Source organism: Cnuella takakiae, from assembly GCF_001953305.1.
GTDB lineage: Bacteria > Bacteroidota > Bacteroidia > Chitinophagales > Chitinophagaceae > Flavisolibacter > Flavisolibacter takakiae.
On the sequence record NZ_MTFE01000010.1, the window covers coordinates 1,862,715 to 1,920,385 of the forward strand.

General features: G+C 52.6%; 38 protein-coding genes and 2 tRNA genes (1 of these 40 only partly in view). 37 read left to right on the top strand and 3 right to left on the bottom strand.

The genetic code is table 11. The annotated features are described in order from the left end of the window. Positions 1-473: 473 nt before the first annotated feature. Positions 474-1,577, bottom strand: coding sequence for an XdhC family protein (locus tag BUE76_RS08225; RefSeq protein ID WP_073043890.1), 1,104 nt, complete (start codon positions 1,575-1,577; stop codon positions 474-476). Between the two features lie 122 nt (positions 1,578-1,699). Here BUE76_RS08225 and BUE76_RS08230 point away from each other — a divergent pair, with 122 nt between their 5' ends. The 27 genes from BUE76_RS08230 (at position 1,700) to BUE76_RS08370 (ending at position 44,125) form a co-directional block, all read left to right on the top strand. Next, the gene (locus BUE76_RS08230; protein ID WP_073044052.1) at positions 1,700-2,596 is read left to right on the top strand and encodes a helix-turn-helix domain-containing protein; all 897 of its coding nucleotides are present in this window, start codon (positions 1,700-1,702) and stop codon (positions 2,594-2,596) included. Between the two features lie 81 nt (positions 2,597-2,677). Then, entirely contained in the window at positions 2,678-3,661 is a 984-nt protein-coding gene (locus BUE76_RS08235) for an aldo/keto reductase (protein ID WP_073043892.1), read from the top strand. A 181-nt stretch (positions 3,662-3,842) separates the two neighbouring features. After that, positions 3,843-4,112, top strand: coding sequence for a hypothetical protein (locus tag BUE76_RS08240; RefSeq protein WP_073043894.1), 270 nt, complete (start codon positions 3,843-3,845; stop codon positions 4,110-4,112). A gap of 87 nt (positions 4,113-4,199) precedes the next feature. Next, positions 4,200-4,418 carry a hypothetical protein gene (locus BUE76_RS08245; protein WP_073043896.1) on the top strand — a complete coding sequence of 73 codons (219 nt, stop codon included), beginning with the start codon at positions 4,200-4,202 and terminating at the stop codon, positions 4,416-4,418. 600 nt (positions 4,419-5,018) lie between these two features. Beyond that, positions 5,019-8,078 (top strand): SusC/RagA family TonB-linked outer membrane protein, encoded by a 3,060-nt coding sequence (locus BUE76_RS08250; protein WP_073043898.1) that lies wholly within the window; start codon positions 5,019-5,021, stop codon positions 8,076-8,078. A gap of 126 nt (positions 8,079-8,204) precedes the next feature. Continuing rightward, a complete protein-coding gene (locus BUE76_RS08255) occupies positions 8,205-9,662 on the top strand; it encodes a RagB/SusD family nutrient uptake outer membrane protein (protein WP_073043900.1) in 1,458 nt (485 codons plus the stop codon). A gap of 13 nt (positions 9,663-9,675) precedes the next feature. After that, entirely contained in the window at positions 9,676-11,313 is a 1,638-nt protein-coding gene (locus BUE76_RS08260; RefSeq protein ID WP_073043902.1) for an arylsulfatase, read from the top strand. Positions 11,314-11,480: 167 nt separating this feature from the next. After that, positions 11,481-12,128 carry a family 16 glycoside hydrolase gene (locus BUE76_RS08265; RefSeq protein WP_073043904.1) on the top strand — a complete coding sequence of 216 codons (648 nt, stop codon included), beginning with the start codon at positions 11,481-11,483 and terminating at the stop codon, positions 12,126-12,128. 5 nt (positions 12,129-12,133) lie between these two features. Next, positions 12,134-13,228: a formylglycine-generating enzyme family protein gene (locus tag BUE76_RS08270; RefSeq protein ID WP_073043906.1), complete on the top strand. Its 1,095-nt coding sequence runs from the start codon at positions 12,134-12,136 to the stop codon at positions 13,226-13,228. A gap of 250 nt (positions 13,229-13,478) precedes the next feature. Continuing rightward, a tRNA-Cys gene (locus tag BUE76_RS08280) sits at positions 13,479-13,550 on the top strand. A gap of 70 nt (positions 13,551-13,620) precedes the next feature. After that, positions 13,621-13,935 carry a carboxypeptidase regulatory-like domain-containing protein gene (locus tag BUE76_RS08285; RefSeq protein WP_073043910.1) on the top strand — a complete coding sequence of 105 codons (315 nt, stop codon included), beginning with the start codon at positions 13,621-13,623 and terminating at the stop codon, positions 13,933-13,935. A gap of 12 nt (positions 13,936-13,947) precedes the next feature. Beyond that, a tRNA-Cys gene (locus BUE76_RS08290) sits at positions 13,948-14,018 on the top strand. 584 nt (positions 14,019-14,602) lie between these two features. Beyond that, positions 14,603-15,199, top strand: coding sequence for a TetR/AcrR family transcriptional regulator (locus BUE76_RS08295; RefSeq protein ID WP_073044054.1), 597 nt, complete (start codon positions 14,603-14,605; stop codon positions 15,197-15,199). A gap of 79 nt (positions 15,200-15,278) precedes the next feature. Further along, positions 15,279-15,887, top strand: coding sequence for a TetR/AcrR family transcriptional regulator (locus tag BUE76_RS08300; protein ID WP_073043912.1), 609 nt, complete (start codon positions 15,279-15,281; stop codon positions 15,885-15,887). Continuing rightward, a complete protein-coding gene (locus tag BUE76_RS08305; protein ID WP_073043914.1) occupies positions 15,875-16,483 on the top strand; it encodes a TetR/AcrR family transcriptional regulator in 609 nt (202 codons plus the stop codon). The genes BUE76_RS08300 and BUE76_RS08305 overlap by 13 nt, the downstream gene beginning before the upstream one ends. Positions 16,484-16,497: 14 nt before the next feature. Next, on the top strand, positions 16,498-17,874 hold the full coding sequence (locus BUE76_RS08310; RefSeq protein ID WP_073044056.1) for a TolC family protein: 1,377 nt from the start codon (positions 16,498-16,500) through the stop codon (positions 17,872-17,874). Between the two features lie 34 nt (positions 17,875-17,908). Beyond that, positions 17,909-18,967: an efflux RND transporter periplasmic adaptor subunit gene (locus tag BUE76_RS08315; protein WP_216820642.1), complete on the top strand. Its 1,059-nt coding sequence runs from the start codon at positions 17,909-17,911 to the stop codon at positions 18,965-18,967. Positions 18,968-19,147: 180 nt separating this feature from the next. Further along, complete coding sequence (locus BUE76_RS08320; protein WP_073043915.1) at positions 19,148-22,321, top strand: efflux RND transporter permease subunit; 3,174 nt, start codon at positions 19,148-19,150, stop codon at positions 22,319-22,321. Between the two features lie 376 nt (positions 22,322-22,697). Next, on the top strand, positions 22,698-25,829 hold the full coding sequence (locus tag BUE76_RS08325) for a SusC/RagA family TonB-linked outer membrane protein (protein ID WP_073043917.1): 3,132 nt from the start codon (positions 22,698-22,700) through the stop codon (positions 25,827-25,829). A 73-nt stretch (positions 25,830-25,902) separates the two neighbouring features. After that, the gene (locus BUE76_RS08330) at positions 25,903-27,429 is read left to right on the top strand and encodes a RagB/SusD family nutrient uptake outer membrane protein (protein ID WP_073043919.1); all 1,527 of its coding nucleotides are present in this window, start codon (positions 25,903-25,905) and stop codon (positions 27,427-27,429) included. A gap of 321 nt (positions 27,430-27,750) precedes the next feature. After that, positions 27,751-31,119 carry a VCBS repeat-containing protein gene (locus BUE76_RS08340; protein ID WP_073044060.1) on the top strand — a complete coding sequence of 1,123 codons (3,369 nt, stop codon included), beginning with the start codon at positions 27,751-27,753 and terminating at the stop codon, positions 31,117-31,119. Positions 31,120-31,621: 502 nt separating this feature from the next. Next, positions 31,622-34,705: a SusC/RagA family TonB-linked outer membrane protein gene (locus BUE76_RS08345; protein ID WP_073043923.1), complete on the top strand. Its 3,084-nt coding sequence runs from the start codon at positions 31,622-31,624 to the stop codon at positions 34,703-34,705. 1 nt (position 34,706) lies between these two features. Next, positions 34,707-36,320, top strand: a complete 1,614-nt coding sequence (locus BUE76_RS08350; RefSeq protein WP_083596542.1) for a SusD/RagB family nutrient-binding outer membrane lipoprotein — start codon at positions 34,707-34,709, stop codon at positions 36,318-36,320. Positions 36,321-36,531: 211 nt separating this feature from the next. Beyond that, positions 36,532-39,855, top strand: coding sequence for a VCBS repeat-containing protein (locus BUE76_RS08355; RefSeq protein WP_083596543.1), 3,324 nt, complete (start codon positions 36,532-36,534; stop codon positions 39,853-39,855). A gap of 9 nt (positions 39,856-39,864) precedes the next feature. Further along, positions 39,865-41,205 carry a vanadium-dependent haloperoxidase gene (locus tag BUE76_RS08360; protein WP_073043927.1) on the top strand — a complete coding sequence of 447 codons (1,341 nt, stop codon included), beginning with the start codon at positions 39,865-39,867 and terminating at the stop codon, positions 41,203-41,205. A 183-nt stretch (positions 41,206-41,388) separates the two neighbouring features. Continuing rightward, positions 41,389-42,594, top strand: a complete 1,206-nt coding sequence (locus BUE76_RS08365; protein WP_073043929.1) for an ROK family transcriptional regulator — start codon at positions 41,389-41,391, stop codon at positions 42,592-42,594. 124 nt (positions 42,595-42,718) lie between these two features. Beyond that, complete coding sequence (locus BUE76_RS08370) at positions 42,719-44,125, top strand: alpha-L-fucosidase (protein WP_245798365.1); 1,407 nt, start codon at positions 42,719-42,721, stop codon at positions 44,123-44,125. 121 nt (positions 44,126-44,246) lie between these two features. Here the strand turns inward: BUE76_RS08370 and BUE76_RS08375 are convergent, their stop codons facing one another. Beyond that, positions 44,247-45,278 (bottom strand): LLM class flavin-dependent oxidoreductase, encoded by a 1,032-nt coding sequence (locus tag BUE76_RS08375; RefSeq protein ID WP_073043931.1) that lies wholly within the window; start codon positions 45,276-45,278, stop codon positions 44,247-44,249. Between the two features lie 127 nt (positions 45,279-45,405). On the opposite strand from BUE76_RS08375, the gene BUE76_RS08380 reads away from it, so the two are divergent. From BUE76_RS08380 to BUE76_RS08410, 7 genes are all read left to right on the top strand, one after another. After that, the gene (locus BUE76_RS08380; protein ID WP_073043933.1) at positions 45,406-46,410 is read left to right on the top strand and encodes a bestrophin family protein; all 1,005 of its coding nucleotides are present in this window, start codon (positions 45,406-45,408) and stop codon (positions 46,408-46,410) included. Positions 46,411-46,465: 55 nt separating this feature from the next. After that, positions 46,466-47,239 (top strand): DUF481 domain-containing protein, encoded by a 774-nt coding sequence (locus tag BUE76_RS08385; protein WP_143157317.1) that lies wholly within the window; start codon positions 46,466-46,468, stop codon positions 47,237-47,239. A gap of 149 nt (positions 47,240-47,388) precedes the next feature. Continuing rightward, complete coding sequence (locus BUE76_RS08390) at positions 47,389-47,811, top strand: secondary thiamine-phosphate synthase enzyme YjbQ (RefSeq protein WP_073043937.1); 423 nt, start codon at positions 47,389-47,391, stop codon at positions 47,809-47,811. A gap of 145 nt (positions 47,812-47,956) precedes the next feature. Beyond that, positions 47,957-48,703, top strand: a complete 747-nt coding sequence (locus BUE76_RS08395; protein ID WP_073043939.1) for an Fpg/Nei family DNA glycosylase — start codon at positions 47,957-47,959, stop codon at positions 48,701-48,703. A gap of 112 nt (positions 48,704-48,815) precedes the next feature. Further along, the gene (locus tag BUE76_RS08400; RefSeq protein WP_073043941.1) at positions 48,816-49,703 is read left to right on the top strand and encodes an SDR family oxidoreductase; all 888 of its coding nucleotides are present in this window, start codon (positions 48,816-48,818) and stop codon (positions 49,701-49,703) included. Between the two features lie 239 nt (positions 49,704-49,942). Next, positions 49,943-50,974: a zinc-binding dehydrogenase gene (locus BUE76_RS08405; protein ID WP_073043943.1), complete on the top strand. Its 1,032-nt coding sequence runs from the start codon at positions 49,943-49,945 to the stop codon at positions 50,972-50,974. A 50-nt stretch (positions 50,975-51,024) separates the two neighbouring features. After that, entirely contained in the window at positions 51,025-54,081 is a 3,057-nt protein-coding gene (locus BUE76_RS08410) for a sensor histidine kinase (protein WP_073043945.1), read from the top strand. 57 nt (positions 54,082-54,138) lie between these two features. Here the strand turns inward: BUE76_RS08410 and BUE76_RS08415 are convergent, their stop codons facing one another. Continuing rightward, complete coding sequence (locus BUE76_RS08415; protein ID WP_143157318.1) at positions 54,139-55,383, bottom strand: hypothetical protein; 1,245 nt, start codon at positions 55,381-55,383, stop codon at positions 54,139-54,141. 280 nt (positions 55,384-55,663) lie between these two features. Here BUE76_RS08415 and BUE76_RS08420 point away from each other — a divergent pair, with 280 nt between their 5' ends. From BUE76_RS08420 to BUE76_RS08430, 3 genes are all read left to right on the top strand, one after another. Then, positions 55,664-56,245 (top strand): Crp/Fnr family transcriptional regulator, encoded by a 582-nt coding sequence (locus BUE76_RS08420; protein ID WP_073043949.1) that lies wholly within the window; start codon positions 55,664-55,666, stop codon positions 56,243-56,245. Positions 56,246-56,469: 224 nt separating this feature from the next. Further along, on the top strand, positions 56,470-57,405 hold the full coding sequence (locus BUE76_RS08425; protein ID WP_073044064.1) for a ring-cleaving dioxygenase: 936 nt from the start codon (positions 56,470-56,472) through the stop codon (positions 57,403-57,405). 127 nt (positions 57,406-57,532) lie between these two features. Further along, on the top strand, positions 57,533-57,671 hold the 5' end (the start) of the coding sequence (locus tag BUE76_RS08430; RefSeq protein WP_073043951.1) for an alpha/beta hydrolase. It continues 485 nt past the right edge of the window; only the first 139 of its 624 coding nucleotides appear in the window; it begins with the start codon at positions 57,533-57,535; its stop codon lies off the right edge, out of view.

Below are 57,671 nucleotides of genomic sequence, written 5' to 3' on the forward strand. Positions count from 1 at the left end.
AAAAAAGCATTTAAGATAAGAAGGAAAACTGCTGCCTGTTTGGGTCTGTCATGCCGTCACCCGGCTTATCACATAACTGCTTAATGCATGAGCAATAAAGCAGCGGACAGACGCACCGTCATTGCGAAGCGCTGGTAGTGGCTTCAATTACGCAACTCCTTGCAGCGCTGAAGCAATCTCCACCACCTACAGGTTCTAAAGCGTGCACCTATTGGTGTCTTACAGCAGCTGGAGATTGCTTCAGCGCCGCTAAACCCTATATATCACTAATCACTGCTGGCCCTTCGCAATGACGGCGCACCAGGTGCATGGTACAAGTGGAATTATATAAGCATCTGCAAGGGCAAGTCTAAAGGACAAATGTTCTCAAATGCTATTGTTTCATTAGTTGCCACGTAGTATTATTTTAAAAGGTACAAACCTTGTTTATTCACGATTCACGTTTGACTTTTCCCCATTCACAATTGCCCCCTTCACCTCCCATGAATCGTTCCCTGCCTTTCCCGTAACGACGTTCCTTTTCTCCCCGCAAAATGCATCCTGATTTCCGCAGCAATCGACAAAGCAATTTCTTCAGGCGTGACGGCACCAATGTCGAGGCCGGCAGGGGTGAACACCCGTTGCCAGTCTTGCTCCGATACGCTCCTCCCTGCTTCGGCTAGGGCATCCAGCATTTTTTGCGTGCGTTTCCGCGGACCCAGCAAGCCAATGTAAGCGGCCTCGGTTTGCAGCGCTGCTTCGAAGTTGCGGAAGTCGGTGGCGTAGTCGTGCGCCATCAGTATGACCGCGGTGTGGGCATCAATGGCGGGTTGTTCGTCGCCTCTATTGTGGAGCACTTTGTTGGCGATTGTAAATAAGGATTTGTCGGCCTTGGCGGCATTCATCACCACGGTGGTATGCCAGCCCAATTCGGCAGCAATGCGCACCATGGGATAGATATCGTAATTGCCACCGAAGATCACCAGTTGGGTAGCGGGCCGGATCACCTCGATAAAAACCTGGATGGTTTCGGCCCCGACTGTGTAAGTACAGGTTTGCGACTGGCCTTCCTGCAGTGCCAATTTGATATCATTCAGTAGTGCCGTGTTTACTGTTGGTAAAGGGATGGTCTGTGCAAGGCCGGCTTCACCCGGGAACAAGAACATCTTTCCCAGCAAACCATCATTGCCACCTGTAACGGTAATGGCTAACCGTAATTCTCGGGTGTTTACAATTTCTTCCAGTTGCCGTACCGGGTTTTGCGGGTCGGCCGGGTTGAGCGGGGTGAACAACACATCGATGATGCCGTTGCAGCCCAGGCCCACGCCAATCTGGTGGTTGTCCTCTTGTGTGGTGTCGTAGGTGATCACCGATGGTTTGCCCAGAGCAATGGCTTTTTGTGCCCGGCGGAGGGCATCGCCTTCAAGGCAGCCGCCGCTGATGCCGCCCACGTAATTGCCGTTATCCAGTACCAGCATGCGGGCACCCGCACGGCGATAGGAAGAGCCTTCCACGCGGGAAACGGTTGCCAGGGCAGCCTTGGTTGTGGTAAAATCCAATTGATTGTAGGTGTCGATAATGGCTTTGATCTCTTTCATCTGGCGGCGATGGTGGTAAAAGGTCGGAAATAGGAACCTGGTTTAACTATACATGCCCAAAGCTAACAGCTAATGGCTAACAGCAAGCGCTATATCTCTGTTTGATTTTTGTAAATTTGGGTATGGCTAAGGTAGAAACACTGGAAGATTATTACAAGAATAAATACGGCTGGCTGCCCGATAACCTCCGCAACGAGATCGGCCACTTCAACGTGTTTCGGTTGGAGCCCTACCTCGGCCAGCATGCTCGCCCTGTTCCGTACCGTAAGCGGGACTATTATAAAGTGATGCTGGTATTGGGCCATGGCAAAGTGCATTATGCCGATAAAGCCATCGAAGTGCAAAAGCAGGCCCTGTCTTTTTCCAACCCACAAATACCTTACAGCTGGGAGCGCGACGAAATTCATAGTGGTGTTTTCTGCATTTTCGACCGCAACTTTTTCCGCCAGTTCGGCAACCTGGAGCAGTACGCGGTGTTTCAGCCGGGCGGCACGCCGGTGCTGGAACTGACGGACGAACAGGTGGAGCGGGTACAAGGAATTTTCACCCGGATGTTCGAGGAGATCGGCTCCGATTATGTGCACAAATACGACGTGTTGCGCACCCTGGTGTACGAACTCTTGCACCTCGCCACCCGGCTGCAGCCATGTGCCCGTTTGCGTGCGCAGCCCGTCAATGCTGCACAGCGCATTTCTGTGCTTTTTCTCGAATTGCTGGAACGGCAGTTTCCCATCGACGATCCGGCACAGTGCATCGGCATGCGGGCAGCCTCCGACTTTGCCGACAAGCTGAACGTGCATGTCAACCACCTCAACCGGGCCATCAAGGAAACTACGCAAAAGACCACCTCGCAAATTATTGGCGAACGCATTTTGCAGGAAGCCAAGGTACTGCTCAAGCATAGCTCCTGGAGCGTTTCCGAAATCGCCTATGCATTGGGTTTTAAAGAAGCGACCCATTTCAACAACTTCTTCAAGAAAAATACGGAACTCAGCCCGCTACGGTTTCGCAGTGTTTGAAAATCGTAAACCTTGGTTTAGTTTGTGTAAGAAAGTAGCAGGTGTTCGACAGACCTTTAATCAACTTTTTAAATACGAACAATGCAAAAACGTTTCTTAGGAAAAAGCGGCCTTGAAGTATCCGCCCTTGGCCTGGGCTGTATGGGACTTAGTTACGGCTATGGTCCTGCAACCGATAAATCCGAAGCCATCAAACTGATCAGGCATGCCTTTGAATTGGGTGTCACCTTTTTTGACACGGCCGAAGCTTATGGCCCTGGTACCAACGAAGAAGTAGTAGGCGAAGCCCTGGCTCCTTTCCGCGACCAGGTAATCATTGCCACAAAATTTGGGTTCAAAAATGGTAGGCCGACTGAGGGGCTCGACAGCCGCCCCGAAAACATCCGGGCTGTTACCGAAGCTTCTTTAAAGCGCCTGAATACCGATGTGATCGACCTGTTGTACCAGCACCGCGTTGACCCGGAAGTGCCCATCGAAGAAGTGGCCGGCACGGTTGCCGACCTGGTGAAGGAAGGAAAGGTAAAACATTGGGGCCTGTCGGAAGCGGGCGTTAACTCCATCCGGAAGGCACATGCCGTATTACCCGTTGCTGCCCTGCAAAGTGAGTACTCGCTTTGGTGGCGTGAACCGGAGTCGGAACTGTTGCCCACGCTTGAAGAACTGGGTATTGGCTTTGTGCCGTTCAGCCCCCTGGGCAAAGGTTTTCTTACCGGCTCCATCGATGCCGATACAAAATTTGATGCTGATGATTTCCGCAACAAGGTGCCCCGTTTCCAGGAAGAAAACCGGAAGGCCAATGTGGCGTTGGTAGACCTGTTAAAAGGCATTGCTGCCGAAATGAATGCAACGCCTGCGCAGATTGCCCTGGCCTGGCTGCTGTCCCAAAAGCCCTGGATCGTTCCCATTCCCGGTACCACCAAGCTGCACCGCCTCGAAGAAAATATGGCAGCCGCAGCCCTTACTCTTTCAGCTACCGACCTGCAGCGTATTGAAGATGCTGCCCGGCAGGTGGCCATCCAGGGTGCCCGCTACCCTGCGCAGATGATGGCTTATGTAGGTAAGTAGGGGTGTAATAAGGGTGATACCTATTGGTTGGGTGCACCTAAGTGCTGGTTTGCGCACCTGCTATTAAAGGCTGAAAACTAATGAGCCGTTGCAGTGGTTGGTACTACTTGCGGCCAAGTACAACCGATATTGCCGGTTGTGCATGGTATGGGTTTTGTTGCCCTGCCGGAAAGTAAAAATCATGAAACCACTCCGACACCTTGCTGCCCTTTTGCTGGCAGCCACCTTGTTCACCGCCTGCGGCGATGGCAATAATCTGGAAGCCTCGGAAGTACCAGCAGCCGTAATGACCTCCTTCAATGGCAAGTACAACAATGTAACAGATGCAGAATGGGCAAAAAGAGAAAAGGACGGTGCTACCTTGTATGCCGTTGAGTTTAAAGCCAATGGCCAGGAGATAGAAGCCCTGTTTGACGCTAATGGTACGGTGCTGGAAAGCAAGGAGGATTAAGCAAGTTTTTAATTGCCTGCACCAGCTTTGTTTGGCCGCCTGTTTTTTTACGGCACAGCTATTGTATAACACTGCTAAAACCACATTATGACACAAGACAACAAAGACCTGCTGAAAACCATCGGTACGGTAGTAATAGTAGGTGCCGCCATCGCGGGTGTAGTATACCTGCTGAAAGACAATGAACAAGTACAGGACGCCCTTGCAAAAGCAAAAGCCAAGGCTACAGATGGCCTTGACCGGGTAAAAGAAGGCTGGGATGGCCTGGCTGAAACTGCCCGCAGCAAGTTCTCACATAATGCATAATCCGGTTCCCCCCGGATCCCAATTGTAGATGCAGCAGGCTTTGGCTTGCTGCATTTTTTTTGCCCAATGCTTACCCTTGTTCTGCTAGTTGGAAAGCTGGTGTCCTTTTATTAATCCTGATGCCAGCAGGGTCGAAAAAAACTTGAAAAGAAATATCAATTTTTTTGGAAGCAATCATATTCACCTTATATTTGTCTACAGATTTAGTAGACTAATGCATCGCTTCTGTTAATCGCCAGCAGCAGCGGTACAAACAACCCTTAAAGTTTAGCATATGAACTTTGGTAGAACCATATCAATGTCTTCGGTGGCGATGTGCAATTGTGCAACTCCTCCCGCACGAATGTGCTGTTGTTAACAGCTATATCGCAATTAAAATTGATCCTTCCTGTATGCATGCATCACCGCATGTAGACAGTCTTTAATGCCTGTTTTCCGAACAGTGGCCTGGCGTGCTCATGCAATGAGTCGGCGATTGGCTCCTTGTGTGCCGCTGGCTACTGTTCCGAAACAGTTATAAATATCAGTAGGCGGATCAGACCATGGCCCATAGTCCATGGACCACGGTCCAACCCGCTTTCCCAACCAACGCAAATCACCATGAAACCAACAGCTTTGCATGTCTTTGCCCGAGGGCGAAGCGGCTATCTTTTGCTCTTCCTTTTTACCCTTCTTTCCAGCCTGCTGCAAGCGCAGGAAAACATAACCCTTTCCGGCCGCATCATCGACGAAACTACCCGCCAGCCCCTGGGCGGTGCCACCGTGCACATCAAGGGCACCACGCACGAAGTGGTGAGCAGCGACAATGGCAGCTTTGGCTTCCTAACGGGGCAGCGCCTGCCAGTAACCTTCGTAGTTAGTTATGTTGGTTATCAAACCAACGAAGTGACTTTGCGGGAAGGCAGCAGCGTTGAAATTGCACTCAAACCTACAGCCAGCCAATTGAATGATGTTGTGGTGGTCGGTTATGGTAAACAGCGCCGCAGCGATGTTACCGGTTCGGTAGCTACCATTTCCAACAAAGTATTACAGCAACCCGCCAGCTCCGCCGACCAGCTGCTCAAAGGTGCCGCACCCGGTATGCAGGTAACCCAAACTTCGGGACAGCCAGGAGGTGGGGTGAGCATCCGCATCCGCGGGGGCAGCAGCATCCAGGGTGGCAACGAGCCCCTGTATGTGATCGATGGTTTCCCGGTGTACAACAGTGCTGCAACATCCGGTGCCATCAGCGGTGCAGCCGTCAACCCATTAGCATCTATCAATCCTGCCGATATTGAAAGCATCAACATATTGAAAGACGCATCGGCAACAGCCATCTATGGTTCGCGTGGCGCCAATGGCGTGGTGATCATTACTACCAAAAGAGGCCGTGCCGACCGCAGCCAGGTTTCCTACGATGTAAGCTATGGCGTGCAAAGCCTGCGCAAAAAGATCGACCTGCTGGATGCAAAAGGTTTTGCTGCCCTGCGCAACGATGTGTTGTATGATGTGGATCCATCCAAAGGCCGTAACCAGTACCTGTCGCAGGAACAAATTGATGCCTTGGGCAAGGGCACCGACTGGCAGGATGCCGCTTACCGCAGCGCACCTGTGCAGAACCACCAGCTATCCATCAGTGGTGGTAGCGCTAAAACACGCTATGCTGTTTCGGGTAACTATTTCAACCAGGAGGGCATCATTGAAAACACGGGCTTTAAAAGATTGAGCACCCGTGCCAACCTGGACGTGGCCGCAACCAACCGTTTAAAGATCAGCACCAGCCTTACCGTCAGCAAAACTGATGGCGATGTGGCTCCTTCCGGCATTGTGAGCGGCCTGCTGACGATGCCGCCTACGGCTACCATCTACGAGCCAGATGGTTCCTACACTTTGCGCAATCCTTTTGAAAATATTTTTGCCAACCCCATTGCCGCACTGCGTTCGCAAACCAACAAAACCAGTACGCTTCGTTTGTTTGGTACGGCTTCAGGCGAGTATACCATTTTAAAAGGCCTGGAGCTGAAAGTGCTGTTGGGAACCGATGTAGCCAGTACCCGCGAGAACAGTTATATCCCCTCAACTATTTATGAAGGACAGGGCTCAAGCGGCATTGCTGCTGTGGGCAATAGCACGGCACTTTCCTGGCTCAATGAAAACACCCTTACCTATAACACAAAGCTGGGCCGGCACAGCGTGGACGCGCTGGCCGGTTTCACCCAGCAGGAGTACCAGCGCGACGTGGTGCGCACCGGTGCGCAGCAGTTTGTAACCGACGACCTGTTGTACAACAGCCTGCAAAGCGGCTCGGTGCCTGCGCGGCCTTTTTCGGACAATACCAGCTGGGTGCTGCACTCATACCTGGGCAGGGTGAACTATAATTTTGACCAGAAGTATTTTGTTACTGCCAGCCTGCGTGCCGATGGTTCCTCGCGTTTCGGCAGCGGCAACAAGTGGGGGTATTTTCCTTCGGCTGCACTTTCCTGGAAGATCAGCGGCGAGCCTTTCTTTGAACAGCTTTCTTATCTGGTAAACGACCTGAAAGTGCGTGCCTCTTTTGGTACCACGGGCAACCTGGAGATTGGCGAATACCAGTCGCTGGCAGCCCTTACCAGCTTGAATTACCTTTTTGGCAACAATGTCGTTACCGGCTTTACTCCCAGCCGCCTGCCCAACAGCAACCTGGGTTGGGAAACAACCTATCAGTATGATGCGGGTGTAGACATTGGCCTGCTGAAGAACCGCGTGACCCTGAACCTGGATGCCTATTATAAAAAGACCGAAGACCTCTTGCTGAACGTTGAAATTCCCTGGACCTCGGGACAGGCTTCCTCGCTGCAAAACTTTGGTTCGGTTGCCAACCGGGGCTTTGAGCTGGGCCTGAACACCCGCAATTTCACCGGCGATTTCCAATGGAACACGGGCCTGAACATATCGTGGAACCGCAACAAGGTGCTGGCCATCGGCAATGGTGCACAGCAGTATATCAGCGGTAATTATATCATTAAAGTAGGACAGCCTTTGGGCCTGTTTTATGGCAATGTGACGGATGGCATTTTGCAAACGCATGAAGTGGCGGACAAGGGCAGGTTTACCGGCAGTGCCACACCCAAACCCGGCGACCGCCTGTACAAGGATATTGATGGGGACGGCACCTTTACGGTAGCCAATGACCGCGCCATTGTGGGCAGTGCACAACCCAAATACATCTATGGCCTGAGCAATGATTTTTCGTGGAAAGGTTTTGATGTGTCCCTTTTCCTGCAAGGTGCACAAGGCAACCAAATCCTGAACAGCAACCGCCAGGCGCTGGAGTTGTTCACAGGGCAGCAGAACGCTTCTGCAGTAGCCTTACACAGATGGACACCCGAAAATACCAATACCGATATCCCGCGTGCCAAGCTCGATCCTGCACCGGTGTTTTCGGACCGCTTTATTGAAGACGGCTCTTTTGTACGGCTCAAAACACTCTCCGTAGGATATACCGTTCCCCGTGCCTTACTGCAAAGGCTGCATTTGTCCAACCTCCGTTTTTACCTCATCGGGCAAAACCTCGCTACCTGGACCAGGTACAGCGGCTATGACCCGGAGGTAACATCCGGTAGCAATGTATCGCCTGGTACGGATGCCGGTATCTATCCCATTGCCAAAAGCATCAGCGGAGGATTGACGATAACTTTTTAATCGTGAATGGGCAATGGTGAATTGTGAATTGGTAAGTGTTAAACATCTAACATCAACATTTAATCACCAATCACTTTCACTATTCACCATCAACCACTCACTATTCACCATTCACCACTCACCAACATGAAACCGATCATATTTTCCCTTGCAGCCCTGCTCCTTATTACCGGCTGCTCCAAGCTGGAAGAAGACCCTGCGTCCTTCCTCACAACAGGACAATTTTATAACGATGAAAAACAGGCAACCGCTGCCGTGAACGGCGCGTACCGCAAGCTCTACGAAAGCGGGCAGTCGCTTTACAACAGCCTGTTCCAGATAGGCGTGGAGATGGCCACCGATGATTATGTTGCCGGTCCGCGTGCCCGCAACCCGCATGTGCGGGCCATCAGCGGCCTTACGCATGATGCGTCGAACGACCGCATGGAGCAGCTGTGGAAACAAAGCTATGATGCCATCAATGCATCCAACATCGTAGTGGACCGGGTGGCGCAAATTGCCGATGATAAGATCAGTGGTGCAGGCCGTGCCCGCATCATCAACGAAGCCCGTTTTCTCCGTGCCCTGCATTATTTCAACCTGGTGCGCTGGTTCGGTCCTGTGCCGGTAGTGCTGCACGAAGCCACTTCGCCAAAGGGTGAAGACCTGTACGTGGAAAAAGCAACGGAAGATGCCGTTTACCAGCAGATCATCCAGGATCTTACCGCTGCCGAAGCCCTGCCCGCAACCTATGGCGGTGCCGATGTGGGCCGCGCAACAAGTGGAGCGGCAAAAAGCCTGCTGGCAAAGGTGTACCTCACCCGCAGGCAGTGGCCCGAAGCAGCCGCCAAAAGCAAGGAAGTGATCGATGCCGGTACCTATGGGCTCTTCACCGACTTTGCCGATGTGTTCAATACCGCCACCAAGAACGGCAGGGAACATATTTTCTCTGCACAGTTCCGGGGCAATTTCAACTACCAGGGCAATAGCCTCGCCAGCCGCTCGGCGCCGGCCAATATTCCCGGTATCAATGGCGACTATGCCGATGCCATTCATCGCCCGGGAGGCTTGTACGAAAGCTTTACCGACAATGACCGCAGAAAGAGCGTAACTTTTGTTACCCAAATGGTGAGTCCTGCCGATGGTAAGACCTACAACGTGGAACCCCACTTCTTCAAATATTATGATCCTGCTGTCGTTGGCAACCAGGGACAATCTTCCAAGAACCTGCCCATCATCCGCTATGCCGAAGTGCTCCTGATCTATGCCGAAGCGCTGAACGAAGCATCCGGTGCGCCTACCGCGCAGGCCTATTGGGCCATTGATGAAGTGCGGCGCAGGGCAGGCATCGCACCCCTGCAGGACATTGCACCTGCTTTGAGCCAGGCGCAGTTCCGCGACAGCGTATTCCAGGAGCGCCGCAAAGAACTGGTGTACGAATACCAGCGCTGGTTCGACCTCGTGCGCCGCGGTGCCGACTACTATGTAACCACCCTGAAAGCTGCCGGTAAAACCACTGCTGCACCCAAGCACCTGCATTTTCCAACCCCCCAACGCGAACTCAACCTCAATCCCAAACTCACCCAGCATCCCGACTGGAAATAAAACCACAACCATCATGAAACGCATACTTGCAATCGCTTCACTCCTCGTTGCCGCCTGGCAGCCTGCTGTGGCCCAAAAGGCTGCTACCCGACCCAACATCATCCTCATCATGGCCGATGACCTGGGCTATTCCGATATCGGTGCTTATGGTTCGGAGATCGAAACACCCAACCTGGACCGGCTGGCCAAAGAAGGCCTGCGCCTGCGCGAGTTTTACAACAACTCCATTTGCGCACCCACCCGTGCTTCCCTGCTCACAGGCCAGTACCAGCACAAGGCAGGCGTAGGCTTTTTCAATGTCAACCTGGGTTTGCCTGCCTACCAGGGTTATCTCAACAACCAGTCGCTTACCGTGGCCGAGGTGCTGAAGGGCGCAGGGTACAGCACCCTGATGTCGGGCAAATGGCATGTGGGCGACGATAGCCTGTACTGGCCCAACCAGCGCGGCTTCGACCGGTTCTATGGCTTCATCGGCGGTGCCAGCAATTATTACGATATCGGCAAATACCCCGAGAAGGCGGCGCCTGTTGTTTTGGTAAAAGACAACAAGAAGCTGAACCTGGAAGCGGGTAAATACCTCACCGATGAAATCACTTCCAATGCCATCGGTTTCCTCGACGACCAGGCCAAGACCAATAAGCCTTTCTTCCTGTACCTGGCTTACAATGCGCCCCACTGGCCCTTGCAGGCGCCCGAGGAAACGATCAAAAAATATGAAGGCAGGTACGATATCGGCTGGGACTCGTTGCGTGCCCGTCGCTATGCCCGCCAGCAGGCACTGGGTTTGATCCCTGCCGGGCAAACCATCAGTCCCCGCGACAGCCTGGTGCCCGAGTGGGATAATCTTTCCTACGAGGACAAGCAGGTGTGGAAACGCAAGATGGAAGTATATGCCGCTATGGTGGATCAAATGGACCAGGGCATCGGTAAAGTGCTGGAAAAGTTGAAGGCGCTGAAGAAAGACGAGAACACCCTGGTGCTCTTTATCTCCGACAATGGTGCGCAGGGTGGTTATACTGCCAGTGGCCGTAGGAAGCCCCAGCGCAATTCTGGCCCGCTGGGAACTGCTGGTTCCTATGGCTACCAGGAGCAGAGCTGGGCCTACCTGTCCAACACGCCTTTGAACAACTATAAAAACAATATGCACGAAGGCGGCATCTCGGCGCCTTTCATTGCCTGGTATCCGAAGGCCATCCAGGGTGGCGGCATTGCCAAAGGCACGGCCCACCTGATTGACCTGGCGCCTACTTTCTACGAGCTAGCCGGTGCGACTTATCCAAAGCAATACAACGGTGTAACGCCGCATACTCTTGCAGGCAAAAGCCTGGTGCCTGTACTGTTGGGTAAGGAGCCCGAAGTAGCCCGTGGCGAGCCCCTCTTCTGGGAGCGTGCCGGCAACCGTGCCGTGCGTAAGGGTAAATGGAAGATCGTATCTACTTATCCTGCCTACAAATGGGAGCTCTACGACCTGGATACCGACCGGGGCGAAACCCGCGACCTGGCTGCCCGCTACCCTGATGTGGTAAATGAATTGTCGGCCGATTATTTCCGCTGGGCCGAAAAGACCGGGGTGGTAGATTATGAAAAGATCAAACCCAAGGGTGGATTTGCTATTCCTGGAGCGGACCGGGTGGTGGCGGCTAACCAGTAGAAGGACGATAGAATATGGACAATGGACGATGGATCATGGACGACAGACAACGGACGACGGGAGAGACGACTGACTACTGACGACGGACAACTTGCGAAGGCTGTTTTTCTTAGTCGTCTGTCGTTCGTAGTCCGTGGTCATCACTTAAAACCGCATAACATCTTTACATGAAAAAACTCTTTGTCCTAATCACCTGTTGCCTGCCGCTAGCTTGGGCGGCGGCACAGGTAACGGATTTAAAACAGGTATATGATAAAGGTGCTACCCAGGTTGTAAACCGGACCGCAGGCAGTTTTAGCGAAAACACTAAAGCGGGTATCCGCATCGGTGAAGCTGCGGGGGAGGGACTGGTGTTGCTGAAGGACAAAACATTTTCCAACGGCACCATTGAAGTGGACCTGAAGGGACAGGATGTATTCCAGAAAAGTTTCCTGGGTATTGCCTTTCATGTTGCCAACGACAGCACCTACGATGCGGTGTACTTCAGGCCGTTCAACTTCCGGGCTGCAGATTCGGTAAGGCGTATCCATGCGGTGCAGTATATCAGCCACCCGCAGTTTCCGTGGCAGCGCCTGCGCGAAGAGCGCAATGCGCAGTATGAAAAAGCCGTACGCCCGGTACCCGATTCCAACGAATGGTTTCATGCCCGTATTGAAGTAGGAGAAAAGGACATCAGGGTTTTTGTGAATGATGCGCAAGCCCCGAGCCTGCAGGTGCAAAAATTGAATAGCCGCACCGGTGGCGGAGTAGCACTTTGGACAGGCGATGGTTCGGGTGGCAGTTTTGCCAACTTAGTTGTAAAAGAAGTTAAGTAACAGGTATGGCTAACCGAAAATTTATTTTGGTGGTATTGTTTGCTGGTATACAGCTTTTGGTAGCGGCGCAAAGAAAGGATACCCTTCCTGCCTGTTGTATCAAGTCGGTGCCCGCACGCTTCCCCGTTACGGCTGCTTTAAGTACTGCAGCGGGCGTGCCGCAAGGGCGTGAGGGCATGGTGTGGGTTCCGGGTGGCACCTTCAGCATGGGTGGCGACGCCAATCAGGGACTGGATGATGAATACCCCAAGCACACCGTTACCGTCAAAGGTTTTTACATGGATGCCACCGAGGTGACCAATGAGCAGTTTGCGGCCTTTGTGCGGGCAACAGGTTATGTAACCACGGCCGAGCGCAAACCCGACTGGGCCAGCATCAGCAAGGAATTGCCGCCGGGCACACCCCGTCCGCCAGATAGTATGCTGGTGGCAGCTTCGCTGGTGTTCCGTTCGCCGCAAGCAGCCTCACTCGACGATTACAGCCAGTGGTGGCAATGGCAGGCAGGCGCCAGTTGGCGGCACCCACAGGGGCCACAGTCTTCCATCCTAGGAAAAGAGCATCTGCCGGTAGTACACATTTCTTTTGAAGATGCGCAGGCCTATTGCCGTTGGGCGGGCAAGCGCCTGCCTACTGAAGCAGAATGGGAGTGGGCGGCCCGCGGAGGGTTGCCCGGTGCGCTCTATCCCTGGGGCAACGAAGGGGTGGAGGATGGCAAGCCAAAAACCAATAGCTGGCAGGGGAAGTTCCCTGTGCAGAATACCGGCAAGGATGGCTTTGACCGCCTTGCCCCGGTAAAATCCTTTGCACCCAATGGCTATGGCCTGTTCGACATCGCGGGTAATGTATGGGAATGGTGTGCCGATTATTACCGCTACGATTACTACGAGCTGTTGCGCCGTTCCGCGCCCGTTGCCGATCCGAAAGGGCCGGAGCAAAGTTTTGATCCCGAAGAGCCCTATGCCGTAAAGCGTGTGATCAGGGGTGGATCGTTTTTGTGCAACGACAGCTATTGCTCCGGCTACCGGGTATCACGCAGGATGAAAAGTACGGAGGATAGTAGCATGGAGCATTTGGGGTTCCGGTGTGTGCAGGATGAATAGGGTTTGGAGTTAGGGGTTTGGGGTTTTGTTCCAAACTTTTAAGAAGCTGTATATTTTTTTGAACCACAAAGTCACGAAGACAGGAAGATGCACAAAGAGGGAGGTTGTGTAGGTTTTTAAAATCAATAGGAGCAACAATCGATTCACTTGGATCATCGTGGAGTATAGCTGTTCCTGAATAATTTCTTTGTGCACCCTTTGTGCCATTGTGTCTTCGTGGTTCATAAAATAAAAGCAGGAAAAAACATACAGCCATGTGGCCGAGGGGCGAGGCAAGGGTCTGCAAAACCTTTTTACGGCGGTTCGAATCCGTCCATGGCGTCGAGGGAAGACCATGGTCCATAGTCCATGGTCTTAAGGTCTAACATTATTAAATCCTCCAAAATGTCACCATGTTCAACAGCATTGTTTTACCGCTTACCATCTGCTACACTACTATGATTTTGGCATACCAGGATATTAGCCGCTACCTGCCCGTGGAAGTGCAGGGTACGGTATTGGACGCACAAAGCCGCAAGCCGGTGGAGGGGTTGCATGTGTTTACGGCAAAAGGCGAGGAGGAAGGCTTTACGGATGCAAAGGGCCAGTTTCATTTTACCAGCTGGCAGCAGTTGCCTTTGCAGGTAACCGTGCAACAGCCCGATGGTAAAACAAAACAGGTAAAGGTGGCTGCCACACCCATCCGCCTTACCATCTTATTTCCTTAAGGATAAAATCTATGTCACGTGGCCGAGTGGCGAGGCAAAGGCCGGCAAAGCCTTATACGGAGGTTCGATCCCTCCCGTGGCGTCTTTTTATGGCAAACAAACAACAAGGGCGCCCTGTGTCTACAGGGTGCTATTTTTATTGAACCAATTAAGGCTGTATTAATTTCATAAACGCATTGTCGCAAACCACGTTAACAATTAAGGTTCCTGCCGAAGCCCGTAGGGCTTCAATTTTAATAGCCGCCGGTGTAACCGGCGGATAATAAAGTTATAGTAGTATAAATGGGCAACCCCGTAGGGGTTGAATCCTGTACCTCTTTACTGTTCAACCCCTACGGGGTTGGGCTAATAAGGATTCTGTTGATCGCTTTTCCGCCGGTTGCACCGGCGGCTATTCATATTGGAGCCCTACGGGCTCACCTTGTTAACGGCTATAGAAAATGAACAATGCAGAACCATTCAATGCAAAATCAAATTACCCAAACAAGCGGGAAGCAGTTCTCACTTAATCTGACAATTACTGTATTATACAGGATTCCGCTGTTAACCACCAAAAACTAAAAACCAAAAACTAAAAACCCGAAACCAACCCCCAACCCCAAACTCCCAACTCTAAACCCCAAACCCACTCCTCCGCTTTCCCATCTTTTCCTTTTCTTTGAACCTCATGAGCCAGGATCAGAAAAGAGACGCGATTATTGAAGCTGCCCTCAAACGATTTGCCCACTTCGGGGTGGCCAAAACCACCATGTCCGAAATTGGTGCCGACCTGGCTATTTCCAAAGCATCGCTTTATTACTATTTCCCCGATAAGATCAACCTGTACGCGGCGGTACTGCTGCACATCATTCATGAAGCGGAGCAAGCCTATGGGCCGCTTGTAGACCAGGAACCGGATCCATTCAAAGCCATGGATGCGCTGCTGAAACACCGTACGGAGTTTATCATCAAGTACTACAACGTTATTTCTTTTATCCGTTCCAAGCACGATATCCCAGAGGAACTAAAACCCGTATTTGGCTCCGTTCACGCCTCCGAATTAAGCAGGATGCGCAAGATGGTGGAAAAGGGTGTCGCCTCCGGCAGGTTCCGGGTGGCCGATGTAGCTGATATGGGCAGCCTTTTGTTTGAGTGCCTCGAAGGCCTCCGGATGATGTACCTGGAGCAGGCAAGTTCCTTTTTCCCTACGCCCGAACAGTTCCACAACCTGCTGAAACGCGAGCAACAGCTTTCACAAATATTTTTCAATGGATTGACCGTATAGCGCTTGCGCTATATTTTTTTGTCTTACTTTTGACTTCTGAAGTAAAAAAGTCAAATAGTCAGTAGGTCAAAAAGAAAAAATGGAAGCAAACGACAAAAGAGCGCAGATCCTGGAAGCCGCCATTCGGCGCTTTGCGCATTTTGGTGTGCAGAAGACCACCCTGACGGAGATTGCCGACGACCTGGGCATGACCAAGCAAGCCCTGGCCTATTACTATCCCGACAAAAACAGTTTGTCGGAAGCTGTAGAGGCACTGATCCTAACCGAGTTTTTTACCAATGTGGAAGCACACCTGGCACAGGCGCCCAGCGCAGCTGAAGCCATAATGGATCTGGTAGAAGTAAAGAAGACATTTTTTGAAAAATATGCCATGCTGATGCGTGCTGCCGGCCCCGAGCTGATGCAGCAACACAGCAAGGCTGCCGATGCCCGGGAGGGGGCAAGGCAGCGCCTTACCCATCTGATGGCCCAAAGGCTGGAGCAGGGGGTGGGCAGTGGCGAACTGAAACCCCTGAATGCCCCGGAAGTGGCATCGCTGGTTTTTGATACCATGACTGCCTTTGAGCAATGTGTGGTAGGCAGGCAGATGATTCCTGATGCCCGCACGTTTAGCGAGCTGTGCAGCCGCCAGAAAGCCGTGCTGCAGTTGATGATGAACGGATTAAGGGAGGAAGCATGGAAGAACTGATTTTAGGCAAGGCCCGCGAGCTGTTTTTCAGCTATGGGCTGAAGCGCATTTCGATGGACGACCTGGCCCGCCGTGCAGGTGTGAGCAAGAAGACCATTTACCAGGTGGTTGCCGACAAACAGGAACTGGTATCCAAAGTGGTGCGCCAGCTGGTACAGGGCCACGATGAGTGCCTGGCCCACTGCCGACGCAGCGCCAAGAACGCAGTGCACGAAGCGGTACTGCAGGCCCGCCAGCCCTTTGCCTCCCTGGCCGCCATCAACTGCTCTTTTTTTTACGACCTGGGAAAGTTCTTCCCCGAAGCATGGCAGCTGGTGCAGCAGCACCGCAACGATCAGCTGGAGCCGCACATCATTGCCAACCTGAGCCGGGGCATAGCCGAAGGCTTGTACCGTGACAGCCTGGATGTGGCACTTACGGCTGCCATCAGGCTGCAGCAACTGCAATCGGTAGTGCTGCCCGGGCCTTTTGCCAACCAGCCTTTTTTGCTGGAACGGCTAACCGGTTTTTACCTCCATGGCATCACCAACAACAGGGGCAGCGAACTGATCGAAACTTATTTAAAAGAAGAAAACCTGATCAAAGCAAAACGATGAGCAATTACAAACAAATGAACAAAACCAAAAGCGGCTTCCGGCAGGTACTGATGCTGGCAGGCATGCTGCTCACCTTTGGGTGGGCGCAGGCGCAGGCGCCCCGCGAGCTGACGCTTAAGGAAGCGCTCAACTTCGCACTGCAGGCCAACCGCGATGCACGCACCGCACGCCTGGATGTAGAAAATGCGCAATACCAGATCGACGAGGTACGCAGCCGCGCCCTGCCGCAGATCAACGGCTCTGCGTCGCTGACCCACAACCCGCTGTTGCAGCAAAGCGCCCTGCCCAACATCTTTGGGGCCAACCCCAACCCCAACGAAACCATCCTGATCGCATTTGGCCAGAAGTGGAATGCCAATGCAGGGGTATCGCTGTCGCAGGCCCTGTTCGACAAATCAGTGTTTACCGGTTTGAAAGCTGCCAAGACCACGCAGGAGTTTTACCGCGTCAATGCGCAGCTCACCGAAGAAAACGTGATTGAAAGCGTGGCCACGGCCTACTACCAGTTGCTGGTACAACGCCAGCAGGTGGGCGTGCTGGACAGCACCATCAAAAACACCCGCCGGGTACAGGATGTACTGACCGGTCTTTTTGAAAGCGGCCTGGCCAAGAAGATCGACGTGGACCGCATCAAGGTAAACCTGTCGAACCTCACCAGCCAGCGCCAGCAGCTGCTCAATGGCGTAACCCTGATGGAAAACCAGCTTAAATTTTTGATCGGCATGCCCATTCAAACGCCCATTACCATCCCGGATGTAGCCCGCGATGCCATCCAGCCCCAGGCTGTGGCCGTCAATGATGCGGTAAACCTCGACACCCGTACCGAGCTGCAGCTGCTCCGCCGCCAGGAAGAGCTGCTGGGTTACCAGAAGGAAGCTTATAAGTCGGAGTACTATCCCAGCCTTTCGCTTGGTGGCAACTACTCCTACCAGGGTATCAGCAACAAAATGCCCGTGTTTAAAGGCAAGGAGAAGGGGGCCAACTGGTTTGATGTGGCTGCGGTAAGCCTCAACCTGCGTATCCCCATCTTCAATGGTGGAGCCACCAAGGCTCGCCTGAAGCAGGCCGATGTAAGCATCAGGAAACTGCAGGAAGACATCAACAATACCGGGCTGGCCCTGAACCTGGCGCATGAAAACGCCAAGACCCAGATCAACAACAGCCTTATTACCCTCAACACCCAGCGCGAGAACGTGGACCTGGCCGAGGAGGTGTATGCCAATACGCAGAACAACTACAACAACGGGCTGGCATCGCTCACCGACCTGCTGAATGCAGAAACTTCGCTGACCGAAGCCAACAACAACTATTCGCAGGCCCTGCTCAACTACCGCGTTGCGGAGATCCAGTTGATCAAGAGCCGCGGTCAACTCAAATCGCTTTTAAACTAAACCAATAGCAATCGCAATGAGCAAGAATAAGATTATGAGGACGCTCCTTACCGTATTGATCGTGGCCGGTTCCATTGGCCTGATCGGTTGGGTACTCACCAACAACAAGAAGAAAAACGCGGAGAAAACGGCCGTTGTTGCCGAAACTGCTTCAGGCGATGTTGCCGTTCGGGTAAGCCCCGTACAGCAGGATACCCTGGCGGTTGATTTCAGCACCAACGGTAATTTCATCCCTGCGCAGCAGCTCAATTTTGCCGCCGAAAATTCGGGTCGTGTTACCCGTGTGCTGGTGGACGAAGGCAGCCGCGTTCGCAAGGGCCAGACCCTCGCCATCATCGAGGCCGATGTGCTGAACATCGACCTGGAAAGCGCACAGGCCGCTTACCAGAATGCCACCCGCGACCTGCAGCGTTACGAGAACGCCTACAAAACCGGCGGCGTAACCCAGCAGCAGCTGGACCAGGCACGCCTGCAGGTGCAAACTGCGCAGGCCCGAGTTTCCTCGGCCCGTGTGCGGGTGGGTGATGCCAACGTGCGCTCCTCCATTAATGGTATTGTCAACAAACGCATGATCGAACCCGGCGCCTTTGTTAACCCCGGTACTGCCCTGTTTGAGCTGGTGGATGTTTCCAAGCTGAAACTTTCCGTAACTGTTAACGAAGGCCAGGTAGCCAACCTGAAAGTAGGCGACAAGGTAAATGTGCGTGCCAGCGTATTCCCCGACCTCAACTTTGGGGGTACGGTAACCTTTATTGCACCCAAGGCCGATGCTTCGCTCAACTTCCCTGTGGAAATTGAAGTGGCTTCCAATCCCGGGGGTAAACTCCGCGCCGGTATGTATGGTACTGCGCTTTTTGCATCCGAAAATGCAACCGCTGTAACTACCGTTCCACGGTCCGCTTTTGTGGGTAGCGTAAGCTCCAACCAGGTATTTGTTGCCGATGGCAATACGGCTAAAATCCGCACCGTGGTTTCCGGCCGTGTGATCGGCGACAAGGTGGAAATCCTGCAAGGCCTCCAGCCCGGCGACCAGGTGATCGTGAGCGGCCAGATCAATTTGGCTGATGGTTCGAAGATCAATGTGATCAAATAATGAGTGAGGAGTGATGAGTATTGAGTAGTGAGTAATGAGTGAAGAACGATAGTTGAATTAAGTTCAAAGATGATCAGCACACGAAAGCAGCAACAATAACCTGCAGACGACCCACTCATTACTCATCACTCCTCACTCATTTTTTCATCGCTGCCTTTTACAATTGAAACAACCAATTACATGAAACTCGCAGAAGTATCTATAAAACGCCCCACGCTGGTGATCGTACTGTTTACAGTATTGATCCTGGGTGGGCTGTTAAGCTATTCTACGCTGAACTACGAGCTGCTGCCCAAGTTCAGCCCCTCGGTGGTATCAGTTACCACCATTTACCCCGGTGCTTCGCCTTCGGAGGTGGAGAACACGGTATCTAAAAAAATCGAGGACGCCGTGTCGTCGATGGAAAACATCAAGAAGCTCGACACCCGTTCCTTCGAGAGTGTGTCGTCGGTGGTGATCACCCTCAACAGCGGTACCGATGTGGACTATGCACTGAACGACGCACAGCGCCGGATCAATGCCATCCTGAAGGACCTGCCCGAAGACGTAGACCCGCCTTCGCTCAACAAGTTCTCGCTGGATGACCTCCCCATTATGACCCTCTCAGCTTCGGGCAAGATGGACGAAGCAGGCTTTTACGACCTGATGGACAAACGCATTGCACCGGTGCTGAGCCGCGTGGAAGGCGTAGCCCAGGTAAACCTGGTTGGCGGACAGGAACGTGAGATCCAGGTAAGCATCGACGCCAATAAGCTGGAAGGTTATGGACTTTCGCTGTTGCAGGTGCAAAACGCCATTCTCTCTTCCAACCTCGACTTCCCCACCGGTAGCGTGCAAACCCGCGAGCAGGACGTACTGATCCGCCTGTCTGGTAAGTACCGCAACGTGGAGGAACTCCGCAACCTCGTAATCGCATCGCCTACCGGCGCACAGATCCGCCTGTCGGAAGTAGCGGATGTGCAGGATGCCCAGAAAGATGTGGATAAGATCGCAAGGGTAAACCAGCAAAGCGCCATTGCCGTACAGGTGATTAAGCAGAGCGATGCCAACGCCGTGGGTGTGAGCGAGCAGATCCGGGCTTCCATTGAGAAGCTGGAAAAGGACTATGCTGCACAGGGCCTCACCATTGCCGTTGCCAACGACTCTTCGGTGTACACCCTGCAATCAGCCGACGCGGTAATCCATGACCTGATTCTTGCCATTGTGCTGGTAGCATTTGTGATGTTGTTCTTCCTCCACAGCATCCGCAATGCCCTCATTGTAATGGTGGCCATTCCCGCATCGCTCATCGCCACCTTTATTGGTATGGCCCTGCTGGGTTATACCCTCAACCTGATGTCGTTGCTGGCCCTTTCGCTAGTAGTAGGTATCCTGGTGGATGACGCCATTGTGGTACTGGAGAATATTTACCGCCACATGGAGATGGGTAAGAACCGCGTACGTGCATCCTACGATGCCACCAAGGAGATCGGTTTTACCGTAACCTCTATTACGTTGGTAATTGTAGTGGTATTTGTACCTATTGCTCTGAGTACCGGTTTGGCTGCCGATATCATCAAGCAGTTTGCCGTAACGGTATCCATTGCCACCCTGCTGTCTTTGCTGTCCTCTTTTACCATCGTTCCCTGGCTGTCGTCAAGGTTTGGTAAACTGGAGCGGGTGTCGGATAAGAACATCTTTGGCCGCATCATCATTGGTTTTGAGCGTGGCCTCAACCGCTTTACCGAGTGGGTGGGTAGCATCCTGAAATGGTCGCTGGCGCACAAAAAGACTACCCTGGCAGTTGTGTTTGCACTGCTATTCGGGTCCTTCTACCTTCTGGGTGCCGGCTTTATTGGTGCCGAGTTCTTTGCCAAGAGCGACAGGGGCGAGTTCCTGGTGCAGATCGAAATGCCCAAAGATGCCTCCATCGAGCAAACCAATGCCATGACGCAGCGCGCCGAGAACTACCTGCGTGGCAAACGGGAAGTGACCAAAGTGATCACCACCGTTGGCCAGTCTTCGGAAGGCATGGGTGCTTCGCAGTCCACGCCCTACAAGTCGGAGATCAACGTACAGCTGGTAGACAAAAAGGAGCGTGCAGATGCTTCCAATATCTATGCGGCCAAAATCAAAAAAGAGCTGGAGCCCGTACTGGTGGGCGCCAAGGTAAAGACCGTACCGGTGAGCATCCTCGGTTCTGCCGAGCAGGCGCCCCTGGCACTGGTGGTGACCGGTCCCGAGCTCGATAGCGTAATGACCTTTGCCAATGCGGCCATGGCCGAACTGAAGAAGGTACAGGGTGCTACCGAGATGCGCCTTTCCGTTGAATCGGGCAACCCCGAGATCAACGTACAGGTAGACCGCGACAAGATGGCCGCACTGGGTCTTTCGCTGAGCACCGTAGGTGCCACCATGCAAACCGCATTTAGTGGCAATACCAATGGTAAGTTCCGCCAGGGCGAATACGAATATGATATCAATATCCGCTATGGGTCGTTCAACCGCCAAAGCATCCAGGACGTGAGCAATCTTTTGTTCATCAACAATAAGGGTGAGCAGATCCGACTGGCGCAATTTGCAGCCGTTAAGGAAAGCTCGGGCCCCAGCCAGCTGGAGCGCCGCGACAAGAGCACTTCGGTAACCGTGCAGGCCCAGACCGTTGGCCGTCCTACCGGTACTGTTGCCGCCGAATGGCAGGCCGCTTTCGATAAGCTGCGCCGCCCCACTGGTGTAAGCTATGTGTGGAGCGGTGATATGGAAAACCAGAGCGAAGGTTTTGGTTCGCTGGGTATTGCCCTGCTGGCTGCCATCGTACTGGTATACCTCATCATGGTGGCCCTGTACAACAGCTTTGTGTATCCCTTCGTGGTACTGTTCTCGATACCGTTGTCCATCATCGGTGCCCTGCTGGCACTGGCGCTCACCAACAACTCGCTGAACCTGTTTACCATCCTGGGTCTGATCATGCTGATTGGCCTGGTGGCCAAGAACGCCATCATGCTGGTGGACTTTACCAACCAGCGGAAGGCTGAAGGTGCCAGCACCTATCAGGCCCTGCTGGATGCCAACCATGCCCGTCTGCGGCCCATCCTGATGACCACCATTGCAATGGTAATCGGTATGCTGCCCATCGCCATCGCATCGGGTGCCGGTGCCGAATGGAAGAACGGCCTTGCTTGGGTAATCATCGGTGGTTTGGTATCCTCGTTGTTCCTCACCCTGGTGGTGGTGCCGGTGATGTATTCAATCTTTGACAAGCTGATTGCAAAAGCAAGACGTGGTAAAAAGGAATTAGCTGTTGAGGAACTGATGACGGAAGATTATGAAGAAGTAGAAGTGGAAGAACACCAGTTCAACCCCGCACATATTTAGTTGGTTTGATGGTTAGTTTGGTTAACAAGCAGGGGCTTTGTCCCCTGCTTTTTTTGTGCTTATAAGGGAGAAAATGGGAAGTATGGTGGGGGGGTTGTAGAAAAAATGTCTTCGAGAGGGTAAGATTTAAACTTAATGGGATGGAACAAATGTTCAAGTCAGATTGATTTTATTTAAAATATATAAAATACTTGCTAAATTAAGTGGTTCCTTCTTCTATAGTGAATAACTGATTCTGCTATTTGAAACCAAAACAGAAGGCCACCTGTATAAAAGCCATTTTGCTTGCCACAACAGCGGGTACCTTTTAAACCTACCTCCCCGCACCACAGATTGCTTCTATTAATTTCCTGAAATACAATTCAAATCACCATTTATGAGATCTAGCTTACCATTATGGAAAGGGTGTTTTGTGTGGGTGACCCAACGTTACCATCCACCAACGCTGCTTTTATTGCTGCTGCTATTTTCTTTTCAAACCCTTTTGGCGCAGTCGCCTGTACGGGGTAAAATAATGTCGGGCGATCTGGCCCTGGCCAATGTAACGGTGCAGATCAAGGGCACCAATACGGCTACCCAAACCGACAACGATGGCAACTTCTCCATCGTGGCGCCACCAAACGCAACACTTGTGATCAGCGCCATCGGCTATGCTACGCAAGAGGTGGCTGTCAACAACCGCACTTCCGTAAACATTGCCCTTACCAACAACACCACCCAGCTCGACCAGGTGGTAGTGGTGGGTTATGGTACCCAGCGCCGCGCCACCGTTACAGGGGCCATTGCCAATGTAAGTGGCAAAACCGTAGCCGAGCTGCCGGTGCCCAATATTTCGCAGGCCCTGCAGGGCCGCGTGGCAGGGGTGCAGGTAACCAATAACGGTAGCCCCGGTACCCAGCCCATTGTGCGCATCCGCGGTATCAGTTCTATTTCCTTTGCTTCCGACCCCCTGTACGTGGTGGATGGTTTCCCCACCGGCGACCTTTCTACCATCGACACCCGGGATATTGAGTCGGTAGACGTGTTGAAAGATGCTTCTGCCGCTGCCATCTATGGCTCGCGTGCCACCAACGGTGTGATCATGATCACCACCAAAAAAGGCCGCCGCGATGGCAAGGTGCATGTAAGCCTCGACTCTTATTATGGCATCCAGGAAGTAACCAGCCGCCTCGACCTGCTCGATACCGAAGGATTCAAAAAATACGCACAGGCCTACCGTGGCAGCCTTCCCGGCCGCCTGTTACCGCCAGAGGTGGATAAACCCATCTACGCCGGTGCCAACCAAACTTATGGCCAAACCAATACCGACTGGCAGGATGCTTACTTCCGGACCGGCACCATGACCCAACACAACATTGGCCTGAGCGGCGGCAATGATGTGTCGCGCTTTTATACCTCTGCGGGTTATATGGACCAGCAGGGTACGGCACCCAGTGTGGCCTACCGCCGGTACAATTTCCGGATCAACTCCGACCATAATTTCGGGCGTTTCACCTTTGGCCAAAACCTGTACGGTGCTTATGGCGACCAGGGTTACGACAACAACGAAACAGGCTCCCGCACCAACCTGGTAAACGTGATCAGGATGATGCCCCATATGCCTGTGTTCGACCCCACTTCCAATGGTGGCTACCGCGGTGTAAACAGCGTGCTGGATGGCGGCGATCCCACCAACCCTGTTGAGGATGCCGCCCTTAAAAATCCCGGCAGCAGGCGTACGGCAAAAATCCTGGGTACGGCATTCCTGGAAGTAAACTTTACCCGCTGGCTGAAGTTCCGCTCCACTTTTGGGATTGATTATGCCAATGGACTCGATTACCGCTTCTCTCCCATATTTAATAACAATGGTACTGTTGCCGGCTCCAGCGCCACCGTGGCTACGGTTACCAACAACCGTTCTGCCTCCACGGTATTGCTGTTTACCGAGCAGCTTTCTTTTGACAAAACCTTTGGCGACCACCATGTAAACGCCATTGCCGTATACGAACAGCAGGGCCAGAAAATACGCAATGAAAACGCCAGCGGCCAGCAGCCATCCAACGAACTGCGCACCCTCAACAATGCCAGCAATGTGGCTGTGCAAACCCTTTACGGCGAAAACACCCTGATGTCGGTGCTGGGCCGGGTGAACTATGACTACCGGAGTAAGTACCTGGTAAGTGCCGCCATCCGCCGGGATGGTTTGTCGGTATGGGCGCCCGGTAAAAAATGGGCCACCTTCCCCTCTGCATCCATAGGCTGGCGCATCGACCAGGAAGAGTTCATGAAGGGTGCTTCCAAAATTTCTGAATTGAAACTGCGTGCCGGTTATGGCGTTACGGGCCTCAACGGCGTGGTGCTGGGCAACACACCCTGGCTTGTAACGGTAAACGCCAACAGTGCGGCCTATCCTTTTGGCAACAGCCTGACCGCTGGGCCCGCATCTTCCATCCAGCGCCTGGGCAACCGCGACCTGGAGTGGGAAAAAACCAAGCAACTCAACATCGGTGTGGACCTGGGCCTGCTGCGCAACAGGATCACCCTGTCGGCTGAGTATTTTAACCGTAAAACCGACAACCTAATCCTGAGCGTGCCCCTGCCACCTTCGATGGGCTTTATTACCAGCACCGTATCGCAAAACATCGGGGCCATGGAAAACAACGGTGTGGAACTGCAGCTGGGCTACAACGACCGCGAAGGCGATTTTAAATGGAATGCCAATGCCAACTTCAGCGCCATCAAGAACAGGGTTACCCGGATGGCTCCCGGCGTAAGCAATATTGAAGCGGGTTCCGACGCCGACTTTGGTGCCGACAATATTACCCGCACCCAGGTAGGCGAGGCCATCCAATCGTTTTACGGCTGGGTGGTGGAAGGCATCTTCCAGGATTCTGCCGATGTGCGTGGTCATGCCAAGCAAAGGGACGGTACCGGCCCCGGCGACCTCAAGTTTGCTGACCTCGACAAAAATGGTGTGATCGACCGCGAAGACCGCCGTTTCCTGGGCAGCTTCCTGCCCAAGTATACCTATGCCTTCAATCTGGGCGCCAACTACCGCAACTTTGATGTGTCTGTTTTCTTCCAGGGTGTGCAGGGCAACAAAATTTACAATGCCACCCGCGTGATCACCGAAGGCATGGTGCGTTTCTTTAATGCCGGCACACAGGTGCTGAATGCATGGACGCCTGCCAACAGGAACACCAATATTCCCCGTGCCGCCTCGAGCGATCCCAACCAGAATGCAAGGCCTTCAACCCGCTTCCTGGAAGACGGATCTTACCTGCGGTTGAAGAACCTCATCCTGGCTTACAACGTTCCCGGCAACACCTTGCAGTCGCTTACAAAAGGTACGGTTAGCAATTTCCGCATTTATGTTTCGGCGCAAAACCTGTTGACCCTAACTGATTACTCGGGTTACGATCCGGAAGTGGGCAACCGCACTCCGGGTTCTTCGCTCACCAACGGCATCGACTTCGCTGTGTACCCACAGCCCAAGTCGTACCAAATAGGTGTGCAGGTAAATTTTTAAGGAACTGTCGCTAAACGATTCCAATTACCCGCCGCCTGGCGGAATAAAATATGGAACATCAAACTAAAGGATCATGAAACAAAACATAACCAAGGTATTTGTTGCGGGCTTTATTGCGCTGGCAGCGATCAATGCCTGTTCGGAAAAGCTGGATGTGCTGGACACCAACAACCCCACCACGGAAAGCTATTTTAAAACTGCAGGGGAGCTGCAAAATGGCGTCAATGCCATCTACTCCACCCTTCGTTCGGCCAACCTGGTGGGCCGCGAATGGTTTTTTCTACGCGATATGCGCAGCGGTGAAACGGCACCCGGCGGTCCCCAACTGGAGGCGCCCCGGGCTGAGCTGTTGTTGCAGACCAATGGCGCTCCTTCCAACTCGGTGCTTTCCAGCGTTTGGACCGGCGCCTACCAAATGATCAACCGGGCCAATATGGTATTTCTGAAGGCCCCCGATATCACCGACAATATCGCACTGCGCGATCAGTTAGTAGGTGAAGCTAGGTTTTTGCGGGCATGGGCTTATTTCGAACTGGTGTCGCAATGGGGCGATGTGCCGCTATATACCGAGCCGGTAAATGCGCCTACCGACTACAAGGGCAAATCGCCTGCAGCTGAAGTATATGCCCTCATCATTCAGGACCTGACCCAGGCAGCACCGGCACTGCCCGAAGTGCCTTCGCAGCCCGGCCGTGTTACCCGGGGTGCTGCCAATGCCCTGCTGGGCAGGGTGCAGATGCAGAAAGGCGATTATGCCGCTGCCAAGGAAGCGCTGCTTAAAGTGGTGAACTCAGGTAAGTATATCCTGGAGCCGAACTTCCTCCACAATTTTGATGGGGATGTAATGTCCAATGGCCAGAAGGTAGCCGACGGCCATGAGTTCAACCGCGAGTCGGTATTTGAAGTGGCCTTTGTAGACAAGGGCGATAACAACTTCAACTGGGGCTATAACGGCGAAGGAATTGCGCAGCCCGTAAGTACGGTACACAACCAGGAGTATGGTATTGTATGGGGCAATGTCATTCCTTCCGACCGTTTGCTCAACGAGTTTGAACCCAACGATCCCAGGTATAAGTTTTCCTTTTACGAACCCGGCGACCAGATACTAACCTTCGCCGGAACCAAGCCTGGCAAAACCCTCACCGCCGCCGATATGAACGTGGCTGCCAGCACCCGCAATGGGGTAACAGCAAAAAGGGTTTTCCGTAAATATTCCATTTACGATTGGGACGACAACGGCTTTCACCCCGGAGGCGTTAACCACCGTTTGATCCGGTATGCCGAGGTGCTGCTGATGCTGGCCGAATGCGAGGTTGAACTGGGCAACCTGGGTGCTGCTGCCGGTTATATCAACCAGGTGCGGGCACGCCCCAGTGTAAACATGCCGCCCATCACCATTGCTTCTAAGGAGCAGGGTATCCGCGCAGTAATGCACGAAAGAGCCGTAGAGCTGGGTATTGAGAGCCTGAACAACACCGATATCCTGCGCTGGCGCAAGAAGGGGTACTATCCCTCCATTATGCCCGATCCCCGGCCTAACCAGCAGGAGTTTCTGCCCATACCGGCTTCGGAAACTGCTGCCAACCCATTGATCAAGTAAATAAAAACCGCATGGTACAGGGGCTGCTCCGCTTAGGGCAGCCCTTTTTTTGCGCTGCAGCCTTTCCAATTTACAGCAGGTTGCAACTTCGTGTATACGCGGAATCTTCAAGGATAGCTTCGTGCGGGGCAGGCGGTGAAACCGCATGCAGCAGCAAGTTGCTGTTACGCAAATGGGGGCGGGTAATATTTAGACAAAATGAAAACAAGCCCGGCAAGAAAGCTGCATTGGAAGTGGGTTTCTGTTTAAATTGAAGTCCTGATGCGCCTTGCAACAGCTACTGCTTTTGATTGGTTAACGCTTTTGCTTATACGCTACCATATGCCACACCATACCTTGGAGAAACATTTTCTGTTGCTGCTTTGTTTGCCGGCCCTGTTGTTGGCTCTGGGTTGTGGCCGAACAGAAGAAGGCCCTGCCTTGTTTACCCCGCTTTCCGCAAAACAAACCGGCATCCAGTTTATCAACAGGGTAGAAGAGGTGGATTCCACCAAGTCCTTTGTCAACGAGTTTGGCTATATGGGTGGTGGCGTGGGCATCGGCGATTTCAACAAGGATGGTTTACCCGATATCTTTTTTACCGGCAACCAGGTAAGCTGCAGGATGTACCTCAATAAAGGCGGCAATCAATTTACCGATATTACTACTGCCGCAGGTTTGCAAACGCCGGTATGGGCAACAGGGGTGAGCGTGGTGGATATCAACAGCGATGGCTACGACGATCTGTACGTGTGCACCTATGGCAAAGACCTGAACAACCGGACGAAGAACCTACTCTTTATCAACCAGCGCAACCTCACCTTCCGGGAAGAGGCCGCGCAGTACGGCCTTGCCGATACCGGCTATTCGTCACAGGCAGCCTTCCTGGATTATGATAAAGACGGCGACCTCGATATGTACCTCGCCAACTACATGCTCAATGGGCCCAATGCCAATACCCTTTTTAGAAAAGACAGTTCGGGGCGGGCACCTGCCAGCGACCGCCTTTACCGAAATACAGGGTACAACAAAACGCTGGGTCACCCGGTGTATGAAGACGTGACGGTGGCTGCGCATATGGGCGAAGACGGCTTTGGCCTGGGCGTGGTAGTGAGTGATGTTAACAACGACAACTGGCCCGATATCTATGTGGCCAACGACTTTGTGTCAAACGATATCCTTTGGCTGAATAACAAAAAAGGCGGTTTTACCAACTGCTCCGAAAAGTCCCTCCAGCATACCAGCTACTCCAGTATGGGTGTGGATGCTGCCGATATCAACAACGATGGCCTTTCCGACCTGGCAACACTTGATATGCTGCCCGAGTTCAACGAACGGAAGAAGACCTCTTTTTCCATGATGAACTACAACCGATATGAAAGTGAGCGGCAGATGGGCTACCAGCCCGAGTTTGTACGCAATATGCTCCAGCTAAACAGGGGTACTTACCAGGAGGGTGAAACGGATATGCCCTTTTTCAGCGAAATAGGACAGATGGCCGGCATTGCCGCCACCGACTGGAGCTGGAGCGTGCTCCTGGCCGATTTTGACAATGACGGCTGGAAAGACATGCACATCACCAATGGCATCGGAAGGGATTTCATCAATGGCGATTTCCTGGAATTTAGCGAGCAGCAGTTGAGTGATCCATTTGAACCGGCTGAAAGGAAGAAACAAAAGATCCGCGAAAAGCTGGCTTCCCTGAAACATATAGCCCTCTCTAACTACCTGTTTCAAAACAAGGATGGCCACCACTTTACCGACATTTCGGAGCAGGCCCATATCGGCGATACCTCCATGTCGAACGGTGCTGCCTATGCCGACCTGGACAACGACGGCGACCTGGACCTGGTTGTGAATAATATCAACAGCGAAGCTTTTATCCTGCAAAACAATACGGCGCAAGGGGCAAAGAACTCGAGCCATTACCTGCAATTCAACCTGGTAGGCGAGGGGACCAACCTCCAGGCCATGGGCGCCAAAGTGTGGGTATATGCCGGCGGCCAGGTACAGGTGCAGGAGCAAAACCCGGTGAAAGGTTATTACTCCAGCGTGGATCGAAGGCTGCATTTTGGTTTGGGAAAACAGGACCGGGTAGACTCGGTAGTGGTGCTGTGGCCCAACGATAAAGTACTGGTGTTGGCCCAACCCAGAACTGATACAATTTATACGCTAAGCGTTGCCGATGCCGGGCGGTTCTTTAACCCTGAAAAACCTGTGGGCAACACCTTGATGGAGCCGCTGCCTTCAATGGCCTATCTCCACCGCGAAAACCCGTACAACGATTTTGACCAGCAGCGACTGTTGCCCCAAAAGTTTTCAGGGTTGGGGCCCTTCATGGCTACCGGCGATATCAATGGTGATAGCCTGGCTGACCTTTTTGTAGGCGGCGCTTTCAACAGCCCCGGTAAGTTGTTGGTGCAACAACCGGATGGGAATTTTATACCTAAAGATTTAACCACCGGCATTAAGATGAATGACGATGGTCCCGCCGCCTTTTTCGATGCTGATAAAGATGGCGATCTCGACCTGCTGCTAACTTATGGTGAAACCAGTTACGCCGATGGGGTACCACAGCTTAAACCTTCTTTGTTTTTAAACGACGGCAAAGGAAACTTTACCCTACAACAATCAGCCATTCCCGATGGCGTAAGCACCATTGGGGGCTGCGTGGCCCCTGCCGATTATGACGGCGATGGCGATCTCGACTTCTTTATCGGCGGCCGGGTATCGGCAAGGAGCTACCCGCAGGCACCGCGGAGTTTTTTGCTGCAAAACAATGGGGGCCGCTTTACCGATGTGACTTCCCGGGTGGCGCCGGCTTTGGAAAGGGCAGGCATGGTAACAGCAGCATCCTGGAGCGACTACAGCGGCGATGGTAAACCCGACCTGGTTGTAACCGGCGAATGGATGCCCGTGCGTTTTTTTACCAATAGCGGCGGCGCCCTTCACGAAGCAACAGGAGCCACCGGTTTAAAAGATATGGAAGGCATGTGGCGCTCGCTGGCCCTGGCCGACACGGACGGCGATGGCGACCAGGATATTGTAGCCGGAAACTTAGGCGCTAATTGTATCTACAAGGCCAGCCCGGCACAACCCATGCAACTGATGGCAGCAGATATGGACAAGAACGGCAGCATCGACCCTGTGATGTTTTACCATATCCGGGAGCAGGACGGGCGCAGTACCCTGCGGCCAGCCATCAGCCGGTCCCAGTTTGCCGAACAGGTGCCCGCCATTAAGAAGCAATACCTGCGGTACGCCGACTATGCAAAGGCCGATGCGAACGATATTTTCAAAAAAGTGGAAAAGGACAAGCTACTGCAGTGGCGCTGCACCGAAACACGTAGCTGTATCCTTGAAAATAAAGGCGGCGGGAGGTTTGAAAAAAAGCTGTTGCCGGCAGAGGCGCAATTTGCTCCCATCAATGCTATCCTGTGTACCGATCTTGATGGCGATGGGTTTACCGACCTGGTGCTGGCAGGCAATGAGTACCAAACCGATGTGATCACGGGTCGCTACGATGCTTCTTACGGTTGTGTGCTGCGGGGAGGAAAAGGTGGCCTTTTCAGGGCGGTATCACCTGCTGCTTCCGGGATGTTGCTAAAGGGGGATGTAAAAAGCCTGGCCTTACTACAACAACCGTGGGGAAGAATATTGGTTGGAGGGGTTAACAACGATTCTTTGCGTGTGTTCCGGATCAGGAAATAGGGAGGGCTATGGGGCAGAATAGGCCACTAACTGTTGGCAACGCAAATTTTTCCACCTTGTGCTTAAAAGAGGAACCGATGTAGCGGTTGCTAATAAAACAAGTTCCCTTTGACTCGTGCTCAGGGTATAAAAATCTAAAGCAAATAACCATTTTTCCAACTGCCAGGAGCCCTTTTTACAACCAAGGGGTTTAAGTTGTGGACAAAATACTTTTAAAATTTTTTATTAAAGTTTTCTAAAATTTAATTTAGAAATTATATTTGTTTGGCTAAGCACTTACATCTGCTATTGAACCTGTGAACCACTGCTACAGTGCCCTCTTGTATTACTTAGCTCCTTTTTCACAAGCATCCTACCCTGATTACATTTCAAAAAAGTTATGCATTTGCCTGCTGCAATTTGCTGCACGTAAACCTATACCTGTATATCAACCTTTTTGCCCTTAACCATTCTCGGAAGTCTTTTCAGGTCAGCTGATAGTTTTAAACCCAAAATCAATTACATGATCAAGCATTTGCGACTGCTAATCGTCCTGCTGCTATTTAGCACGGCAGTACTAGCACAAAGACAGCTGAGTGGCATTGTGCGCAATGCCCAAACCGGATCGGGACTGGCTGCGGCCACCGTGAAGGTGCAGGGCCAGAACGTGCAAACGGTTACCGGCTCGGAAGGCAACTTCAATCTTTCGGTGCCCTCCGGAAGTGTGGTGCTGGAAGTATCTTATGTAGGCTTTGGCACCAAGGTGGTGCCGGTTGCCGCCAACGAAACCGATGTTATTATTGCTTTGGATGCCAATTCGGCCGAGCTCACCCAGGTGGTGGTGACCGCCCTGGGCATCAGCAAGGAATCGCGCAAACTGGGTTACTCGGTAACCACGGTGAGTGGCGAACAAATGACCAAGGCAAGGGAAACCAACCTGGCCCTTTCGCTGGCCGGCCGCGTGGCTGGTCTGAATGTAAAAGGCACCAGTGGTGGCCCCGGTGGTACGGCCAAGATCCTGCTGCGCGGTATGCCCAGCATGAACTCGGGTGGCTCCCCGCTTTTTGTGATCAACGGTGTGCCCATCGACAATACCCAGCGCGGCAGCTCGGGTGAGTGGGGCGGTGCCGACAACGGCGATGGCATTGGTAACCTCAACCCCGATGATATTGAATCGATGACGGTGCTGAAAGGCCAGTCGGCGTCGGCACTGTATGGCGCCCGTGCCTCCAACGGTGTGATCCTGATCACTACCAAAACGGCCAAGAAGGGTACTTTCTCGGTGGATTACAATATGAACTATGCCATGGAAAAAGCCATGGACCTCACCGACTTCCAATACGTATATGGCCAGGGTGTTGGCGGTAAAAAACCGGCTACTGTAGCCGAGGCTTTACAAACCTCCCGTATGAGCTGGGGTAGCCGCCTCGATGGTTCTCAGGTAATCCAGTTTGACGGTAAAACTTACCCTTATACTGCCTATAAGGATAACCTGGAAGACTTTTACCGCACCGGTTCGGCTTTCACCAACACGGTAGCATTGACCCGTGGTGGTGAGAACGGCTCGTTCCGCCTGTCGCTTTCCAACCTGGATAATAATTCCATTGTACGCAACAGCGGTTTGGATCGTAAAACCATCAACCTGAATATAGAGCAAAAGCTTACCGACAAACTGAGCGTAAACCTGCTGGCAAACTTTATCAACGAAGACTCCAAGAATCGTCCCCAGTTAAGTGATGGTCCCATGAACCCCAACAACGGGTTATTCCTGGCCACCAATATCAACCAGTCGGTTCTGGGTATCGGTTACGACCCCGCCACGGGTTACGAAACCCGCTGGGGTGATGACGAGTATGTAACCAACCCCTGGTTTGTGGTAAACCGGTATATCAACAACCTGGGCCGGAAGCGCTTGATTTCGGCCATTACCGCCCGCTACCAGTTTACCAGCTGGCTGTATGCCCAGGGCCGTGTTGGTTACGACCAGCAGAATGACCGCCTCTTTAAAGTAGAACCCTGGGGAACCGCTTATACAACCGAGCGCAGGGGTAACCTGCAGGACCAGGCCAACAGCGAGTCGTACGAGCTGAACGTGGATGGTTTGATTGGGGCAACGCACAAAATCACCAGCGATCTTTCGGTAGACGCTACAGTAGGTGCCAATATGCGGAAGAATCAATATGAGCGCATCCGCATCGGCGGCGGCCCTTTCATCCTGCCTTACCTGTATAGCTTCAACAACGTTCGCAACTTCAACCGCGATTACAGTTTCTGGAAAACACAGGTGAACTCGGCTTATTACAACGTAGACTTCAGCTTCCGCAATTTCCTGACCCTGAGCACCTCGGGCCGCTACGATGCTTATTCTACGCTGCCTTCCAACAACAGGGAAATCTTTACGCCCTCCGTTTCGGCAAGCCTCATTTATTCGGAGCTGCTGAATATGCCGGCAATCAACTTTGGTAAGCTCCGTGTTTCCTGGGCCAATACCAGCGGTGAAATTGGCGAGGCTTACAGAACGGCCCTGTACTACTCTTTGGGCAACTCGCTCAACGGCGTTCCTTTGGGTAGCTTCAGCTCCGACCTGCCCAACCTCACCCTGAAGCCTTTCACCCTCAGCGAAATTGAAGTAGGTACCGAGCTCCGGATGCTGCGCAACAGGCTGGGTTTTGACATTGCTTATTATACCCGCAAAACAAAGAACGAGATCATGCCTGCCACCTTTAGTGCCGCCACCGGCTTTACCAGTGGCCTGGTAGGTACGGGCTCTACCAAGAACGCGGGTCTGGAAGTACAGGTTACCGGCGTGCCCATCCAGCAGCGCGATTTCCGCTGGAACGTAACCGCCAACCTCACTACCGTTGAAAACCGCATCCTGGAAACCGATGCCGAAGGCAAAAACCAGGGCCTGGGTTCCAACAGGGCAACCCTGGGTAATGCCATCACGGCTTTTGTAAAAGGGTTTGCCGGCCCGCAGATTCTGGCCTACGACTACAAGCGTGCTGCCAGTGGGGATATTGTGGTAGATGCAAACGGTTACCCTGTTCGGGGCGACCTGATTAAGATGGGCAGCGTGCTGCCTACAGTGTATGGTGGCTTGAACAACGAGTTTAGCTACAAAGGCTTCAACATGTCTTTCCTGGTAGATTATAACTACGGCAACAAGGTACTTTCTGCTACCAGCTATTACTCCATCTTCCGCGGGTTGAACCAAATGACCCTGGAAGGTCGCGAAGGTGGTATCACGGTTGGCGTACTGGAAAATGGAACCAAGAACACCGTTGCTGCCGATGCGCAGGGTTACTACCGCTCGCTGGCACAGAATGTAACTTCCATTCACGTGCAGGACGGTGATTTTATCAAGCTGCGCCAGGTGGTGCTGGGTTATACCATCCCAGAGAACCTGCTCCAGCGTGTGCCCCTGTTCCAGTCCATCCAGGTTTCACTGGTGGGCCGCAACCTGGCCATCCTGATGAAAAAGACCGACAACATTGATCCGGAAGCCAGCTTTGGCTCCAATATCCGGTATGCAGGCATCGAAGGCACCAGTTTGCCCACAACCCGCACTTATGGTATCAATGTCAATTTCAAATTCAAAAACAAGTAACATGCGGAAAAGCTTTCTATATATCTCCCTTGTGGCTGCTGTAACGGGTACGGGTTGTACCAAGGATTTTGATGAAATCAATACCGATCCCACCCGGTCGAGCCCTGCCAATTTTGACCCCAACTATTTCCTTTCTTCCAGCCAGTGGGAGCACGCCAATGCCATCTCGGGGTACAACGGTCCTATCCTGTTCCAAAGCGGCTGGGTACAGATCTTTGCCTCCACGTCTTCGGGTGCGGCCAACTACTACTCCAATGCCGATAAGTATGTGCCTTCCAGCAATACCAATACCTACCTGGGTAGTTCCTGGAACGTAGCCTACCGTTCGGCCAGCCTGGCCAACGAGGCTATTGAAACCACCACCAACCGCCCCGAACTGTCCAACCTGGCCAATATCGCCACCATCATGAAGGTGCTCAATGCGCAGTACCTCACCGATACTTATGGCGATATCCCCTACACCCAGGCCCTGCAGGCCAAGACCAATGTCACCCTGCCTGTTTACGACAAACAGCAGGATGTATACAAGGCCATGCTTGCCGACCTGGATGCGGCCGTTGGCAAACTGGATCCTGCCAAAACCGGCCCCACCGCGGACCTGTTTCCTTATAAGGGCAATGTTGCACAATGGAAACGTTTTGGCAACTCGCTGCTGCTTCGCATGGCCATGCGCCTGGTAAAGGCCGATGCTGCCCTGGCAAAACAGTATGCTGAAAAAGCAGCTGCAGGTGGCACCCTTGCCAGTGTTGCCGACGACGCCTTCATTAAGGGCGATGAAGCCAATGGCTACCGCAATGCCAATACCGCTGCATTGAATGTTGCCGGTGACTTTTATGAAGTGCGCTGGAGCAAAACCCTGATCGATTACCTCAAAGGCACCAACGATCCCCGTGTAGGTGTGATTGCCGAAGTGCCGGCTGCCGGCCTGGCAGGCAACCAAAGCTTTGGACTGGCGGGCAACAACGATCCGGCCATACAAAAAGGGCTGCCCAATGGCTTTGACCTGAACGCAGGCGCTACCGATATCAGCAAGTCGCCCGGTTATGCAGGTGGTACCGGCACCGGTGCCGACTTTACCCCCATCGGCCAGTACTCCCGTCCCCGCAGTGCCGTTTATGGCAACTACAGCGGTCCTGTATTCGTGCTTTCCTATGCCGAGTCGGAGCTGCTGCTGGCTGAAGCGGCTGTCAGGGGCTGGAATGTAGGCGGAACTGCCGCCCAGCATTATGCCAATGCACTGGGTGGCGCCATCCAGTCGCTGGGTGCTTTTGGTGGCGCAGCAACGGTGCCTGCTGCAACGGTTACGGCCTATGTTGCCGCGCATCCGCTGGATGTGTCTTCCCAAACGGCTTCGCTTAAAATGATCAACGAGCAATACTGGGCAACCACCGGTGTGCAGCTGAATTTTTCAGAGGCCTGGAATAACTGGAAACGCTCGGGTTATCCTGTGCTGACACCGGTTAACTACCCCGGTAATTTTTCGGGCGGCGCCATTCCCCGCAGGCAGCCTTACCCGCTTTCGGAAGCTACCCTCAACGGTGCCAACTACAGCACCGCGGTAGGTGGCCTCACCGGTGGCGATGTATGGACCTCGCGGTTGTGGTGGGACAAATAATATTTCCTATGGCAAAAGACAGGGTGCCGTAGTGCCCCTGTCTTTTTGCTATCCCTAACTTTCGAATCAGTGGATCGGTAGCTTTCTATGAACCTGTTGTTTATCCAGTAGCATGCGATTGTTGTTTGTGGTAATGGGGTATAACAATGGAATTATAAATAGGCAACTGAACCTTAATCCCTAAATTGGAAAGGGTCAATAAATCCTTGCCATGAGTTTTGTATCCGTAACAACTGCATGTGGCGCGGTGGGCAGCAAGTTCCGCCATGCGTCATTTGTGCAGTTAACCCTTCTTTTTTTGTGCCTTCAGGGTACAGCCCGTAGCCAGGGGCCGCTATTCCAGCTACTGCCTGCCGCTCAAACAGGCATCCAGTTTCGCAACGATATCCGCGAAGACGAAAACCTCAATATTCTTGCTTACGAATACTTCTACAACGGTGGCGCGGTAGCCGTGGGCGATATCAACAACGACGGTCTGGAAGACCTCTTTTTTACCGCCAACATGAAGCCCAATAAGTTGTACCTCAACCAGGGCAACCTCCAATTCAAAGACATTACCCGGCAAGCAAGCGCAGCCCTCGAAGGCCGCAGCGGCGGCTGGAAAACCGGCGCCACCATGGCCGATGTAAACGGCGATGGCCTGCTGGATATTTACCTATGTTATTCCGGCAAGGTTAAAGACGACCTCCGCCGCAACCAGCTATTCATCAACAAAGGCAACAGCAGTTTCGAAGAACAGGCAAAAGCATTCGGGCTCGACGATCCGGGCTACAGCACGCAGGCCGCGTTTTTCGATTTTGACAATGATAAAGACCTCGACCTCTTCTTGCTCAACCACAACGTGAAGAAGTACGACAACATGCAGCTGGCAAAGTTTCGTACCGAAACCGACCCGCTGGCGGGCAATAAACTATTCCGCAACGATGGCGGCCGTTTTAAAGATGTGTCGCAGCAGGCAGGCATTTACCAGTACCCGCTCACCTTTGGGCTGGGCATTGCCATTGCCGATATCAACAAAGACGGCTGGCAGGATGTGTACGTCACCAACGACTACAACGAACCCGATTACCTCTACATCAACAAGGGCGATGGCAGTTTCACCGAGCAGTCGGGCAACAGTTTCCGGCACCTTTCCCAGTTTTCAATGGGCGTCGACATTGCCGATTTCAACAACGATGCCCTGCCCGATATCATCACCCTCGACATGCTGCCCGAAGACAACCGCCGGCAGAAACTCCTGCAGCTGCAGGAAAACTACGAAGCCTTCGAGCTGATGCAAAGCCAGAACCTGCACCGCCAGTATATGCGCAACATGCTGCAGCTGAATAATGGTGATGGCACTTTTAGTGAGATCGGGCAGTTGGCAGGTGTAGCGGCTACCGACTGGAGCTGGTGCCCGCTCTTTGCCGATTTCGACAATGATGGTTTTAAAGATCTTTTTGTTACCACCGGTTATCTCCGCGATTATACCAATAAGGATTTCCTGCGCTACTGGGGCGATTATAAAATCAAGAAGGCCATCGACAAGGAGCCCATGCTGCTGATGGACCTGGTAAAAGCCATGCCGGTAACGCCGTTTCGCAACTATGTGTACCGCAACAACGGAGACCTTTCTTTTGCCAACAAGCAACAGGAGTGGGGCTTTGTGCAGGATAAGTTTTCGAGTGGTGCAGCCTATGCCGACCTGGACCGCGACGGCGACCTGGATCTGGTGATCAACAACCTGAACGAGGAAGCATTTGTGTACCGCAATGGGAGCCGCGAAACTATGGGCGCCAGCTACCTGTCGCTGGAATTAAAAGGTAAAGGAACAGAGCCGGTGCTGGGTACCAAGGTCTATCTCTATAACGGTGGCGCAACACAATACAGCGAGGTAAACCCGGTGCGTGGCTACTTGTCTACGGTAAGCCTGAACCCGTTTTTTGGTCTGGGAAAAACGGCGCAGGTTGACTCCCTGCGGATTGTTTGGCCCGACAGAAGCGTACAGGTACTGACCGGCGTTGCTGCCAACCAGCATCTGGTTGTTAATTATGCACCTGCTGCAAAAGAACAGTCTCAAACTTCTATAAAGCCCCTGATGGTGCGTACCGAACCCATCATCAAGTATAAGCACGAAGACTTTACCGAAAATGATTTCAAGCGGCAGTTGCTGATGTTGTGGATGTATTCCAAAACAGGCCCGGTAATGGCACGTGCCGATGTAAATGGCGATGGCATGGAAGACCTGTTTATCAGCGGCGACCAGAAAGGCCCGGGCAAAATTTATCTGCAGGGTAAAAACGGTTTTGCGCCCCTCGACTCGCTTGGCTTTGGCGATGAGTCGGCATCTGCAATAGCAGCAGCTACCTTCTTTGATGCCAATGGTGATGGCTACCCTGACCTCTACCTGGCCAAGGGTGGCTACTCGCTTTTTGAACCCAACACACTTTCGCTGCAGGACGAACTATACCTCAATGACGGTAAAGGCTCCTTTACCCGCAGTGCCGGCGCCCTGCCCAATATGAGTGCCAGCAGCAAGTCGGTTGTGCGTGCCTGTGACTATGACGGCGATGGTGATATGGATCTTTTTGTAGGCGGGCGGGTTGTGCCCGGTGCATACCCTACAGCGCCTAAAAGTTTCCTGCTGAAGAACAATGGCAGAGGCATGTTCCTGGAAGTGAAAACACCTTTTGCTGAAGCCGGGATGATAACCGATGCGCAGTGGGCCGACCTGGATGGCGATGGCCGGAAAGACCTGGTGCTGTGTGGCGAAATGATGCCGGTAAAGGTGTATGGTAATACCGCTGCCGGTTTTGTGGATCAAACAGGAAAGTATTTCGACCAGCCTGAAAGCGGCTTTTGGTCCAGCCTTGCTGTGGAAGATATGGATGGGGATGGAAAGCCGGAAATCATCGCGGGAAATTTAGGCGCCAACACCAGGATCAGGGCTTCGGCAAAGGAACCTGCCGAACTGTACTATGCCGACTTTGACGGCAATGGATCGATTGATCCTTTCTTCAACTTTTACGTTCAGGGCAAAAGCTATCCTTTTGTGAGCCGCGACGAACTCAACGAGCAGATCTATCCTATGCGCCGCAAGTTCACTTCTTACAAAGATTACGCTGATGCCACCATGCAAACCATTTTTACAAAACCAGAATTAGATACTGCCAAAAAGCTGACAGCTACTGAAATACATTCTGTCATTTTCCATAACAAAGGCGGGCTTTTTGAAAAAACGGTGTTGCCTTTACCTGCGCAGTTTGCAACCGTTGCGCGTATCCTAACGGGTGATTTTAATAAAGATGACAAGAAGGATTTGCTGTTGTTGGGCAACCAGTCGTTCAACCGCCTGAAAATCGGCAGCATTGATGCCAACTACGGCTGTATGCTGCAGGGTGATGGCAAGGGCGGCTTTAGTTACCTGCCGCAAACTGCTTCCGGATTATGTATCATCGGCGATGTGAAGTCGGCGGAAGTAATGGCCGTAGGCAACCGCAAGATGCTGGTGATAGGTATTTGCAACGATGCGCTTCAAACTTATATCATGCACTAAGGTTTACATATGAAAGGCATTCTGATCTTATTGCAGTTTTTGGTGTTTGGCTTGCTGGCCCAGGCAAGGCCCGCCGATGATTATACCAGGCTGGTGCAACCCGCCGTATTTTCCCTTTCCCGGGTGATGATGCATGACGTGGTGAACCCGCCGGCTGCCAGCCGTTATTATGCCTATTGCCTATTGGGTGCTTACCAGTTGGTTGCGCAAAATAATTCCACGGTTCCTGCGCCCCAGTTACTGATTCGCCATTACCCCGCGCCACAGCAAGGGGGCAAAACGGTTGCCTATCGGCTGGCTGCTTTATTCTCAATTTTGGAGACAGGCAAACTATTACTGCCCTCGGGTTATATGCTGGAGCAGGACATTGCCGACCTGGTGGTGAAACTGCAAAAAAGAAAAGTGCCGCAGCGGGACATTGATACGGCTATTGCGGTAGCACAAAGAACCGCGGCACACATTGTTGCCTTTTCCAAAAAAGATGATTACGGTAAGCTGAGCGCCAAATTGCGCTATACCCCACTAAAGGAAGAAGGTCGCTGGTTCCCTACACCGCCCACCTATATGGAGGCGGTAGAGCCCCACTGGAAAACGGTGCGCCCCCTGGTGATCGACTCCTGCAACCAGTTTGCTCCACAGCCACCCACGGCGTACAGTAAAGAGCCGGGCAGCGATTTTTACAGGCTGGCAAAAGAGGTGTATGATCTATCCAAAAAGGCCACCCCGGAGCAGCTGGAGATCGCCGCCTTTTGGGATTGCAACCCTTTTGCCGTTGCTACTTCAGGGCATCTGTCGCTCGGTTTTAAAAAGATAAGCCCGGGTGGTCACTGGATGAATATTGCTGGCATCGCAGCCCAAAAGGCAGGGTTGGATTTTGATGCAACCGTACTGTTGCAAACATCCGTGGCCATTGCGTTGATGGATGCTTTCATCAGCTGCTGGGACGAGAAGTTCCGCTCCAGCCGCATCCGCCCCGAAACCTTTATCAACAAGTATATAGATGTGCAATGGCAGCCCTTGTTGCAAACACCACCATTTCCCGAGTACCCCAGCGGACACAGCGTGGTGTCGGCAGCATCTGCCGAAGTGCTGACTTACCTGTTGGGTGATGGTTTTGCGTATACCGATGATTCAGAGATCATGTTTGAGCTGGCACCCCGAAAGTTTCGGTCCTTCCGGCAGGCAGCCGAAGAAGCAGCCATTTCGCGGTTGTATGGCGGTATTCATTTCCGTGATGCCATCACGCAGGGAATGGTGGAAGGGAAAGCGGTAGGGGAGACGGTGGTTGCCCGTTTAAAGCAGGCGGGTATCAAGCCATTCCAGGAAGGGGCCAGGATTGTGGTGAAATAGCATTTTTAAAAGTATATGGAAGCGTACATGTTCAGTTATAAACAGGTGGTCAGGGGACGTAAAATATCCTGCGTTTAGACCTCAATCTTTTTTATCAAAGCTTTATTCAATCAAACGGCAAGCTGGCCACTACGCCAGGGCGCCGAAGCTAAATAACCCGCATATTCATCAAGGTTCAAATACATGGAAAAGCAAAGTGTTTACAGGGGTAAGGTCATCAGGGAACTGTATTTTTCCAATACCATTTCTTGCGCCGAGTTGAGCGAGAAGATCCACAGGAGCCTGCCCCTCACCACACGTATTCTTGATGAACTGATACAGGAAGGCTGGGTAGAAGAGAAAGGTTATGCACCTTCTACCGGTGGCCGTAGGCCGCTTACCTATTCGCTACGTAAGGATGTTGTGTACCTCGTTGCCGTGTCCATGGATCAATTTGTTACCCGTGTGGCCGTTATGGACATGCACAACAACACTGTTTCCGGTCCGTTCCGGTTCGATTTGCCCCTGGCAAAAAATGCACAGGCCTTATCCATCCTGATAGAAAAGATCAACGAAGTGGTTGCCGGCTCCGGTATTGCCAAAAGCAAGATTGCAGGTGTGGGCATTGGCATGCCGGGTTTTGTGGATGTGCGCAAAGGCATCAACCATTCTTATTTTGAAAACAAGGGACATAGCCTCACCCGGCTCATGACGGATAAAACAGGCCTGCCTGTTTTCATCGAAAACGACTCCAGCCTGGTAGCACTTGCCGAGCTGCGTTTTGGTGCTGCCCGCAAAGCCAAGGATGCCATGATCCTGAACATCGGGTGGGGTACAGGCCTGGGCATGGTACTTAATGGCGAGCTGTACCGCGGGCATAATGGGCTGGCGGGCGAGTTCAGCCACATCCCTGTGTTCAACAACGGCAAATTGTGCAGCTGCGGCAAACGTGGCTGCCTGGAAACGGAGTCCTCGTTGCGGGTGGTGGTGGAAAAGGCCCGCAAAGCCGTAACCTCCGGTACGGTATCGCACATGAAAGAAGAAGACCTGATGGCAGGGCTGGAGCAGGCCTCGGCCGTACTGATAGCGGCGGCACAGGAAGGCGACCAACTCGCCATCCGCTTGCTGTCAGAAGCCGGGTACAATATCGGGCGGGGTGTAGCCATCCTCATACATTTGCTCAACCCACAGGAAATAATACTCAGTGGCAGGGGCGCCCTTGCGGGCAAGATGTTGCTGGCGCCTATTCAGCAGGCCATCAACGAACACTGTATTCCCAAGCTGGCGACCCACACGGTGCTTGAAACCTCTTCCATGGGTTTTCATGCGGAGCTGATTGGCGCCGCTGCATTGGTGATGGTCCACTACCACCACCGAAAAGAAACCGTGGTGGTTGATGCTACTGAGTGACGGGTGGGTTTACCAATCGGTTGCGGCCATACTGAAAGGGTTCAAAAACAATTACTATTCGCCTGAAAAAAGAAAGGATATGCGTGGATGTAAAGCTTTTTCTTATTTGCTATTTGCTTTTTGTATGGGCCTTGTAAAACCTGGAGCGGCCCAGCAAAACGTACACCCACAATCGGGTATTTACGAGTGGCCAAAGGAGGCTGCCGTAAAGGAGAAACTGGACAAGTGGCAGGACCAGAAGTTTGGCATCATCATTCACTGGGGGCTTTATTCTGTACCGGGCATTATGGAGTCGTGGAACCTCTGCTCGGAAGACTGGATCGACCGCGACAGCAATACCGTTTACGAAGATTACAAGAAGTGGTACTGGGGGCAAAATGCACAATTCAACCCGGTAAAATTCAATCCCGAGGAATGGGCCAGGGTAGCCAAAGAGGCTGGTATGCGCTACCTGGTATTTACCACCAAGCACCACGACGGCTTCAATATGTTTGACACCAGGCAAACGGATTTCAAGATTTCAGCCGGGCCTTTCAAAAACAACCCGAAGGCTGATGTTGCCAAGCATGTATTTGATGCATTTCGCAAACAGCAGTTTATGATCGGAGCCTATTACTCCAAGCCCGACTGGCATTCGGAATATTACTGGTGGCCCAAGTACGCCACCGCCGACCGCAACAACAACTACGACATCCGGAAATTTCCCTGGCGCTGGAACCAGTACAAGACTTTTACTTATAACCAGATCAGCGAGCTGATGAACGGGTATGGCAGCATCGATATCCTGTGGCTTGACGGGGGCTGGGTACGGCCGCTGGAAACCGTAAATGATGAAGTGCGTTCCTGGGGCGCCCGCATCCCCGAGTGGAGCCAGGATATTGATATGCCCCGCATTGCCGCCATGGCCCGCCAGGCCCAGCCCGGATTGTTGATGGTAGACCGTACCGTGCATGGCCCATACGAGAACTACCAGACGCCGGAGCAGCGCATCCCTGCCACCCAACTCCCGCATCCCTGGGAAAGCTGTATGACCCTGGCCAACAACTGGGGGTATGTGCCCGGCGACAAGTATAAATCTCCGGCCAAAGTGGTGCATACCCTGATTGAAGTAACTGCCAAGGGTGGCAGCCTCCTGTTGGGTGTTGGCCCTAAAAGCGATGGTATGCTGACCGATGAAGCGGTCAGTTGTTTGCAACAAATTGGCAAATGGACAGGCAAAAACGGAGCTGCCATTTATGGTACCCGTATTACGCCCAACTACCAGGATGGCAACACCTGGTTTACCCAAAATCCAAAATCGGGCACCCGCTACGCACTGGTGTGCCTGCCCGAAAATGCAGCGATACCTAAAGAACTATCCTGGCAAAACAACCTGCCTGCAAAAGGCACCAAAATGACTTTGTTGCAAACGGGCGAAACGGTGAAGTGGAAACAGGAAGGTGGTACTGTAATAGTGACTTTGCCGGCATCAGTCCGTGATAGCAAGGAAAGCCTGCCTGCGGTGGCTTTTGCCTACAAACCAGCAGAATAGTTTTTGTTGGCTAGTTGAATGATTGTAGACCACAGACCACGGACGACAAAAGCACTCCATATGTGGTCCGTCGTCTGTTGTCTGTGGTCCAAAATCCATGGTCCATCGTCCATGGTCTCACTTACTTGCCCAGCGCCTCCCGCACCTTGGGTGCAATCTTCGTCCCGTAGATCTCAATGGATTTCATCAGGTCCAGGTGCGCAGGGCCACCCACATCCATATGTGCGGCAAAGCGGGTAAGGCCCAGGGTTTCCTGCAGGTACAGGATTTTTTCGATGGCTTCATTGGCTTCGCCAATAAGGAGGGCACCTTGCGGGCCGCGGCCTTGTTCAAACTGCTGGCGCTGGTATGGTGCCCAGCCGCGCTGGCGGCCGATGCGATTCATTTGCGCGGCATACTGGGGGTAATAGGCATCGGCGGTTTGCTGGCTGTCGGTACCAAAAAAGCAGTGCATGTGTACGCCTGCCTGGAGCTTTTCGGCGGGGTGCTCAAAATGCTGCCAGCCGCGGCGGTAATAATCAAACAGGGGTTGGAATTGCGCGGGGTTGCCGCCAATGATGGCGAATATAACCGGCAGGCCTAACCGCGCTGCCCGCACCACCGACTCCGGTGTGCCACCAACGGCAATCCAAATATCCAGTGCATCTTTTACCGCACGGGGAAAGATTTCCTGGTTGACCAAGGCCGCCCGGTGCTTGCCCTTCCAGTTGATGCGGGCTTCTTTATTGATCTGGAGCAGGAGCTCCAGCTTTTCTTCAAACAGGGTGTCGTAGTCGGCAAGGTTGTAGCCAAACAGGGGGAAAGACTCGGTAAAGCTGCCGCGGCCTACCATCAGTTCGGCACGGCCGCCGCTGAGCCCGTCGAGGGTGGCAAAATTCTGGTACAGCCGTACAGGGTCCGAGGAGCTGAGCACGGATACCGCACTGCCCAGCCGGATGTTTTTTGTAACAGAAGCTGCTGCTGCCAGCACCATTTCGGGTACAGATACGGCGTACTCGGGCCGGTGGTGTTCGCCCAAGCCAAAAAAGTCGAGTCCCAGTTCATCCATCAGTTTGATCTGCTCCACCAGTTCCTGCAGACGCTGATGCGCCGGTTGCAGTTTGCCATCGCCTTCCACGTGCAGATCGCCAAACATACCTACGCCTAATTCCATGCCTTTGAGTTTTTACGAAGGTAAAGCCCTTGGGTGATATGGGCCGGCACCCTGGGCCTTGCCTTGCCTGTGCTGTAAAGGGCATAATTTTTTAAGCTGCCGGGCTGCACCGCATCAATCGTTCTTTATGTATACCGCCCGAAACCTTTCCCCTGCCGTCATCCTCCGATTTGCCTGGAAACCCCAGCTGGCTTTCCTGGCGCATGCCACCCTGGTCACTTTTTTGTTCGAGGTGGCCGGTTTTACCTTTCTGGCGCTGCCTTTTGTACCCATCAGCCTGCTGGGTACGGCGGTGGCCTTTTACGTGGGTTTTAAAAACAACTCCTCCTACGAAAGGCTGTGGGAAGCCCGCAAACTGTGGGGCGCCATCGTTAACTACAGCCGGGCGTTTACCGTGCTGGTACTGGATTATCTGCAAGCCAGCGCCAGCATCGACAACGATACCATCCAGGAGCACCGCCGGGTGCTGGTATACCGCCATATTGCCTGGATCAATGCCCTGCGCATCCAGCTCCGCCAGCGCAGGGTGTGGGAGCATAAAGAAGATCCTTTTGTAAACATCGTTGCGGAGCAGACACCTTTTGTGAACCAGAACCTGCTGGATGAGATCAGGCAGTTTTTGCACGGGCATGAAGCCGAGCGGCTGTACAACAAAGCCAATACCGCTACCCATATCCTGCGCCAGCAAAGCGAGCACCTCCAGCGCCTGGCTGCACAGGGTTGTACCGACAGCTTCAAGCAGGTGGAACTGGGGCGGCTGCTTACCGAGCTGTACAACCAGCAGGGCGCCTGCGAGCGGATCAAAACCTATCCTTTTCCCAGGCAGTATGCCATCTTCAGCGAACTGTTTGTGTGGATACTGGCCCTGGTGCTGCCCTTCGGGCTGGTGGGCGAAATGGCCAGGATCGATCACAATTTTGTATGGCTCACCATACCCATGAGCGTGCTCATTTCCTGGATCTTTTACGTGATGGAAGTGGTGGGCGACCGGAGTGAAAATCCTTTTGAAAACAGCATCAATGATATCCCCATGACGGCTATTTGCCGCACCATTGAAATAGATTTGCGCGAAATGCTGGGCGAAAAAGATGTGCCCGGCAAGATTTATCCTGTAGAAAATATCCTGATGTAAATGCAGCAATCGGGTTCCTGTGTTGCTGCTCCTTGCTAACCACAAACAAACTGATTTGCGCCGATTTTTACCCCTGATCCATAAGACCCTTGCAGCCTTGATATTGTGTGTGGCAGCAAGTAATGCCAGGGCCCAGATCATCAACATCGAAAACTCGCGCATCCATTCGGATACTACCGGGTGGACGGGTTCGCTGGGTACCACTTTTACTTTTACAAAAAACGTTCAGGAAATCATCAACCTGGATGCAACCATGCACCTGCAGTACAAAACGGCAAAGGACCTGTACTTGCTGTTGGGCAATTACAATTTGCTGCGGGGCAATGCCCAGACCCTTTCCAACAACATGTTTTACCACCTGCGCTACAACCGCAAGCTGAACGAAGTACTGCGGTGGGAAGCCTTTACCCAGTGGCAGCAAAACACCGTCACCAATATCGACCTGCGGGCCCTCTTTGGCACCGGGCCCCGGTTCAAGCTGCACGAAAGCCCAAAGCTGCGGCTGTACGCGGCCTCGCTGGTGATGTTTGAACACGAGCGGGAGCGGAGTCCCGAGGTGATTCACGACGACTGGCGCGGCGATTTCTACGCAAGCTTTACCTGGCAGCCCAGCGAGCCGCTCACCATTACCAGCACCACTTTTTACCAGCCTCTGGTCAACCGGTTGAACGATTTCAGGGTGCTCAACCAGCTTACGCTGAACGTAAAGGCTACCCGTCATTTTACCATTACCACCAACTGGAGCTACCTGTACGATGCACAGCCGGCTGCAGGTACGCCAAGGATCAACTATAGTGTGAGCAATGGTTTTGTGTATAAGTTCAAGTAATGGCAAAAGGGAAAGGGATTGGTTAGCAGGAATGTTTTATATAAGTCAAAAGACTAAAGAATAAGTGCCAGAAGCGCTATCCCCCTTTTGAATTCTACTTTTGCCTTTTGACTTCCGCAGTAACCTTCATCAACAGAATAACAGCCATCATGCAGATCTTCCAGCAACAAATACAGATACCCGAACAGCGGAGGGGCTTTCACCTGATCACGCCTGTGGTGTTGCGTGCCTTGCCGCAGATTGCACAAATCAACACGGGTATGTGCCAGGTATTTATCCAGCACACTTCGGCATCGCTCACCATCAACGAGAATGCAGACCCTACGGTGCGGCAGGACTTTGAAATGTTTTTCAACAAGACGGTGCGGGAAAACGATCCCGATTACAAACACGATTATGAAGGATCGGATGATATGCCGGCACACCTGAAGGCCTCCCTGCTGGGCAGCTCAGTGATGATTCCCATTCACCGGGGTAAGCTGGCTTTAGGCACCTGGCAAGGTCTGTACCTCTGCGAGCACCGCGATAGGGGCGGGGCCCGCAGCCTGGTGATTACTGCATGGGGTGTTTAGGTGGAGGTATTGGGAATTAGGTATTGGGTATTTGCCAATCACCAATCACCAATCACCATTCACCATTCACCATTCACCAATACCTAATACCCAATTCCCAATACCCAATTCCCACCGGCATGGAAATTTTTACAAGCCCTACACCATGCCCGAAGGCCCCGAAATAATATGGCTCAAAGAGCAGGCAAGCGTCTTTATCGGCGAGCAGGTGCAGCATGCCCGAGGCAGTACCGGTGGCTACCTGTTGGAAATGGTAGCTGGTGAAATACTACAGGAAATTAATACCCACGGCAAGCTGATCTTCTTTCGTTTTCCTGCCTTTTTCCTGCGGATACACCTGGGGCTTTTTGGTACTTACCTGGTGGATACATCCTCCAGCCGCAAGCTGGAGCTGGAACTCGAATTTGAGTCAGGTACGCTCCGTTTTTATGCCACCGGTTGCCGGCTGCTTTTTTCCCTGCCGCCCGAATGTGCACACCATCATTTTGATGTGTTGCATCCCGGTTTCAGCAGCGATAAAATCTTGCGAAAATTGTTGCTGAAACCGGATGTCCTGATCTGCGATGCGCTTTTGGACCAGCAGCTTTTTGCAGGCATGGGCAATGGACTAAAAAATGAAGTGTTGTACCGCCGGCAGGTGCATCCGCTGAGTGTGGTGGGCGAAATGCCACAACCTGTTTTGCGCAGCCTTGTTGCAGCTGCTGTGGCCCAAAGCGAATTGTACCTGGAGCATTTACGCGAAGGGCACTTACCGGAATACTGGCTGGCCTACCGCAAAGAGAGCTGTGCCCGCGATGGGCTGCCCTTGCGCCGCGAGAAGCTGGGCAGAACCGCCCGATCCTGTTATTACTGCGAAGCCTGCCAGCAACTGTATGCTGCCACCAGCTGGTGAATACCGGGTGCTATTCCCGCTCAGCCTTAACCAAAGCCTCAACTTCTTACCGCGCCATGGCACGGTATCTGAATGATTTGCTGCATTCATTTTCCATAAAAAGCAGAAAACAATGGCAGCAAATAACAACATGCAGAACCCGGTTGAAAAACATCCACAACCGCCTTACCCGGTTACCGACCAGTCGGTGCCCGGTACCGAAAAGGAGATGACCCCACAGGCCGACCACGGCGAAAAAACCTATAAAGGCTCCGGCAGGCTCAGTGGCCGCAGGGCGGTGATTACCGGCGGCGACTCGGGTATTGGCCGCGCCGTAGCCATCGCCTATGCCCGCGAGGGCGCCGATGTGCTGATCTCTTACCTCAACGAGCATGAAGATGCCGAAGAAACTGCCCGTTGGGTACGGGAGGCCGGCCGCAAAGCCGTGCTGGTGCCCGGCGATATACAGGAAGAAGCACACTGCCAGGCTATCATCGATAAAGCGGTGCAGGAACTGGGCGGTATCGATATACTGGTGAACAATGCGGCCTTCCAGATGACCCACGACACCATACAGGAGTTCAGCACCGAAGAGTGGGACCGTACTTTCCGTACCAATGTGTACGCCATGTTTTACCTGTGCAAGTTTGCCGAGCCCCACCTCAAGCCGGGTAGTTCGGTGATCAATACTACATCCGTGCAGGCCTACAAGCCTTCGCCCAACCTGCTGGCCTATGCACCTACCAAGGGCGCCATTCAAAACTTTACTTCCGCCCTGGGGCAGATGTGGGGCGAAAAAGGCATCCGGGTAAACTGCGTGGCACCCGGCCCCATCTGGACACCGCTGATCCCCAGCACCATGCCCGAAGAGAAAGTGAAAAACTTTGGTGGCGACACGGCCCTGCAGCGTGCCGGACAGCCCGCCGAACTGGCGGGTGCTTATGTGCTGCTGGCCTCGGATGAAGGCAGCTATATGAGTTGCTCTACCATCCAGGTAACGGGCGGCACACCAACCATTTAAGCAATACCGAAATTTCAGTTGATAAACACGAAGGCGCATAAAGGGATAGAGCGATCTGTTTCCCGGGTGTGTACTTCGTGTTTTTTATGCATAGAGGTGCTTGCTTTAAAACCCCTTTTATAAACAGTCCTATCTTGCCTGGAAAGCAATTGGACCACGGACGACAGACCACCAATAGATTTCACCAGTGGTCTGTCGTCTGTCGTCCGTGGTCCTCTCTCAAATTTATTTGCTCCCTTATGATCCAACGGCAAGTGTACCGTATGCCCCACGCAGGCGCCATTCACAGCCTGAAGCTGCAACAGGAGCCTTTAGATGTACCCGGTGTGGGCGAGGTTTGCGTGGCGGTACATGCCATCGGGCTCAACTTCGCCGACATCTTTGCCATGCAGGGATTGTACAAGGCCACGCCAAAAGGCAGCTTTATTCCGGGGCTTGAGTTTGCCGGCGAAATCATTGGTGTTGGCCCAGGAGCGGGTGCCTGGCAGGTAGGCGACCGCGTGATGGGGGCTACCAAATTTGGCGGCTATGTGTCGCACCTAAATATCGATCACCGATATTTAGTGCCTTTGCCCGCAAGGTGGAGTTTTGCGCAAGGGGCAGGTTTTATTGTGCAGGGACTTACTGCCTATTATGCCCTTACCCACCTGGGCAACCTGCAACAGGGCGCTGCCGTTTTGATCCATAGTGCGGCAGGCGGCGTGGGCATTATGGCCAACCGCATTTGCAAAAAATATGGCGCTTATACCATCGGTACCGTGGGTAGCCCATCCAAGCAAGATTTTCTGAAGGCAGAGGAAGGTTATGACGCAGTAATTGTACGGGGTAAGGATTTTCCCCAGCAACTGGCGCAGGCACTTGCCGGCAGGCCGCTGTCCCTCGTTATGGAATGCATTGGAGGCGACATCCTGAAGCAAAGCTGGGAGGCTATGGCGCCCCTGGGCAGGATGGTAGCCTATGGCAGTGCCAGCTTTACCAGCCATGGCAGCAGGCCCAACTACCTGCAACTATATTGGCGCTACCTGCGCCGCCCTAAAATCGACCCGCTGAACCTGCCTTCGCAAAACAAAAGCCTGATGGGGTTCAACCTGATTTTTCTGTACGAGCAAACCGAAATGATGCACGCCATCCTTGCGGAGCTGCAGGCCTTGCAACTAGCGCCGCAGCACATCGGGCATGTGTTTGCGTTTGCACAAATGCACGATGCCATCCGGCTGTTTCAGCAGGGGAAAACGGTAGGTAAGGTGGTGGTGCAGGTGGCCCACAAATGAACAACTGCAAATACATGTGAATTTGTTTATATTTCGTCAGCGCCAAACTGATGTCTGTACACAAATGCACCCTTGTTATATTCTTCTTGCTGTATTGCATGCTTGCCCTGGGGCAGCTTCCGGAACGCTATGCTTTTACCCATTACGGCCTGCGCGACGGCCTTGCCTCCAATATTGTAAACAACCTGGTGCAGGACCGGAATGGATATATCTGGCTGTCCACCAGTAATGGGTTGCAACGTTTTGATGGCAACAAATTCATCACCTTCCACCACGATCCTGCGCAGCCCGCATCCCTGCCTTACGATGAAGTGGCACATGTATACCTCGATCCGGAAGGAACCCTTTGGGTGATCACCGTTGATAACAAAGTAGGCCAATTCGATACCCGTACTTTCCGCTACCGCGAAACGCCGATCCGCAACTGGCACAGCGAAAACGTGTATGTCGACAAGACCTTTCTATCTACCGGCGACGGCAGGCTTTTGCTGTTTATAAAAAAGACCAATAAGCTTTTTGAATGGCGCCCGGCAAAGCAGGATTTTGTTCCTTCTAAAGCCGTACCCATCCCTGCAGGGTGGAAGGTGAACCACCTGATGCAGGACCGGAAGAGCCATCGTTTTTACCTGGCCACCGATTCTGGTTTTGTGGCTTTTGATAGGGCCCAAAAGCAGGTAGCCTTTCACCGCAATAATCCGCTACATGACCCGCTGATTGCCGCATATGGCCATGAGCGTTTTGTCAATTACCTTTTTATCGATTCCAGAAGCCGGATATTTTTTGAGCAGTGGCCAAAAAGCGAAAAACATCCCTTGTTGCAAGTGTACGATCCGGCAACCGGGCAGCGCAGCAAACACCAGTTGCACGAATCTTTCGGCTTGGGTTACCACCAGATCACCGCCTTGCTGCAACAGCAAAGTGGCCGGTTGTGGGTGTATGGTCGTCCTTTTTTGGCCACTTATGCCCAAAGCAAACAGCCCATACAGTTTCTGAAAAAGGATTATAGCAAGGAGCACGATCTGAAGTTCAACCAGGTGTTCTCCATGTTTGAAGACCGGCAGCAAAATATCTGGCTGTGCACCGACAATGGCGTGTACCAGTTCAACCCGGATGCGCAGTTGTTTCACAACTATTCCCTCACCCTACCTGAGCGCAACGCGGTGGAAGGCAGGGCGCAAACGGCACTGCAATGGCCCAATGGCGACCTTTGGGTGGGCTTCCGCGATATGGGGCTCCACTGTTTCGATAGCCATATGCAGCCGGTACCCCTTCCCGCATCACTTGCCGCACTGGTAAAAGGAAAATCGGTTTGGGACATGCATCTGCGTAATGGCAAGCTTTGGATAGCCCTGCAGGGCGGCCAGCTGGTGGTGATGGATACCCGAAGCCATAAGGCACAACTGCTGCAGCCCGCTCCTTTTGAGAAAAGGGCCATCACGCAGATTGTTGCCGACCAGCAGGGCAACCTTTGGTTTGGCAACCAGGCCGGCAATATGGTCAAGTGGGATCAGCAGCTGGCAGGTGGTGATCCTGCAAAAGGTTTTGTTTTGTTTGCCAGGTTGGGCACGATTGAAAAAATGTTTATCGATGCAAAGGGGAGTATCTGGGTGGCGGCAGTAGGAGAGGGCCTGCTGAAAATAAACCCGCAACAAAACAGGATTGAAGCCCGCATCACCACCCGCAACCCGCCCGGCTTTCGGCTGTGGAACAACAATCCAAAAGACATCATCCAGTACAACGACAGCATACTGGTGGTGGTGTCGGGGGCACTGAATATTATCAACTTGAATACCCTCCGTGTGGCGCATATCAGTACGGCACAGGGCCTGCCCACCAATACCATTCAAAGTGTAGCCAAAGATGCCGAAGGTCACCTGTGGTTGGGTACATTGAACGGTTTGTGTCGTGCCGATCTCTCAAAGCTTTCCTTTACTGCCTACAACCAAAGTGACGGTTTGCTCAACGAGTTGTTCAATGTGGCTGGAGCACAGGTTTTAAGCGATGGCAGGCTCCTGTTTACCTCGGCCGAAAGCTTTGTGGTATTTGATCCTGCAAGGGCGGCACTGCGCGACCCTATTGACAAGGCCCTGCTCACCGATTTCAAACTTATGAACCGTTCCCTGCCGGTAGATTCCTTGCAGGCGCTGCAGGCTGTCAAACTCCAATACAACCAGGCCAACGTGGCCATGGAATTCAGTGCCCTAAATTTCAACCAGCTTACCAAGTTGGATTATTATTACCAGTTAGAAAACTTTGATTCGGGCTGGATAAAAAGTGATGGCCGCCACCAGGCCATTTATACTTTCCTGCCCCCGGGCCAATACAAGTTTAAAGTAAAGACCCGCCATCTGTCGGGTGGTTATGGTGCTGAAAAAGTCTTTCTGACCATCCATGTTGCGCCTCCGTTCTGGAAAACCTGGTGGTTCTTTTTGCTGCTGCTGGCACTGGTAGTACTGGTGCTCTTCCTCATCGACCGGGAGCGGGTAAAACGCCTGGCGGCCCTGTACCATGTTCGCTCCGATATTGCCATGCACCTGCACCAGGATGTAAGCACAACGCTCAATAATATCAACGTGCTCAGCCAGATTGCTAAGATGAAAGCCGATAAGGACCTGGTGCGCTCCAAGGAACTGATCGATGAGATCAGCGGCAAGAGTTACAATATGATGCTGACCATGGATGAAATTCTTTGGAGCATTGACCCGGGTAACGACAGCATGCAAAAGACGGTATTGCGCATCTACGAGTTTGCCGAAAACCTCAGGGCCAATACCGGTGTGGAGATCGACATTATTGTACATGACAAGGTAAAAGACCTGCAACTGGACATGAAGGTGCGCCATGACTTTTTTGTGCTGTGCAAAGAAGCTTTGCATACCCTGGCACAGCACGCCAGGGGCGCCCACATCATGGTAGATATTGATTATGTACGGTCAAAGATTTGTTTGAAAATTCTTTGCGCCGGAATTGATTGTAATGCTGAAGCAAACGGCATTCATGCTTTGCGCAGGAGTATGGAAGCACAGGCTTCCGAACTACATGCCCACCTCAATTTCGAAACCGGCAAACGGGATACTTCCATCATGCTTACTGTGCCGGTACGTTGATGTATGAGCCATAAAAAAGCGCAACAGTTTCGTTGCGCTTTTTTATGAGTTGTTGATTTATTTCCTGGGTAAACAATCCTCCGGGCAGGGACATTTACCTACCCCATCCTTATTTACCGGCTGGCATTGTGTGGGTGTCATGGGTTCTTTATCAATGGCATCGGGTACACCGTCGCCATCGCTATCGCGGCTTACGCCACGCTGGTCCACCGGAACGCCGGCAGGCGTTTGCTCCAGGTCAAACTGGTCGGTGATGCCATCACCATCAGCATCGGGCAATACCACCCTGGGCAGCCGCATCTGCTGGGGGTTGCGCAACTCGGAGTATGGGTATTGCAAAGGGTTGATCCACCATAAAGGTTCGGTAGCTTTTCTGCCTAAATTGACGTTCAATCCAAGAGAAAGAAAATTCAATGCATCGCGGGAACGGGTCTTGAAAGGAGGACCCACCTCTGAGTCTTCCCATTGGTTGCCATCCAGCAGGTCGCTGCTGGTAAGGGTGAACCGTTCTTCAAGGGCAAGGTTTAAGCGGTTGTTCAATTTAAAAGCCAATCCCACACCAAAATGCGCCAGGGGCATGGCGGTGACACCAAACACTTTGGGTTTGGTATTGCCATCGTTTTCAGCAGCCGTTTCATAGCTGTCATCAAGGATGGCACGCACTTCCTCCCTGATTTGGTGTTTGCTTTTTTTGCCAATAGTATTCAGTACGGGTCTGAAGTTGTACAACCTGCCAGCGGCGTCCAGTTTATTTACGCGGGTTTGATAGGTGGTCAGGCCCACGCCTGCAAGCACATACAGCCGCAGGTTGCGGTTGCTCCTGTGAAATTTCACATTGTCCAAAACGGCAATGCCCTCAAGTGCAAGGTCGTTGGTGGTGGTTTGGTAATTGTAAAACACATGTTTCCCGTTGTATCCGTCCCAGGCCGGATTTAGTTGATAGGAATTTTTCATGTCGGCACCAATTCCCTCTGTTTGGCCGTAAGTATAGCTTAGCCGAACCGAATAGGTATAGTTCAGGGCTTTGCGGAGGTGCATGCCAAAGCTTGGTTTTACAAGCTCTCCACCCACATCGCCCATTACCATCATCGATCCGGTTTTTACACCCAGTTCCCACTGGCTGCGCAAGGGCGCCGGGTAATGACTGGTACCTGCAAGAAAGGACCTGTATTGTGGTTGATTGCGGCTGCGAACATAGGTGGAGTCGTAGTAGACGGAGCCGTTTCGCTGGGCATTGGTGTGGGTAATGCAGAGTAGGGATGCCAGCAATAGCAATAGCTGGGTGCAGTTTTTTGGTCTCATGATAACAGTGGTGTTGGCTTGATGCTGCACCCATTTTCGATATCGCCCAACTGTAACCTCAAGACTGGCTTTTGATTAGCTTCGGGCAGTACGAAATCAAAGGGTACAACAGCAAAACTAGCGAAGATCACTTAGTTAAATAGCGATCTTTACCCCTTTGTACCTACAGAATCGCATAGGATAAAGTATGATATTTAATATAAATGTGTATGCGGTTGAACTGCTGCAAGGTGGTGCTGATTGCTGTACGGGCCGGGATAAAAAAATAATTTAGGCGGAAATGTTTGAGCTATTGCAAAAGAAGATTGGAGCGCAGGTTAGGCTTTCTGAAGCAGAAGTGGACCTGTGCAACAGCATGTTTGGCCAGCGCAGCATCCGCAAAAGGCAGTACCTGTTGCAGGAAGGCGAGGTTTGCCGGTACCAGTATTTTGTTTCCAGGGGCATTTTGCGTTCCTACACCACCGATGACAAAGGAGCGGAGCATATCCTGCAGTTTGCATCCGAGGGGTGGTGGATGGCCGACCTCTATAGCTTTTTTACCGGCGAGGCTTCGCTGTATAACATGGAAGCCATTGAGGATGCCGAAGTGCTGATGATCTCCCGCGACAACTGGGACCGGCTGCTGCAAGAACTGCCCAAGCTGGAACATTATTTCAGGGTGCTGCTCCAAAACCATCTTGTAGCCACGCAGCGCAGGCTGCTGGTATCGCTGAGCGAACCTGCCGAGCAACGCTACCTGCGTTTTATGGATGCTTACCCCGATTGTTTGCAACGCGTGCCCCAACACATGATTGCCGCTTACCTGGGCATCACCAAAGAAAGCCTCAGCCGCCTGAGAAGCAGGATGAGCAGGAAGGATTAGTCATTAGTTGATAGTTTATAGTTCAAAGTCGGAAAGAGTAGTGCACCGGTCAATCGCTTCAAACACTTGTATACACAGGGGCTTTACTTTGAACTTTAGACTTTGCATTTTGAACTCCCGGCAGCCATTAATTATCCCAGGTTAACAAGACGGGCCTGTACGATGGTATAGATTTGTGTCCTGCCGGTGAGCATGCAACCAGCAGCAACACAAACCTTATCATCATGGAAGATAAAATATCAGGCATTCATCATATCACAGCCATTGCAGGCCAAGCACAGCGTAATTATGATTTCTATACCCGCACACTGGGTCTTCGGCTGGTGAAGAAAACGGTCAACTTTGACGATCCAGGCACGTATCATTTTTACTATGGCAACGAGGTGGGCAGTCCCGGTACCATCCTTACCTTCTTTCCCTGGGAGGGCATTCGCCCGGGCAGGGTGGGAACCGGCATGGCTACCGAAATTGGATACAGCGTACCAAAGGATAGTTTTGCTTTCTGGAAAGAGCGCTTTGCACAACAGGGCGTGCTGCAACTGAACGAGGTTTCGCATTTTGGTGAAGCCAGTTTCCAGTTCCGCGATCCCGATGGGTTGCTGCTGACCATGGTGGTGCCCCAAAGCGGTGATAACCGCACTCCCTGGACAACGGAAACCATCAGTACAGACGTGGCTACCCGTGGCTTTCACAACGTGGTGCTCACGCTCCGCAAAATGGAACCTACTGCATATATACTGACGGATGTTTTGGGTTACCAATTTCAAAAGCAGGAAGGCAACCGGTACCGCTTTGCAACCGATGCAGTAGATTCTGCCAACTTTATCGACATTGTGGAGGCGCCCAACGAACAGGCGGGTATCAATGCCGGCGGTACCAACCACCACATCGCCTTCCGTACAGCCAACGAGGAGGCCCTGATGGCATTCCGGGAAAAGGTAGCTGCCAGTGGCCTGAATATTACAGGTAAAATTGACCGCAACTATTTCTACTCGCTGTACTTCCGCGAGCCGGGCGGTGTATTGTTTGAAATTGCTACCGACAACCCTGGCTTTGCCGTTGATGAACCAGTAGCCGAGTTGGGCACCAACCTCAAGCTGCCTGCGCAATATGAAGCGCACAGGGTCGAAATAGAGCAGTCACTTCCTGTTTTGAAATAAGCAAGCAGGGTAGCAGCATAACTGTCCTATACTATTTTGGTTATGCGCATCGTACGGTAACCCTTGATTCCTGTTCCAGTAGCTTGCAGCTTGTAGCTCGTAGCTTCTATCAACCTAATTCAATACCATGCATCCATTTGACATAAAGACCGCAGGCCATGAGCCTGCGGCAGGCCGCAAAGTACTGATCCTGCTCCATGGCAGGGGCGGCAGTGCGGAAGACATTATTTCCTTGGCAGGTTACTTCGATGTACCGGATTTTGCCA

What these genes read in the sequence shown, in the direction of transcription:
- BUE76_RS08415 (WP_143157318.1), bottom strand. Translation starts at nt 55,383, where the DNA reads ATGAGACCAAAAAACTGCACCCAGCTATTGCTATTGCTGGCATCCCTA.
- BUE76_RS08315 (WP_216820642.1), top strand. Translation starts at nt 17,909, where the DNA reads ATGAGGACGCTCCTTACCGTATTGATCGTGGCCGGTTCCATTGGCCTG.
- BUE76_RS08235 (WP_073043892.1), top strand. Translation starts at nt 2,678, where the DNA reads ATGCAAAAACGTTTCTTAGGAAAAAGCGGCCTTGAAGTATCCGCCCTT.
- BUE76_RS08320 (WP_073043915.1), top strand. Translation starts at nt 19,148, where the DNA reads ATGAAACTCGCAGAAGTATCTATAAAACGCCCCACGCTGGTGATCGTA.
- BUE76_RS08340 (WP_073044060.1), top strand. Translation starts at nt 27,751, where the DNA reads ATGCCACACCATACCTTGGAGAAACATTTTCTGTTGCTGCTTTGTTTG.
- BUE76_RS08410 (WP_073043945.1), top strand. Translation starts at nt 51,025, where the DNA reads ATGTCTGTACACAAATGCACCCTTGTTATATTCTTCTTGCTGTATTGC.
- BUE76_RS08345 (WP_073043923.1), top strand. Translation starts at nt 31,622, where the DNA reads ATGATCAAGCATTTGCGACTGCTAATCGTCCTGCTGCTATTTAGCACG.
- BUE76_RS08405 (WP_073043943.1), top strand. Translation starts at nt 49,943, where the DNA reads ATGATCCAACGGCAAGTGTACCGTATGCCCCACGCAGGCGCCATTCAC.
- BUE76_RS08425 (WP_073044064.1), top strand. Translation starts at nt 56,470, where the DNA reads ATGGAAGATAAAATATCAGGCATTCATCATATCACAGCCATTGCAGGC.
- BUE76_RS08420 (WP_073043949.1), top strand. Translation starts at nt 55,664, where the DNA reads ATGTTTGAGCTATTGCAAAAGAAGATTGGAGCGCAGGTTAGGCTTTCT.
- BUE76_RS08245 (WP_073043896.1), top strand. Translation starts at nt 4,200, where the DNA reads ATGACACAAGACAACAAAGACCTGCTGAAAACCATCGGTACGGTAGTA.
- BUE76_RS08295 (WP_073044054.1), top strand. Translation starts at nt 14,603, where the DNA reads ATGAGCCAGGATCAGAAAAGAGACGCGATTATTGAAGCTGCCCTCAAA.
- BUE76_RS08305 (WP_073043914.1), top strand. Translation starts at nt 15,875, where the DNA reads ATGGAAGAACTGATTTTAGGCAAGGCCCGCGAGCTGTTTTTCAGCTAT.
- BUE76_RS08390 (WP_073043937.1), top strand. Translation starts at nt 47,389, where the DNA reads ATGCAGATCTTCCAGCAACAAATACAGATACCCGAACAGCGGAGGGGC.
- BUE76_RS08380 (WP_073043933.1), top strand. Translation starts at nt 45,406, where the DNA reads ATGTATACCGCCCGAAACCTTTCCCCTGCCGTCATCCTCCGATTTGCC.
- BUE76_RS08350 (WP_083596542.1), top strand. Translation starts at nt 34,707, where the DNA reads ATGCGGAAAAGCTTTCTATATATCTCCCTTGTGGCTGCTGTAACGGGT.
- BUE76_RS08260 (WP_073043902.1), top strand. Translation starts at nt 9,676, where the DNA reads ATGAAACGCATACTTGCAATCGCTTCACTCCTCGTTGCCGCCTGGCAG.
- BUE76_RS08395 (WP_073043939.1), top strand. Translation starts at nt 47,957, where the DNA reads ATGCCCGAAGGCCCCGAAATAATATGGCTCAAAGAGCAGGCAAGCGTC.
- BUE76_RS08300 (WP_073043912.1), top strand. Translation starts at nt 15,279, where the DNA reads ATGGAAGCAAACGACAAAAGAGCGCAGATCCTGGAAGCCGCCATTCGG.
- BUE76_RS08285 (WP_073043910.1), top strand. Translation starts at nt 13,621, where the DNA reads ATGTTCAACAGCATTGTTTTACCGCTTACCATCTGCTACACTACTATG.
- BUE76_RS08360 (WP_073043927.1), top strand. Translation starts at nt 39,865, where the DNA reads ATGAAAGGCATTCTGATCTTATTGCAGTTTTTGGTGTTTGGCTTGCTG.
- BUE76_RS08400 (WP_073043941.1), top strand. Translation starts at nt 48,816, where the DNA reads ATGGCAGCAAATAACAACATGCAGAACCCGGTTGAAAAACATCCACAA.
- BUE76_RS08270 (WP_073043906.1), top strand. Translation starts at nt 12,134, where the DNA reads ATGGCTAACCGAAAATTTATTTTGGTGGTATTGTTTGCTGGTATACAG.
- BUE76_RS08225 (WP_073043890.1), bottom strand. Translation starts at nt 1,577, where the DNA reads ATGAAAGAGATCAAAGCCATTATCGACACCTACAATCAATTGGATTTT.
- BUE76_RS08310 (WP_073044056.1), top strand. Translation starts at nt 16,498, where the DNA reads ATGAACAAAACCAAAAGCGGCTTCCGGCAGGTACTGATGCTGGCAGGC.
- BUE76_RS08330 (WP_073043919.1), top strand. Translation starts at nt 25,903, where the DNA reads ATGAAACAAAACATAACCAAGGTATTTGTTGCGGGCTTTATTGCGCTG.
- BUE76_RS08325 (WP_073043917.1), top strand. Translation starts at nt 22,698, where the DNA reads ATGAGATCTAGCTTACCATTATGGAAAGGGTGTTTTGTGTGGGTGACC.
- BUE76_RS08240 (WP_073043894.1), top strand. Translation starts at nt 3,843, where the DNA reads ATGAAACCACTCCGACACCTTGCTGCCCTTTTGCTGGCAGCCACCTTG.
- BUE76_RS08230 (WP_073044052.1), top strand. Translation starts at nt 1,700, where the DNA reads ATGGCTAAGGTAGAAACACTGGAAGATTATTACAAGAATAAATACGGC.
- BUE76_RS08355 (WP_083596543.1), top strand. Translation starts at nt 36,532, where the DNA reads ATGAGTTTTGTATCCGTAACAACTGCATGTGGCGCGGTGGGCAGCAAG.
- BUE76_RS08370 (WP_245798365.1), top strand. Translation starts at nt 42,719, where the DNA reads ATGGGCCTTGTAAAACCTGGAGCGGCCCAGCAAAACGTACACCCACAA.
- BUE76_RS08375 (WP_073043931.1), bottom strand. Translation starts at nt 45,278, where the DNA reads ATGGAATTAGGCGTAGGTATGTTTGGCGATCTGCACGTGGAAGGCGAT.
- BUE76_RS08265 (WP_073043904.1), top strand. Translation starts at nt 11,481, where the DNA reads ATGAAAAAACTCTTTGTCCTAATCACCTGTTGCCTGCCGCTAGCTTGG.
- BUE76_RS08250 (WP_073043898.1), top strand. Translation starts at nt 5,019, where the DNA reads ATGAAACCAACAGCTTTGCATGTCTTTGCCCGAGGGCGAAGCGGCTAT.
- BUE76_RS08365 (WP_073043929.1), top strand. Translation starts at nt 41,389, where the DNA reads ATGGAAAAGCAAAGTGTTTACAGGGGTAAGGTCATCAGGGAACTGTAT.
- BUE76_RS08255 (WP_073043900.1), top strand. Translation starts at nt 8,205, where the DNA reads ATGAAACCGATCATATTTTCCCTTGCAGCCCTGCTCCTTATTACCGGC.